This is a genomic window from Protofrankia coriariae, from assembly GCF_001017755.1.
GTDB lineage: Bacteria > Actinomycetota > Actinomycetes > Frankiales > Frankiaceae > Protofrankia > Protofrankia coriariae.
In genome coordinates this window covers 34,361-77,709 of record NZ_JWIO01000028.1, presented here as the reverse complement: position 1 = coordinate 77,709, position 43,349 = coordinate 34,361, and the positions used below count along the sequence as shown (strand labels likewise).

48 protein-coding genes and 2 pseudogenes are annotated in these 43,349 nt (G+C 68.9%); 35 read left to right on the top strand and 15 right to left on the bottom strand.

The genetic code is table 11. The features are described from left to right. The first annotated feature begins 633 nt into the window (after positions 1-633). Both FrCorBMG51_RS16735 and FrCorBMG51_RS16730 read left to right on the top strand, forming a co-directional pair. Positions 634-1,110: a MarR family winged helix-turn-helix transcriptional regulator gene (locus FrCorBMG51_RS16735; RefSeq protein WP_047223984.1), complete on the top strand. Its 477-nt coding sequence runs from the start codon at positions 634-636 to the stop codon at positions 1,108-1,110. Then, the gene (locus FrCorBMG51_RS16730) at positions 1,107-1,553 is read left to right on the top strand and encodes a MarR family winged helix-turn-helix transcriptional regulator (protein ID WP_047223983.1); all 447 of its coding nucleotides are present in this window, start codon (positions 1,107-1,109) and stop codon (positions 1,551-1,553) included. The genes FrCorBMG51_RS16735 and FrCorBMG51_RS16730 overlap by 4 nt, the downstream gene beginning before the upstream one ends. 305 nt (positions 1,554-1,858) lie before the next feature. Here FrCorBMG51_RS16730 and FrCorBMG51_RS16725 read toward each other — a convergent pair whose 3' ends face one another. After that, positions 1,859-2,131 (bottom strand): TIGR02452 family protein, encoded by a 273-nt coding sequence (locus FrCorBMG51_RS16725; RefSeq protein WP_052914763.1) that lies wholly within the window; start codon positions 2,129-2,131, stop codon positions 1,859-1,861. On the opposite strand from FrCorBMG51_RS16725, the gene FrCorBMG51_RS16720 reads away from it, so the two are divergent. From FrCorBMG51_RS16720 to FrCorBMG51_RS16705, 4 genes are all read left to right on the top strand, one after another. Continuing rightward, positions 2,097-2,342 carry a GNAT family N-acetyltransferase gene (locus FrCorBMG51_RS16720; protein WP_235433667.1) on the top strand — a complete coding sequence of 82 codons (246 nt, stop codon included), beginning with the start codon at positions 2,097-2,099 and terminating at the stop codon, positions 2,340-2,342. The two genes, FrCorBMG51_RS16725 and FrCorBMG51_RS16720, sit on opposite strands and share 35 nt — an antisense overlap. Positions 2,343-2,407: 65 nt before the next feature. Further along, positions 2,408-2,638 carry a hypothetical protein gene (locus FrCorBMG51_RS16715; RefSeq protein ID WP_235433652.1) on the top strand — a complete coding sequence of 77 codons (231 nt, stop codon included), beginning with the start codon at positions 2,408-2,410 and terminating at the stop codon, positions 2,636-2,638. A 563-nt stretch (positions 2,639-3,201) separates the two neighbouring features. Beyond that, positions 3,202-3,840, top strand: coding sequence for a PLP-dependent lyase/thiolase (locus tag FrCorBMG51_RS16710; RefSeq protein WP_235433651.1), 639 nt, complete (start codon positions 3,202-3,204; stop codon positions 3,838-3,840). 13 nt (positions 3,841-3,853) lie between these two features. Continuing rightward, the gene (locus FrCorBMG51_RS16705) at positions 3,854-4,069 is read left to right on the top strand and encodes a hypothetical protein (protein ID WP_235433650.1); all 216 of its coding nucleotides are present in this window, start codon (positions 3,854-3,856) and stop codon (positions 4,067-4,069) included. Positions 4,070-4,095: 26 nt separating this feature from the next. Here the strand turns inward: FrCorBMG51_RS16705 and FrCorBMG51_RS16700 are convergent, their stop codons facing one another. Both FrCorBMG51_RS16700 and FrCorBMG51_RS31560 read right to left on the bottom strand, forming a co-directional pair. Continuing rightward, positions 4,096-4,521 carry a tautomerase family protein gene (locus tag FrCorBMG51_RS16700; RefSeq protein ID WP_047223979.1) on the bottom strand — a complete coding sequence of 142 codons (426 nt, stop codon included), beginning with the start codon at positions 4,519-4,521 and terminating at the stop codon, positions 4,096-4,098. A 44-nt stretch (positions 4,522-4,565) separates the two neighbouring features. Next, positions 4,566-4,703 (bottom strand): hypothetical protein, encoded by a 138-nt coding sequence (locus FrCorBMG51_RS31560; protein WP_235433649.1) that lies wholly within the window; start codon positions 4,701-4,703, stop codon positions 4,566-4,568. An 86-nt stretch (positions 4,704-4,789) separates the two neighbouring features. On the opposite strand from FrCorBMG51_RS31560, the gene FrCorBMG51_RS16695 reads away from it, so the two are divergent. The 5 genes from FrCorBMG51_RS16695 to FrCorBMG51_RS16675 all read left to right on the top strand — a co-directional run bounded on the left by FrCorBMG51_RS16695 (position 4,790) and on the right by FrCorBMG51_RS16675 (position 8,668). Continuing rightward, positions 4,790-5,278 (top strand): winged helix-turn-helix transcriptional regulator, encoded by a 489-nt coding sequence (locus FrCorBMG51_RS16695; protein WP_047224033.1) that lies wholly within the window; start codon positions 4,790-4,792, stop codon positions 5,276-5,278. A gap of 478 nt (positions 5,279-5,756) precedes the next feature. After that, positions 5,757-6,065 (top strand): hypothetical protein, encoded by a 309-nt coding sequence (locus tag FrCorBMG51_RS28445; protein WP_139342292.1) that lies wholly within the window; start codon positions 5,757-5,759, stop codon positions 6,063-6,065. A gap of 109 nt (positions 6,066-6,174) precedes the next feature. Further along, the gene (locus FrCorBMG51_RS16685) at positions 6,175-6,486 is read left to right on the top strand and encodes a hypothetical protein (protein ID WP_047223977.1); all 312 of its coding nucleotides are present in this window, start codon (positions 6,175-6,177) and stop codon (positions 6,484-6,486) included. A gap of 19 nt (positions 6,487-6,505) precedes the next feature. Beyond that, positions 6,506-8,149: a hypothetical protein gene (locus tag FrCorBMG51_RS16680; RefSeq protein WP_157180539.1), complete on the top strand. Its 1,644-nt coding sequence runs from the start codon at positions 6,506-6,508 to the stop codon at positions 8,147-8,149. 129 nt (positions 8,150-8,278) lie between these two features. Further along, positions 8,279-8,668 (top strand): integrase core domain-containing protein, encoded by a 390-nt coding sequence (locus FrCorBMG51_RS16675; RefSeq protein WP_076843447.1) that lies wholly within the window; start codon positions 8,279-8,281, stop codon positions 8,666-8,668. Here FrCorBMG51_RS16675 and FrCorBMG51_RS28440 read toward each other — a convergent pair. Next, the gene (locus tag FrCorBMG51_RS28440) at positions 8,665-8,892 is read right to left on the bottom strand and encodes a hypothetical protein (RefSeq protein ID WP_139342294.1); all 228 of its coding nucleotides are present in this window, start codon (positions 8,890-8,892) and stop codon (positions 8,665-8,667) included. The genes FrCorBMG51_RS16675 and FrCorBMG51_RS28440 overlap by 4 nt on opposite strands. Before the next feature lie 240 nt (positions 8,893-9,132). Between FrCorBMG51_RS28440 and FrCorBMG51_RS28435 the strand changes: the two genes are divergently transcribed. Next, complete coding sequence (locus FrCorBMG51_RS28435) at positions 9,133-9,297, top strand: hypothetical protein (RefSeq protein ID WP_157180538.1); 165 nt, start codon at positions 9,133-9,135, stop codon at positions 9,295-9,297. A 32-nt stretch (positions 9,298-9,329) separates the two neighbouring features. Here FrCorBMG51_RS28435 and FrCorBMG51_RS16665 read toward each other — a convergent pair whose 3' ends face one another. Further along, entirely contained in the window at positions 9,330-10,100 is a 771-nt protein-coding gene (locus tag FrCorBMG51_RS16665) for a class I SAM-dependent methyltransferase (RefSeq protein WP_052914761.1), read from the bottom strand. Positions 10,101-10,214: 114 nt separating this feature from the next. On the opposite strand from FrCorBMG51_RS16665, the gene FrCorBMG51_RS34890 reads away from it, so the two are divergent. Together FrCorBMG51_RS34890 and FrCorBMG51_RS34885 are read left to right on the top strand one after the other, a co-directional pair. Then, a complete protein-coding gene (locus tag FrCorBMG51_RS34890; RefSeq protein WP_476742186.1) occupies positions 10,215-10,526 on the top strand; it encodes a transposase in 312 nt (103 codons plus the stop codon). Further along, the gene (locus FrCorBMG51_RS34885) at positions 10,462-10,806 is read left to right on the top strand and encodes a transposase (RefSeq protein ID WP_476742187.1); all 345 of its coding nucleotides are present in this window, start codon (positions 10,462-10,464) and stop codon (positions 10,804-10,806) included. The genes FrCorBMG51_RS34890 and FrCorBMG51_RS34885 overlap by 65 nt, the downstream gene beginning before the upstream one ends. 210 nt (positions 10,807-11,016) lie before the next feature. Here the strand turns inward: FrCorBMG51_RS34885 and FrCorBMG51_RS16650 are convergent, their stop codons facing one another. Then, on the bottom strand, positions 11,017-11,355 hold the full coding sequence (locus FrCorBMG51_RS16650; RefSeq protein ID WP_047223972.1) for a winged helix-turn-helix transcriptional regulator: 339 nt from the start codon (positions 11,353-11,355) through the stop codon (positions 11,017-11,019). Between the two features lie 106 nt (positions 11,356-11,461). On the opposite strand from FrCorBMG51_RS16650, the gene FrCorBMG51_RS16645 reads away from it, so the two are divergent. Further along, the gene (locus tag FrCorBMG51_RS16645; RefSeq protein WP_047223971.1) at positions 11,462-12,082 is read left to right on the top strand and encodes an NAD(P)-dependent oxidoreductase; all 621 of its coding nucleotides are present in this window, start codon (positions 11,462-11,464) and stop codon (positions 12,080-12,082) included. 140 nt (positions 12,083-12,222) lie between these two features. On the opposite strand, the gene FrCorBMG51_RS27045 is transcribed toward FrCorBMG51_RS16645, so the two are convergent. The 4 genes and pseudogenes from FrCorBMG51_RS27045 to FrCorBMG51_RS31550 form a co-directional block, all read right to left on the bottom strand. Further along, positions 12,223-13,479, bottom strand: coding sequence for an SDR family NAD(P)-dependent oxidoreductase (locus FrCorBMG51_RS27045; RefSeq protein WP_162233234.1), 1,257 nt, complete (start codon positions 13,477-13,479; stop codon positions 12,223-12,225). Further along, positions 13,476-13,976, bottom strand: a complete 501-nt coding sequence (locus tag FrCorBMG51_RS16635) for a MarR family winged helix-turn-helix transcriptional regulator (protein WP_047223970.1) — start codon at positions 13,974-13,976, stop codon at positions 13,476-13,478. The genes FrCorBMG51_RS27045 and FrCorBMG51_RS16635 overlap by 4 nt, the downstream gene beginning before the upstream one ends. Positions 13,977-14,137: 161 nt before the next feature. Beyond that, on the bottom strand, positions 14,138-14,632 hold the full coding sequence (locus FrCorBMG51_RS31555) for an IclR family transcriptional regulator (RefSeq protein ID WP_235433648.1): 495 nt from the start codon (positions 14,630-14,632) through the stop codon (positions 14,138-14,140). 152 nt (positions 14,633-14,784) lie between these two features. Continuing rightward, positions 14,785-14,964, bottom strand: a pseudogene (locus FrCorBMG51_RS31550) (helix-turn-helix domain-containing protein); the annotation flags it as partial. Positions 14,965-15,098: 134 nt separating this feature from the next. Here FrCorBMG51_RS31550 and FrCorBMG51_RS16625 point away from each other — a divergent pair. The 6 genes and pseudogenes from FrCorBMG51_RS16625 (at position 15,099) to FrCorBMG51_RS16605 (ending at position 19,952) form a co-directional block, all read left to right on the top strand. After that, positions 15,099-16,466 (top strand): FAD-binding oxidoreductase, encoded by a 1,368-nt coding sequence (locus FrCorBMG51_RS16625; protein WP_047223969.1) that lies wholly within the window; start codon positions 15,099-15,101, stop codon positions 16,464-16,466. Positions 16,467-16,566: 100 nt separating this feature from the next. Beyond that, positions 16,567-16,782 (top strand): hypothetical protein, encoded by a 216-nt coding sequence (locus tag FrCorBMG51_RS16620; protein ID WP_157180537.1) that lies wholly within the window; start codon positions 16,567-16,569, stop codon positions 16,780-16,782. Positions 16,783-16,927: 145 nt separating this feature from the next. Beyond that, positions 16,928-18,081 (top strand): annotated as a pseudogene (locus FrCorBMG51_RS33980) (malate synthase); the annotation flags it as partial. Beyond that, the gene (locus FrCorBMG51_RS34880) at positions 18,055-18,525 is read left to right on the top strand and encodes a hypothetical protein (protein WP_338052760.1); all 471 of its coding nucleotides are present in this window, start codon (positions 18,055-18,057) and stop codon (positions 18,523-18,525) included. The pseudogene FrCorBMG51_RS33980 and the gene FrCorBMG51_RS34880, both read left to right, overlap by 27 nt. Before the next feature lie 211 nt (positions 18,526-18,736). Further along, entirely contained in the window at positions 18,737-19,621 is an 885-nt protein-coding gene (locus FrCorBMG51_RS16610) for a 3-hydroxyacyl-CoA dehydrogenase family protein (RefSeq protein WP_200902474.1), read from the top strand. A gap of 4 nt (positions 19,622-19,625) precedes the next feature. After that, complete coding sequence (locus FrCorBMG51_RS16605; protein WP_047223966.1) at positions 19,626-19,952, top strand: hypothetical protein; 327 nt, start codon at positions 19,626-19,628, stop codon at positions 19,950-19,952. A 107-nt stretch (positions 19,953-20,059) separates the two neighbouring features. Here the strand turns inward: FrCorBMG51_RS16605 and FrCorBMG51_RS16600 are convergent, their stop codons facing one another. Next, positions 20,060-20,746, bottom strand: coding sequence for a TetR/AcrR family transcriptional regulator (locus FrCorBMG51_RS16600; RefSeq protein ID WP_047223965.1), 687 nt, complete (start codon positions 20,744-20,746; stop codon positions 20,060-20,062). A 163-nt stretch (positions 20,747-20,909) separates the two neighbouring features. Here FrCorBMG51_RS16600 and FrCorBMG51_RS16595 point away from each other — a divergent pair, with 163 nt between their 5' ends. From FrCorBMG51_RS16595 to FrCorBMG51_RS16560, 8 genes are all read left to right on the top strand, one after another. Then, complete coding sequence (locus tag FrCorBMG51_RS16595) at positions 20,910-21,380, top strand: MBL fold metallo-hydrolase (RefSeq protein WP_052914760.1); 471 nt, start codon at positions 20,910-20,912, stop codon at positions 21,378-21,380. Between the two features lie 7 nt (positions 21,381-21,387). Continuing rightward, positions 21,388-22,347: an alpha/beta hydrolase gene (locus tag FrCorBMG51_RS16590; protein WP_047223964.1), complete on the top strand. Its 960-nt coding sequence runs from the start codon at positions 21,388-21,390 to the stop codon at positions 22,345-22,347. Positions 22,348-22,403: 56 nt separating this feature from the next. Continuing rightward, complete coding sequence (locus FrCorBMG51_RS16585; protein ID WP_047223963.1) at positions 22,404-23,588, top strand: acyl-CoA dehydrogenase family protein; 1,185 nt, start codon at positions 22,404-22,406, stop codon at positions 23,586-23,588. Between the two features lie 16 nt (positions 23,589-23,604). Then, positions 23,605-26,010 carry a long-chain-fatty-acid--CoA ligase gene (locus FrCorBMG51_RS25465; RefSeq protein ID WP_052914758.1) on the top strand — a complete coding sequence of 802 codons (2,406 nt, stop codon included), beginning with the start codon at positions 23,605-23,607 and terminating at the stop codon, positions 26,008-26,010. Further along, the gene (locus FrCorBMG51_RS16575) at positions 26,010-26,774 is read left to right on the top strand and encodes a crotonase/enoyl-CoA hydratase family protein (protein ID WP_047223962.1); all 765 of its coding nucleotides are present in this window, start codon (positions 26,010-26,012) and stop codon (positions 26,772-26,774) included. The genes FrCorBMG51_RS25465 and FrCorBMG51_RS16575 overlap by 1 nt, the downstream gene beginning before the upstream one ends. A 90-nt stretch (positions 26,775-26,864) precedes the next feature. Further along, complete coding sequence (locus FrCorBMG51_RS16570) at positions 26,865-28,085, top strand: acetyl-CoA C-acetyltransferase (RefSeq protein ID WP_047223961.1); 1,221 nt, start codon at positions 26,865-26,867, stop codon at positions 28,083-28,085. A gap of 455 nt (positions 28,086-28,540) precedes the next feature. Next, positions 28,541-29,761, top strand: coding sequence for a cytochrome P450 (locus FrCorBMG51_RS16565; protein WP_200902473.1), 1,221 nt, complete (start codon positions 28,541-28,543; stop codon positions 29,759-29,761). A gap of 60 nt (positions 29,762-29,821) precedes the next feature. Further along, positions 29,822-30,961: an epoxide hydrolase family protein gene (locus FrCorBMG51_RS16560; RefSeq protein WP_083731052.1), complete on the top strand. Its 1,140-nt coding sequence runs from the start codon at positions 29,822-29,824 to the stop codon at positions 30,959-30,961. A gap of 145 nt (positions 30,962-31,106) precedes the next feature. Here the strand turns inward: FrCorBMG51_RS16560 and FrCorBMG51_RS16555 are convergent, their stop codons facing one another. Beyond that, positions 31,107-32,294, bottom strand: a complete 1,188-nt coding sequence (locus FrCorBMG51_RS16555; RefSeq protein WP_047223959.1) for an LLM class flavin-dependent oxidoreductase — start codon at positions 32,292-32,294, stop codon at positions 31,107-31,109. Positions 32,295-32,544: 250 nt separating this feature from the next. Here FrCorBMG51_RS16555 and FrCorBMG51_RS27040 point away from each other — a divergent pair, with 250 nt between their 5' ends. The 6 genes from FrCorBMG51_RS27040 (at position 32,545) to FrCorBMG51_RS16530 (ending at position 38,337) form a co-directional block, all read left to right on the top strand. Next, positions 32,545-32,769, top strand: coding sequence for a 3,4-dihydroxy-2-butanone-4-phosphate synthase (locus FrCorBMG51_RS27040; protein ID WP_083731053.1), 225 nt, complete (start codon positions 32,545-32,547; stop codon positions 32,767-32,769). 67 nt (positions 32,770-32,836) lie between these two features. Next, a complete protein-coding gene (locus tag FrCorBMG51_RS16550; protein WP_047223958.1) occupies positions 32,837-34,480 on the top strand; it encodes a flavin-containing monooxygenase in 1,644 nt (547 codons plus the stop codon). A gap of 3 nt (positions 34,481-34,483) precedes the next feature. Next, the gene (locus FrCorBMG51_RS16545) at positions 34,484-35,083 is read left to right on the top strand and encodes an NAD(P)H-dependent oxidoreductase (RefSeq protein WP_086055508.1); all 600 of its coding nucleotides are present in this window, start codon (positions 34,484-34,486) and stop codon (positions 35,081-35,083) included. Between the two features lie 153 nt (positions 35,084-35,236). Next, on the top strand, positions 35,237-35,776 hold the full coding sequence (locus FrCorBMG51_RS16540; protein WP_235433645.1) for a DUF309 domain-containing protein: 540 nt from the start codon (positions 35,237-35,239) through the stop codon (positions 35,774-35,776). A gap of 999 nt (positions 35,777-36,775) precedes the next feature. Further along, the gene (locus FrCorBMG51_RS16535) at positions 36,776-37,183 is read left to right on the top strand and encodes a YciI family protein (protein ID WP_047223956.1); all 408 of its coding nucleotides are present in this window, start codon (positions 36,776-36,778) and stop codon (positions 37,181-37,183) included. Positions 37,184-37,191: 8 nt separating this feature from the next. Beyond that, positions 37,192-38,337, top strand: coding sequence for an RNA polymerase sigma factor (locus tag FrCorBMG51_RS16530; RefSeq protein ID WP_047224025.1), 1,146 nt, complete (start codon positions 37,192-37,194; stop codon positions 38,335-38,337). Between the two features lie 673 nt (positions 38,338-39,010). Here FrCorBMG51_RS16530 and FrCorBMG51_RS16525 read toward each other — a convergent pair. The 3 genes from FrCorBMG51_RS16525 to FrCorBMG51_RS16515 are packed head-to-tail and all read right to left on the bottom strand — an operon-like array spanning position 39,011 to position 43,273. Next, positions 39,011-41,197, bottom strand: coding sequence for a DUF6182 family protein (locus tag FrCorBMG51_RS16525; protein ID WP_052914757.1), 2,187 nt, complete (start codon positions 41,195-41,197; stop codon positions 39,011-39,013). After that, positions 41,194-42,405, bottom strand: a complete 1,212-nt coding sequence (locus FrCorBMG51_RS16520; RefSeq protein ID WP_200902472.1) for a hypothetical protein — start codon at positions 42,403-42,405, stop codon at positions 41,194-41,196. Before FrCorBMG51_RS16520 ends, FrCorBMG51_RS16525 begins: the two co-directional genes overlap by 4 nt. 1 nt (position 42,406) lies before the next feature. Further along, positions 42,407-43,273 (bottom strand): class I SAM-dependent methyltransferase, encoded by an 867-nt coding sequence (locus FrCorBMG51_RS16515; protein WP_047224022.1) that lies wholly within the window; start codon positions 43,271-43,273, stop codon positions 42,407-42,409. Between the last annotated feature and the right edge of the window lie 76 nt (positions 43,274-43,349).

The following is a 43,349-nucleotide window of genomic DNA, read 5'->3' as shown; positions in this document are numbered from 1 at the left end:
GCGAGCCGCTGCTGGCCTGGGCGGGCGTGGCGGTCGCGGCGCTGACCGGGGTGCTCTCGTTCGCGCTGCTGGGCAGGACCGCCGCCCGCCGGCTGCGCACGCGCGGGCCTGAGCTGCTGTACCTGATGCGCGTCGGCAAAGACCAGGACGAACAGGTCGGCGAGGGTGCCACTCTGCTCAAGGTCATGCCGCGCGCCGGGCGCAGCCTGCTGTGGACCAGCTTCATCATCGGATGCATCGCGCTGTTTCCGCAGGCCCTGGTGCCCATCGGCATGAAACTCGGTGGCGGCGTCGCCAAGGTGTGGTTCCTCGCGCTGTACATGCCACCGGACCTGCAGTGGCCCACCATCGCGGTAATGCTTCTGCTCGGCCTGGCCGCGTTCGGCCTGGCGGGCTGGATCTATGTGACCGAGGCGAAGCGGCTGCGGGAGAAGGTGGCCCGCCAGGCCGAGGAACACCGGCTCCACACCGCCGAACCAGCCACCGCCGAACCGGCCACCGGTATCTGATCCGTCCGCCATGAGCACTGGTCGAAGGTGGAGTCGATGTACATGTATATAGAAGCCATGTACACTATTTTTCGTGCCAGAGTCACACGAGGTCCCGCCCACGGGTTTGGTGTGGCGGTTGTCGATGCGGTGGCGGTCGGCGATCGACCGGGCCATCGCGCCGTTGGGGCTGACCCACGCGCAATACGCCGTCGTGGCACCGCTGCTCAGCATGGAGCGGGCCGGCCGACGGCCGAGCCAGCGGCAGCTTGCCGACGTCACCGGGCTCGAGCCGCTCTACGTCTCGAAACTGGCGCGGGCGCTCGAGCGGGCCGGGCTGCTCGAGCGCACCGGCAATCCGGACGACACCCGGGCGGTGCAGCTCGCCCTCACCGACCGAGGGCGCGAGGTCGCGACCCGCGCCGTCGAACAGGTATGCGGACTGCAGGACGAACTGACCGCGCCGCTCGGCGGTCTGCGCAGCCCGGCGACCCAGGCGTTGATCGAGTCCCTGCGAACCTTGCTCGAAGCACCGGCGCTCGAAGCACCGGCGTCCCCCGACAAGCCAGCTCCACCCGACGGCGCGCCTTTTCCCGCGCCCCAGACAGGAGAACACCGATGACCCAGACCCCTACCCTCACCGGCCAGGACATCGGGCAGGCGGAGAAGGCCACCCGAGCGGTCCTGAACCGACTACTGGACGAGACCGGCACTTCGTTCCACGACTGGGTGATCCTCAACGTCCTCGGCACCAACGGTTCGACCCTCGACCAGGACAAGGTGGTGGGCCGCGTCGTCCACACTCTGAAGATCGACGGACCGGCCGTGCGTGACGCTCTCACCGCGCTCGTCGGCCAGGGGTTGGTCAGCCGCACGCCGTCCGACGCACACGGCCCGGAGATCACGCTCACGCCGGCCGGCACCGCTCGTTTCCAGCAGGTGCGAGAAGGCATCGGACGGATCACCCAGCGCCTCTACGGTGGCCTTCCGACCGAGGAACTGGCCATCGCCCGCCGCGTGCTCGCCACCGTGACCGAACGCGCCAACGCCGAACTTGCCAGATGAACGCAGCAAATGTCGGCCTTCGGATCCGGGGGCAGGGCCAGGTGATCGTCCCTGACTGTCCACAGTTCACTAATTTTGATCTTGTGATGTGGGGCGGTGCGTCCTCGTCATACGTACTCTGCGTCAGGATCTCGACCAGTCTCCGGAGCATGCTGAAGTGCTCCGCGGGGCGGCTCATCCAGTCCGTCAGTTCGCGTGCACTGTGAAGCTGATTGCTTTCTTAGAGTTAATGGCCGGACGGTTGACTCTCCATATTGGTTAACCTATTTACACGGTGCGACATCGCTTCGCACCCCTTCCTGGCACTACGGGAAGGACTGGGCGAAGGCGGTGTAGGTGGGGGTGCCGGCCTGGTGGTCGAGGACGGCGAACACGACGTGGTCGAACCATGGGTTGTGGTGCAGGTGGGTGGCGAAGGCGGTGGCGACGGTTGCCGGATTGTTGCCGAAGACGCCGCAGCCCCAGGCGCCGAGGATCAGGCGGCGGTATCCGTGGTGGGCGGCCACGGTCAGCACGCGGCCGGCGCGCCGGTGCAGGACGGTCGTGACGGCGGAGGCGCGTGCGGGCTGGGTGTGCAAGGAGCGCGGTCCGGTTGGGGGCGGCGGCGGTCCGGACAACGCCGCGTCCGTCGCCGTGGTCAAACGGGCTGGTTTCTCCTACGAGGGCCGTATCCGCGACCACGTCCACACCAACGGGGTGTGGCGCGACAGCCTGCTCTACTCCGTCCTGGAACACGAATGGCCACACGACCCCGCATCACCGGCATCGTCATCCGACGCCGTTTCCTAAATATGTAGATCCGTGGCGTGTCTGGCGCCGACGGAAACATCCACGAGCAGACTGAGGACGAACTGGTGGCTGACACAGCCTTGGATTCGCATGCCGCGAAACTGCGGAACAGCCTCGCCGACGAGCTCGTCGCCGACGGTTCGATCGTCTCGGAGGAAATCGAGTTGGCTGTCCGGACCGTGCCGCGCCACCTGTTCGCGCCGGACGTCCCCCTTGAGGATGCGTATGCGAACGACATCGTGCCGACCAAGCGCGACGAGCACGGCATCACGATCAGCTCGATCTTCGTCCCGTGATCGTCGCAGAACCCGTTCTCGCATACGTGACCAGTGGCGAGTGTGTTGACAGCGGGCAGCGTCCGGTCCAGGTGGTGGCGGACCTGTTTCGGTATTCCCAGCGGCATGTAGGCGGTGGCCGCGTTGTTTGCCGCCTGCGTCTCGCTGTAGCAGTCGGAACCGATGCTGGACGCGATCCCCGGCGGCACCCCGGCCAGCAGGCGCCAGGATGGGACCGAGGCCATCGGTTACCGGCGACGGGCTGGTCCCTGCTGACGAGCCGGCGAGCGTCGCCTCGAACCGCGGGTGGGCGTCGTCACCGGCCAGGTCGAGATCCCGGTTGAGGATCTCCTGGGTCTCGTCCCGCAGCCGGATCCGTTCACCGCGCCGCTTCCAGTTGGAGACGGAGGCGACGGTGACACCCAGGTGGGCGGCGAAAGCGCGCACGCTCATCCGTCGTGCCTCACGCAGCGCCCGGGTCTCCCGACCCGACCACCTCGCCACCGCCACCGCTCCGGTGCCTGTCTCAGCCGGCCGCCACCGCCACGATTTTCTTCTTCCGACCCGCGCTACGCTGCTGTGTCGTGCGGGAGACGCGCCTTGATACTGCTCGGATCCGGGCGGTTCGCGGGGTGATCGACCCGGTTTTTCTCGATACTCCGCTGTACCGCTGTGAGGCGGTGGAGCCCGATCTCGGGTGCGCGGTGAGCATCAAACTCGAAACGGCGAATCCGGTCCGCAGCTTCAAGGCCCGCGGCGCCGAGGTGGTCGCGAGCCTGCTCGCCGGCAATGGCTCGCGGGCCGTGGTGTGCGCCAGCGCGGGCAATCTTGGCCAGGCGCTGGCCTGGTCCGGTCGCGGCCGGGGGCTCGACGTCACCGTCGTGGCATCCCGCTTCGCGCCCGCGGTCAAGCTTGATCGTATCCGTGCGTTGGACGCCAGGGTGGAGCTGGTGGACGGCGACTTCGAGATGGCTCGTGCGCGGGCGGCGGCCGTCGCGCGGTACGACGGCATCCGGCTGGTCGAGGACAGCCTGGACATCGAGACCTGCGAGGGCGCGGCGACCATCGGCCTGGAACTGGTGGACACCGTGCCGTCGTTCGACTGGTCAGCGGGATCCGTGAGGCGGTCGACGGGCCACCTGCCGCGGATGGGGTCTTCGCGTCGTACGCGGATCCGGACTGCGTGCGTGACCGGGCCGGTTATCGTCGGGTGCCGTGGATGAGCCGCCGGTATTCGTGGGGTCCTCCGACATCGCTGTCGTCCTCGGCCTGACCCGGCAGGCCGTCGACCGTCGGCTGCGGATTGATCCCGTCGCTCCCGCGCCGGCTGCGACGGTCAATCGCACCCGGGCCTGGGGTGGTACCCGGGTGTGGTGGCGTGCGGACATCGACCGCTGGCTCGGCGGCGCCGATCCGGACCGCTGGACGTCTCTACCCGGCCAGGCCCCCTGAGCCCAGGCGACCGCGGCACTTTCGCGTCAGTACACCGACGGCAGGTTCGAACGGGCCCATTCCTGTTCAGCCTCCGAACCCTCCGGTGGTGGCACCAGTCCGTTGATGAGCCAAAGATCCCGGCTCGTCTCGTCGGCGTGGAACTCCCAGTGCACTCCCGGGATCTTGGCCATGAATGGGTTCAGGATCCGCCCGATCCATGCCGAGGTTCGCTGGCGAGCCGCTTCGTCGGGGTTGGTGCGCGCTATGTGATCGATGGAGACCCGGACAGCCGGCGTCCCGGGTTCCCCGCCAACGTAGAAGTTGGAGGCCGAGGTCTCGTTGAACACCACGACGACGTAGAACCTCGGCAGTCCGAACTGCGCGTAGTGGTCGGTGACGGACTCGGCCAGTCTCGCCTTGTCCTCGTCAGTGAAGATCCCTTCGGTATGGTCGATCCTCCAGAGTGGCATGGATGCCGGCCTTTCCTTCGTTGGGTGGTACGTGCCGGTGGCGGTCAGGGTGCGAACATCAGTTCGTGAACGTCCGCTGACAGGGAAGCCCTGGTGCGTATGCTGATCTCGTCGACGAGCGCGGCACCGAGGCCGCGCCGTCCGCCCGTCACCATGGCAGTACATCCTTCGATTGCAACCACATCACCCTCCTGGCTAACGATATCGTTAGTCAGGGTAGCGAAGGCCGGATCCAGCGGCAAGGGTCGGTAGCGTGAGGCGCATGGCGATGAGGCTCGTAGGTCCGCTTCAGGATCGCGATGCGTGGGCAGCCGACGCGTGCTCCGCGGCCAGGACCCTCGACATCCTCGCTACCAAGGCATCGTTCCTGGTCGTTCGGGAGCTCTTCTACGGCACCACGCGGTTCGACGACTTCGTACGCCGCGTCGGCACCTCTGCCCCGACCATCGCCCGAGCGCTCTCCCGCCTCGAGGACGCCGGCGTGATCGCCCGCACCCCGTATCGCACCGACGGACACCGCGCCCGCGACGAGTACCGTCTGACGGAAGCCGGCGAGGAACTGTTACCAGTGATCATGGCGCTTATCCAGTGGGGTGACGCTCACCTACAACCGGACGGACCGCCGCTCCGATTTCACGACGTCACCACCCAGCAGCAGGTGCGTGTCGCCCTCGTCGCAACACCCGACACACCCCAGCTCGAATCTCGGCAGATCCAGGTGGCAGTACACAGCCCTGCCGGACGCGCGAACTCCTAGACCCCGACTTCACACGTACCTCCCTCGAACGGCCCGAAGGAGTCGCGCTGGCCGCTGCCCCCTCGGAGGCAGATGCCGAGATCGGCGCCGTACCGACATCTGGGCCCCCGGCCTGCCCGGCTCGGGCTCCGCGCCGGGCGGCCCGTGGGGCAATGAAGCGGGCTGTCGTTCCCGCCACCGCGGGCCGCGACGTCGACCACATCGACGGGGAGCACAGGCGGCGGGAGCCGATGATCGGCTGTCCCTCCCGCGCGCTCATAGCCGTGCGCCGGGGTCAGCCGATCATCGCCGCGCGGCGGTCGTGACCGGCCTGGCCGTCCCGGCGCCCGCGTCCCCGCGCTCGCCGGCTGGCACCCAGCGCGCGATCCCTGGCTCCCGCGCCGTGCTTGAGGCCGAGATGCCGAGCGGGTTTCGGTACTCGCATTGTTGCGTGGTGTCCGACCTCGCCTCTGGACTAGCCGAGTTGGTCGGTGCCACTATGGATGTCAGACACATCGTGCTGACAGCCGGGTTCTGGATGAGACTTGGCCGTCCGGGGGAGGCTGTGGTGGTGTTTGCTGACGAGTACGCGGAGGTCCTCTCCGTCTCCGGTATTCCGGTGGTTGCCGCCGCTATTCCTGACGAGGAGTCGGTCCAGCGTTCGCTGGACAGCGCCACGGACTGGTTCTTCTCCCTTGCCACCGCGGTGCGCGAGGGATTTGACGAGACCAGCGGCGAAAATCGTGCCTGTTTTTATCCTCGCATTGCCGGAGATCAACGCGGTGTCGAATATATCCAGCTTACTTAAAACGTTCAACAACAGTTCGGGGCTGACTCTCTCGCGGATGCTGGATATATGCCGGGAAGGACTCGATCAGGTGGGCTCAGGTGAAATCGCATGAGAAGTGAATGGTCCCATGTCCCGGGATGCTTTCACGTTCTTCTTCACCAACGAGGTTGGCGCGACCGTGGACGCCGCGATTGACGACCCGAATCAGCTCGAGGCGGACGGCGTGCGGACCGTGGTCGACTGGTGGAAGGGTCTGGGCCCGGCGAGTAGAGCCCTCGTCACGGTCGTGGCCGGGCTCGGTGGCAGCATCTCCTCCGCGGTACTCGGCAGGATTCTCACCCCGGCTGTCGGGGAGTTCATCGCTGTCTGTCTGTCTGATCGGGCTGTTGGGTGGGGCGTCGTGGGTGCTGTCGATAAAGTCCTTCGCGTACTGCGTTGACCGGATATAGGAGCGGGCGATGGCCGCCGTGCAGAGAAAAGTGCCCTTCCAGGACGGGATGGCGTTGGGGGTTGGCATCAACGACCTGAACGGGGCCATTGGAGCGGTCCAAGCCGTGACCTTCGCAGACGTAGAGTCTCCGACGGGGGATCTCGGGGCGGAGATCGAATACGAAACCCGGCTGATCAACTCCAGTGAGCAGCTGATGTCGTCGCTCGGCGTCACCGTGAGCGCGGAGGGGCGGTACGGGCTCTTCCAGTCGGAGGGTAAGTTCGACTTCGCTGAGAGATCTCGCTTCAACTCGCAGTCAACCTTCCTGGTGGCGCGTACCTACATGACCACCGGTTTCCAGCGCATCGTTAACCCGCAGCCGACTGACGACGCGAAGGCGCTCGTTGCCGACGGGCGCACCGACCGGTTCCGGGAGAGATACGGCGATCTCTTCATCAACGGAATCCGCAGCGGCGGCGAGTATCTCGCTGTCATCTCCATCACCTCGCAACGGACTGAAGACCAGTCGAAGCTTGCCGTCTCGCTTAAGGCGTCCTTCGACGGGATCGCCGCGGGCGGCTCGGTCGACGCCAGCCTCAAGAAAGAGATTGAGGAGATCCGGTCGCGCTCTGAGGTGCGCGTATCGACCTATCAACGCGGAGGTACCGGCGATCAGGTCAGCTACACTGCGACACTTGACCAGGTGAACCAGCGGCTGGCGACATTTCCCATCGCTGTCGAGCAGGCGCCCAAGGCGATCTACGTCCTGGCCACTCCTTACTCGTCATTGATCTTTCCGAGTGAGCCGTCGTGGTTTGATCTCAGACGACAGCAGGAGGTCCTTCAGGACGGGCTCCGCAAGCGGTTGCAGCTCCTCACGTTACGCAACGACATCGAGCTGGTGCTACTGCACCCTGAGTATTTTCAGGACCCGCCGACCAGCGCCATCCTGTCCGGATGGAGCGCTGAGGTGACCCGTCTCATCAACGCGCTTGACGACCATGTCTCGCGGGTGGTGGACAGCGTCGAGGCAGCCGAGTTCTTCGCGCTTGCTCTGCCGGACGGCCTCCGGCTTCCGCAGCGTCAGAGGAACTCGGGTGTGGGAGCGGTTGAGGCGTTCCTACATGCCGACTACCTCGACGAATGGCAGGGTATCCCCGGCCGGTCACAGAAGTTTCCGCCAGGCTGGTACGACGACGCGCGCGGCCAGATGGGTGGCGTGGGGAACGACTCGATCAGTGCCTTCAAGGTGCCGGAAGGGCTCGTCGTGCGCTGTTACGAGCATGCCTGGTTCCAGGGCCGATTTATCGACTTCGCTCAGGACACGCCCACGGTCCCGATGGAGTGGAATGACACCATCTCGTCTCTGGTTGTGTACGAGGCGGGTGGGGCGGCGCCGTTCATCGACTACGTGGTGGCACTCGACTTCGCGTGGGGACGCCCGCTGTTTCTCAAGCCGGGCCGTTACGACGACCTGAGCAAGACGGCGCTCGGCACGGCCACTATCAGTGTCGTGCTGGTGCCCCGCGGTCTCGTCGTCCGTCTCTTCGACCAGGTTGGCCTGCAGGGCGAGCGCCTGGAGCTGGTGGCCGACACACTCGATCTCGGGTTGTGGAACAACCGAGCGGCATCCCTGGAAGTCCTCCTCGAGTCAACGGCTCCCGTGGGCTGAACCCAGACCCCGGCCTCAGTCGAGCGCGCGACAACGTCCTGCGGGGTGCCAGAGGTCGGCCTGGACCTGTGACCTGGGCGGATGTGACAGCGTGGCTGGTGGACCACCCGGCAGATCCGGCGCCTTCTGATGGGCCTCGGTGATCGGCTGGCCGATTTCCGGGTCCTGCTCCGTGACCGGGCCGGACAGTTCACCGCGTCCTTCGACGCGGTCCTCGCCGATGCCGGCATCGAAGCAGTCACGATGCCACCCCGGACTCCCCGGGCGAACGCCTACGCGGAACGCTCCGTCCGCACGGTCCGGACCGAGGCCACCGACCGGATGCTGATCTTCGGTGCACGGCACCTGCGTACTGTTCCGGCCGGGTACGCGCGGCACTACAACGGACAACGCCCCCACCGCGGCCTCCACCTCCGACCGCCCCGGCCCGAGCACCCGATCAGCGACGTCACGATGAAACACGTCAAACGCCGACCCGTCCTCGGCGGCATGATCAACGAATACGAACGAGTCGCCTAAAAGACCAGGTCAACGGCCACCCGGCGGCGCGGCGGCAACGCCGTCTCCTCCGCGGCGCGGCGAGCTTCCTCGCCGAGACCGTCGGCGCGGCCCGCGACGCTGGCGCCACCGGGATCATCGTCGCCCGCGGCGACGCAGGCTTCTACACCGCCGACGTCGTCGCCACCGCCCGCCGCCAGGGCGTCTTCTTCTCGATCACCACCCCGCAGAACACCGCGATCCACGCCGCCTGCGCGAACATCGACGAGACGGCGTGGACGCCGATCCGCTACCCCCGGGCGATCTGGGACGAGGACCTGAACGCATGGATCTCGGATGCCGAGATCGCCGAGACCACCTACACCGCTTTCGCCCACACGAAGTCCCCGGTCACCGCCCGCCTCATCGTCCGCCGCATCAAGGCCCTCAACCGCAAGGCCAGCCCCGGCCAGGGCGCACTGTTCCCGACCTGGCGCTACCACGCCGTGTTCACCGACAGCCCGTTCACCCCGCCCCAGGCCGAGGACCAGCACCGCGACCACGCGATCATCGAACAGGTCAACGCCGACCTGATCAACGGCCCCCTCGCCCAAATGTCGCTACAGATCGGCCGGAATGGTCGCGAAAGCCGATCGGTGCATCCAGGCTGAGAGCACGTTTTGCTCGGGGGTGCCTGTGGTGGTCAGAAAGGCAGGTGTGCCACCCACAGGTCCTCTACCGGCCATCGCCGTGCCCAGTCCGCCGTCGCGAGCTCATAGTAAGGGTGGTCCCTTGCTTTGGGCGGTGCGTGGAGCTCATGAAGAGCGTCGACGGTGAAGCCGGAGGAACGCAAGATACGGATCCACTCGCCATGGCCGGGGTGGAACTCGACCCCGCCGCCTGCCAGCTGCATCCGGTACATCGTGGGTTGAGGCCGTAGCAGCCGCTCCTGGGCGAGTCCCTCGCCGTCGGGTACGCAGAGAGCGACCAAGACGCTGTTGGTGAGGAAGACGAGCCTGCCGCCCGGCCGTAGGAGCCGTGCGGCCTCAGGCACCCAGCGTGCGGGGTCGCACCACAGGCTGGCCCCGTACTCGGAGATGGCGAGGTCGAAACCGCCGCCGGCCAACGGTACGTCGGCGGCGTCGGCCTCGATGAGCGGGAACGAGATGCCGAAACGCTCTTGGCAGCGGCGCGCGGTGTCGAGTTGGGACGGGGTCACGTCCAGGCCGACCGGCCGGGCGCCCCGGCGGGCCAGCCAGGCCGAGAAGTAGGCGGTGCCGCAGCCGAGCTCCACCACGTCTAAGCCATCGACGTCCCCGAGCACGCCCAGGTCGACCTCCGGCACGTCCCAGGCGATCTCCTCGGCGGCCCACGCACGCTCAGCGCTCTGGTCGGTGTACTTGACGTTCGTGCGGGTCCACACCTCCCGGTTAGCCGCAGCGTCGCCGGATGCTGTGGGTCGAGTGTCAGCCACTGGTTAACCACCACCGTTTCGTCCGAGGCAGGCAGCCACCCCGGAACCTGTCAACATCATCGAGGTGGAATCTTGTGAAAATTACTGACTGGTCTGTTCTGTGTCATCGGCTGGTTGCTCGGGCGCTGTCGGCGGTGGGTTGATCCAGGCAGGCTGGGGGAGCGCGGGCGGGCTCGGTGGCCGGCGGACGAACGGCCGGTGTTCACCGCGATCGTGTACGTGTTGACGTCGGGCTGTGCGTGGCGGCATCTGCCCGCGGAGTTCGGGGAGTCGACCCGGACCGCGCATCGCCGGTTCCAGGCGTGGACGCGGGCGGGGATCTGGCCGAAGCTGCACCGGCTGGCGCTCGACGCGCACGGCGCTGCCGGGGAGGTGGACTGGTCCTCGGCGATCGTGGACGCGGCGAGTCTGCGGGCGAAAAGGTAACGGGGGCTCGCTGACCGGGCCGAACCCGGTCGACCGCGGCAAGAAAGGCTCGAAGATCCATATTCTGCCGGACGGGAACGGGCTCCCGCTCGTCGTTGCCGTGTCCGCCGCGAACCTCAACGACCATCAGGCTCTCATACCGCTCGTGGACGACCTCCGCGGTGGCATACTGGCGGAACGCTTGCCGCTGCTGGTTGCCATCGACGTCACCTCCGCCGTCGACGTGCCGGCCGAGTCGGGTAGTGCCGCTCGGCGACCCGACCCGCCTTCCTCTGGTTGATCCTGCTGGTGCGACTGCCGCGGGAGCCCCCGACGGCACCCTGACTCGCCGGCAGCCTCACGTTCGCCGATAGGCCAAGGCTGCGCGGTACTCGGCGGCGCGCGCCTCCCGACGACGCCGCGCGTCGGCGGCGTTCATGCGGTCCACCCGCCGCTGCGTGTCCCGGGTTCCGCAGTTCGTGGACACACGGTGAAGAGCACCGACAGTGGCTCACTGAGGAGGGGCTGCGGGCTTGCAAGAAGCGGGTGACCTGCGCGGCGCGCGTCTTTGGCTGCGGCCCAGCGCGGTCAGCTCGTACTCGACGTGGGCAGTGGTCCTGGCATCCAGGACGGTGCGGGTGATCAGGCCGTCCCGTTCGAGGGAACGCAGCGACTGGGTGAGCACCTTGGGCGTGACTCGGCTCAGCGGCACGCGCAGTTCGGAGAAGCGGCGCGGCCCGTCTTCAAGGCAGCGAAGGATGAGCGCCGCCCACTTGTCGCCGAAGCGGATCGGGTTGAGCAAGGATGGGCACAGCTCGTCGAACATGTCGGCGCGCAGGGGCTCCTTCACAGCCTCATGATAGCCAGGCAGCCGGTATCCCCGCGGTAACCGCCATTCCCGATAGCGTCCGCGCACCGGCCGGCGCAGGGCACCGGCTCCAGTAAGAGGGGTTGCTGTGAACATTGTGGTGTTCGGCGCGGGCGGGCGTGCGGGGCGGCAGGTTCTCGCCGAGGCACATCGCCGCGGCCACCAGGTCACCGCCGTGGTGCGCGACCCCGCTCGTCATGGCGACCTGCCGTCCGACGGTCGGGTGTTCGCGGGTGATGTCACGGACGCGGTGAGCGTCGAGCGTGCCGCGGTCGGGCAGGATGCAGCGATCAGCGCCGAGGTCGACCTGTCCGTACCGGTCCACGACTTCTTCACCGCGTCGTCCCGCGCTCTGGTCACTGGGCTCGCCAACGCGGGCGTGCGCCGCCTGGTCGTCGTCGGCCTGTCCTCGATCCTGCCCGGGGCATCCGGCGCGCCGTTGATGGACGAGCCCGGCTACCCGAACGAGTACCGTTCCTTCTCCCTCGGTCATGCGGCGGGCCTCGACGTGCTGCGCACCTGCGAGCTCGACTGGGTGTACGTCGCTCCCGCCGGGGATTTCGACCATGACGGTGCGCGCACCGGCCGGTATCGGATCGCCGAGCATGGCGATCCGGCCAGCCGGATCGGGTACGCGGACTTCGCGATCGCGCTGCTCGACGAGATCGAGGAACCGCGCCACCACCGCGCCACCGTCAGCGTCCAGTAGGCACCGATCAGCGAGACGGGTCGCGACCTCGCCGGGAATGGACAACACGCCGGCCGCCATCTTCTCGATCTGTCCCATGGGACAGATCGAGAACGCTATCTGTGAGAATCGGTCATTTTTGATGATAACCTACATAAAGTTCATTTGATGGTCGGGTAGCTTCGAAATAATCCCCCTTTCCGCCTGTATGGGGAGATTCTTACTGCTTTCCCGCGTCCTGGTTGCTCGCGCCCGCCACGGAGGCTGGCTGGCATGTCGCCCGGCGCGCCAACTGCACGCCGGGTATTCTCTCCGGCGGTTCGAGCGACGATTCGGAAATCCAGCGGCGATGCGTCGGCGGTGCGTCGCCGGCGCGTCGCCGAACTTGAGTTGACGGAACCCAGGCCTGTCGTTGCGAAAGAAGTGGCCTCCCGTTCGGGACAGTGAAAGCGCGACCAATCAGAACCCGAACGATAAGGCCGCCATGTGCCATTGCTGATTTCGTCGACGAGTACCTCGGCGTCCCCGGCATCGAGTCCGTCGAGGATGGTGGTGGCGGCGGCTTGTGGAGTGGTTTTCGGAAGGTTGAACTGTGTGACCATGTCGGTGTCGATGAATCCTGCGTGGACGCCGAGGACCTGGATGTGCTGCGGAGCCAGTTCTGTCCGGAGCGAGTTGGTCAGCGGCCAGAGCGTTGCTTGCGACGCACCGTAGACACCGCTGCCGGCGAGCCAGGCCAGAAGGGAGCTGATGTTCACGATGGCTCCGTCTCCGGTTCGGGCCAGTACCGGGGCGAACGCCTGACACGTGCGGAGGGGTTCCAGGACGTTGATGTCGAACGTCGCTGCCGAGCGTTCGATGTCGGCCGTGAGCAGCGGGGCGGGATAGAGGACACCCGCGTTGTTGATGATGATTTTGGCATCGGGTGCGTCGGTCACGAGACGTCTCACCGGCTCAGCCGACCGCACCTGCAAGGCGCGGGTTTCGATGTGCGGCCGAGGATCCTCGGACGGTTCTTGCCCTGTCGCGTACACCTTCCGTGCTCCCCGGGTCAGAAGTTCGTCGACGAGCGCGGCACCGAGGCCACGCCGTCCACCGGCAGGTGCCCGAAAAAGCCCTTGCACCGCCAGCAGAATCGAGCACACGGCCTGGCCGGTAATGGCGATCAGGTAGAACTTCCTCCGGTTGCTGCGATCGATGATCGATCCTGCGAAGAGTCCGAACGTGATGATCGGAACCGCCTGCGCCAGGCCGACGGCGCCGGTCCAGACGGTGCTCTTCGTCATCTGCCAGACCTGGAACATCACCGCGACGAGCACCATCTGGCTACCGAATCCGGAGAACGCCCGGCCGATCCACAGCCGCCGGAACTGTGGTGACGATCGCAGGGGGGCCAGATCGATCAGTGTGCGCCTCACCCCCATGCGACGTCTTCAGCGAGCTTCTCGGCGATCCGGTCGTGGAAGCTTTTACGCCGCAGTAGTTCCTCGATGTCTGTGACGACCCGGCTGAGCGGGTACGGGATCTCCGCCTCGATCTCGGCGATGGCGGCCTCAGTGGCCCGCCATTCGGCCGCAAGCCGGTCCACGACGCGGCTGGCCTTGGCCGTGAGCGTCACCTTCTTGCTGCGGGCATCGGCACCCGCAGTGGTCCGGACCAAGCCGGCGGCGCGCATCGCGGCCACCTTCTGGCTTATCGCCGAGTGGGTGCGCTGCACCGATTCGGCCAGCTCGGTGATTGTCATCGGGCCGTGCGCGTGCAGCCGGATCAGCTCCATCACGAAGCTCGGCTTGAGCCCTTCGACGGGCATCTCGGCGTAGATCCGGGCGATGTCAGCGTCCATCGCCGCCTGCAGCAGCCGCAATGGCCGCCAGCGGCTGCGCTCGGTCGGGTCAGGGGTGTTGTCTACCGTCACCCAGCTATCGTAACAGTACTTATATAAGTGCTGTTACATCATGCTGGGAGGCGACTCGGTCAAGCTGACGCTGCCCGTACCGTTCTCGCTACCTCTGGTCCGAAAATCAACTGGACGTGGGCAGGTTGGCGTCCACCGGCCCCGATGAGGTCGCGGGAGCGTCAGACGAGGACGTCGGCGAGCTCGGAGGCGGTGCGCGCGAGCGCGGGCAGCGTACGTTCGACGAGTTCGTCGGTCATGCGCACAGTTGGCCCCGAGACCGACACTGCCATGGGCGACCCGGCCATGAGCGGCACCGCAGGTACCGGAACCGCGACGCAGCGGACACCGATCTCCATCTCCCCCTCGTCGAGGGCGTGGCCGCGCGAACGGATCAGCGACAGCTCGCTCAGCAGCTCGTCGACGTCCGTGATCGTCGTGGGCGTGCGCGGGGTCAGCGGTGAGGTCTCCAGGATCGTCCTCGTCCGGTCGGGGGGGAGCATGGCCAGCAGCGCCTTGCCGACGCCGGTGCAGTACAGCGAGACCCGCCGTCCCACCTCGGTGAACGTCCGCATCGAGTGCGAGCCGGGCGCCTGCGCCACGTACTCCGCGAGGCTGCCTGCCAGCACCGCGAGATTGACCGATTCGCCGAGCTGGTCGGCCAGCCCGCGCAGCACCGGACCGGCCCGCTCGCCGAACAGCGCGTTCGCGCCCGCGCCCAGGGGGACGAGTCTCGAGCCGAGGCAGTACCGGCGGTCGGGCAGCCNNNCCGGCGGTCGGGCAGCCGCCGGAGGTAGCCGCGTGCGGCGAGGGTCTGGACGAGCCGGTGGATGGTCGGCAGCGGAAGCCCGGTCGCCGCGGCCATCTCACTGAGAGAACACGCTCCGTGTGCCGCCTCGACGACCTCGAGCACGGTGAGGGCACGTTGCACCGACTGCACCCCGGCGGCTCCGGAGGTGTTCGGGTCATCCGCGGCTCCCGTCGCCGTGGGGTGTTGATCGAAGGTCATGACTTTCCGAGCCTCCCGCATTGTCTTGACCGCTGCCTGCCGTCCGATCTAGCCTCTGCTTTCACAATGTAATATTAAAATTCCGTATCGTGAAATAACGATACCAAGCGACACCGAGAGACGGTGATGCTTTCGTGGACGCGGCGCTCGCCGAACTGGTTGACGAACTGCCCGATGGTGTGGTTGTCACCGACCCCGACCTGCTGGAGAAGTACCGTCGCGATCGGGCCGCCGACCCGCGGGCGGCCATGCCCCTGGCCGCGGTGCGCGCCGAGAGCACCGAACAGGTACAGACCGCCGTGCGCTGGGCGGCGCGTCACCGGGTTCCAGTGGTGCCCCGGGGGGCGGGCACCGGGCTGTCCGGCGGCTCCACCGCCGTGGACGGCGGGATAGTGCTGTCGACCGAGCGGATGCGGACGATGCGGATCGACCCGCTCACCCGCATGGCAGTGGTGCAGCCGGGGCTGCTCAACGGTGAGGTGAAGGCTGCCGCTGCCGAGCACGGCCTGTGGTACCCGCCCGACCCGTCGTCGTTCGAGATTTGTTCGATCGGCGGTAACGTCGCGACGAACGCCGGCGGCCTGTGCTGCGTCAAGTACGGCGTCACCACCGACTACGTGCTCGGCCTCGAGGTGGTGCTGAGCGACGGCACGGCCGTGCGCCTCGGTGGCCCGAGGCTGAAGGACGTTGCCGGTCTGTCGCTGACCAAGCTGTTCGTCGGCAGTGAGGGAACTCTGGGGATCGTCACCGAGGCGACGCTGCGACTTCTGCCGGCCCAGCCGCCGACCAGCACGCTGGTGGCCACCTTCGCCAGCACGCTGGACGCGACGAGGGCGATCCTGGCGATCACCTCGGCCGTGCGTCCGGCGATGCTCGAGTTCATGGACCGCACGTCCATCAACGCCGTCGAGGACATGCTGCGGATGGGGCTCGACCGCGACGCGGCCGCGCTGCTCGTGGCACGCTCGGACAGCCAGCATCTCGCCGCCGAGCTCGAGATGAAGACCATGGCCGCGGCGTGCGAGGCGAACGGTGCCACCGAGGTTTTCGAGACCGACGACGCGACGGCCGGCGAGGCGTTCGTGGTCGCGCGCCGCAGTGCCATCCCGGCGGTCGAACGCCGAGGCAGGGTGCTGCTCGAGGATGTCGGTGTCCCGCTCCCCAGATTGCCCGACCTGGTCGCGGGGATCGAGGCGATCGCGGCGGCCCGGGAGGTCACGATCGCGCTGATCGCCCACGCCGGTGACGGGAACACCCATCCGCTGATCGTTGTCGACCCGGCGGACGAGGACATGGCCCGACGTGCGGAGCTGGCCTTCGGTGAGGTCATGGACCTGGCCATCCGCCTCGACGGCACCATCACGGGCGAGCACGGCGTCGGCCGGCTCAAGAAGGCGTGGCTGGTCGATCAGGTCGGCCCGGACGTGCTCGGCCTGTCGCTGCGGATCAAACAGGCGCTCGACCCGATGGGCATCCTCAACCCAGGAGCGATCTTTTCGTGATGACGGGGGAGGGGCCCGGTGGCGTCCGGGTCCTCGCAGGGGACGGCGATCCGGGCATGGGCGGTCCTGACCGGGGGTCCTGCTCCCGGTCGCGGAGGCCGTGATCTCTATGCCGACCCGCTTCTCCCATCTGTCCGACGTGTCGTTGCACTGGGCGCCCCGGCTGCGCGGTGCGGACGACACACCGGAGCCCCCCACGACCGCGCTCCAGGACGGGCTGGTCGCGGAGCTGCTGGCGGCGGACACGCTGCTGCTCGGTGCGCCGATGTACACCTCCCACCTCCGCGCGGATCGCGTGACAGCGCGGACCATGTGACCGTCGGCCCCCCGCCACAGGGGAACTGCGTGATCCTCCGTACGGGTGCAGGTCGGCGGCGGTGGTTGTGCTGCACCGACGGCTATCGTACGTTATTCCATAATACGAATTTTAACTTCCACGATATGGAATTCGGGTGTGGTGTATGAGTGAGTTGGACATCCCCGCCGGGGTTGAGATCATCGGACCGCGGGTGGACCGGGGCGAGGAGATCCTGACCCGGTCCGCGCTGGATCTGCTCGCCGACCTGCACCGCCGGTTCGACGCCACCCGCGGTGCCCTGCTCGCCGCCCGCGCGCAGCGGCAGGCCCAGCTGTCCGCGGGCGCGGACCTGGACTTCCTGCCCGAGACGAAGGACGTCCGGGAGGGTGACTGGCAGGTCGCCCCACCCGCGCCCGGCCTGGTCGACCGCCGAGTCGAGATCACCGGGCCCACCGACCGCAAGATGACGATCAACGCACTGAACTCGGGGGCGAAGGTCTGGCTGGCGGACTTCGAGGACGCCAACACCCCGCTGTGGGAGAACATGGTCTCCGGCCAGCTCAACCTGAGTGACGCCCTGGACCGCACCATCGACTTCACCAGCCCGGAGGGCAGGCGGTACGTCCTCGGCGACACGACCACCACGATCGTGGTACGTCCCCGCGGTTGGCATCTCGACGAGAAGCACCTGCTCGTCGACGGCGAGCCCGTCAGCGGCGGTCTGTTCGACTTCGCTCTCTACGCGTTCCACTGCGGCCGGCGTCAGCTCGAGGCGGGCTCCGGACCGTATTTCTACCTGCCGAAGACGGAAAGTCACCGGGAGGCGAGGCTGTGGAACGAGGTCTTCAGCCACACCGAGGACGCCCTGGGCTTCCCCCGTGGCACGATCCGCGCCACCGTGCTCATCGAGACCCTCCCGGCGGCCTTCGAGATGGAGGAGATCCTCTACGAGCTGCGTGAACATTCCGCCGGGCTGAACGCGGGCCGGTGGGACTACCTGTTCAGCGTCATCAAGAAGCTGCGTGACCGGGGCGGACGGTTCGTCCTGCCCGACCGCAACTCGGTGACGATGACAGCACCGTTCATGCGCGCCTACGCCGACCTGCTCGTACGCNCCGGCGGGGCGCGCACGCCATCGGTGGGATGGCCGCCTTCATCCCGAGCCGCCGCGACGCGGCCGTGAACGAGACGGCCGTGGCGAAGGTGCGCGAGGACAAAACCCGCGAGGCCGAGGCCGGCTTCGACGGTTCCTGGGTCGCCCATCCGGACCTGGTGCCGCTGTGCCGGGAGGTGTTCGACGGGGTGCTCGCCGATCGTCCGCACCAGCTCGACCGGACCCGTGACGACGTGACGGTGGACGCGGCCGCACTCCTCGACGTCGCCTCGGCCGGCGGCAGTCAGACCGAGGCGGGACTGCGCAACAACGTCAGCGTGGCCCTGCAGTACCTGCAGGCATGGCTGCGGGGCACCGGCGCGGTCGCGATCTTCAACCTGATGGAGGACGCGGCCACCGCCGAGATCGCACGCTCCCAGATCTGGCAGTGGCTGCACCACGGGGTCGTTCTTGACGGTGGCCTGCCCGTCACCCGTGACCTGGTCGAACGGATCATTGTCGAGGAACTGGCCACGATCGCCCAGCGGCTCGGCGACGGGTTCGACGCCGCCGGTTTCGAGCAGGCACGTCTGCTGTTCATCGAGGTGGTGCTGGCCGACGACTTCGCCGAGTTCCTCACCCTGCCCGCCTACGAGCGCATGCCTTGAACCCGGCGGTCGGCGCATGGTCCGGGGGGCGTTCTGGTCGGCCACGGGTCAGGGTCCCAAGGGCGTGACAGCACGTCAACGCTGAAGTTGACGAACGCCGACAGGCGTCGTAGCGTCCGCCATGCGGGACCGGTGCCGGGCCTCTCACGACCCACGACCCACGACGCACCTGCGCCGCACGCATTGCCACGTCGATCGACGGGAGGAACACGTGACGGCAGTCGGTGTTATCGGAGCCGGGACCATGGGCGTCGGCATCGCGTACGTCTTCGCCGCGGCCGACTGCGAGGTCTTCGTCGTCGAGCCGGACCCCGGCCGGGCCCGTGGCTGCGTCGAGACCGTGCGGGCGCAGTCCCGGCAGGGACTCGCGCGGGGCAGGCTGACGGCCGAGCAGGCCGCGGCGATCCCTGGTCGGGTCACTGCGGTGGACCGGGTCCGGGACCTGCCTCGCGCGCTCGATCTCGTCGTCGAGTCCGTCCCCGAGCGCCTCGAGCTGAAGCACGAGGTGCTCGCGGCGGCCGCTGAGCGCGGGCCCGCCGTGCTCGCGTCGAACACCAGCTCGCTGTCCATCGACGCGCTCGCCGCTCGGCTGCCGGACCCGGCCACGTTCCTGGGCATGCACTTCTTCAACCCGGTGTGGTCGCTGCGGATGGTGGAGATCGTCAGAGGTTCGCGGACGTCAGAAGACACGCTGCGGCACGCAGGGACGCTGGTGACGCGCCTGGGGAAGCAGGCCATCGTCGTCCGCGACGTACCGGGCTTTGCGACCAGCCGGCTCGACCTGGTCGCGAGCCTGGAGGCCATGCGGATGCTCGAGGACGGGGTGGCGTCCGCGGCGGACATCGACACGGCGATGGTCGTGGCGTACCGCCACCCGATGGGACCGCTCCGCCTCAGCGACGTCGTCGGCCTCGACGTGCGGCTCGACATTGCCCGGCAGCTTTGCTCGGTGTACGGCGAGCGATTTGCGCCCCCGGCCGTCCTGGTGGAGAAGGTGGCGGCCGGGAAGCTGGGCCGCAAGTCCGGTGAGGGCTTCTACCGGTGGCCGGATGAGCCGGCGGCGGGGGACACCCGTTCCATCCTCGTGGCGGGCTGAGGCCATGTTGGTCCAGGTGCGGCACGGATCGCCACGGCCGGTAGCCGTTCTGTGCGAGCCCGAGGACTTCACGCGGCTGCATGTCGAGCTCGTCGGCGTCGAAGCATCGGCTGCTTCCGGTGCGCTGGTGGAAGCCGGCCTCGGGCATGTGGCCGGCGACGTCGTGTGGCTCAGCGTCGAGGGTCTGCGTGCGGCCGTCCTCTCGGCGCTGGAAGCTTCGAGCGCCGAGAGGACGGCCGCGTCGTTCGACGGCATGGTGTCCTACGCGCGTTCGCGTGGGTGGGTGAGCCTGGACGGCGAGCGCCTCCAGGCCCACTTTGTGTACGCCTGACGATCAAGCTACCAGCCGCAGGCACCGCCGCCGACGTGGACGTCGATGCCTGTGTAGTGGGGACGCGGGTCAGCGCGGGCGGGGCGCTGGTCAGTGGGCGCCGGGCGTCAGGCATCCCCGCGACCCCGGCGTCGCCCACGCACGGGTATCTCGATGCCGCGCAGGAAGCTGTCCGCGTAGGCTGAGCCGATCTCGGCCGCGCTGATCGTGGACTCGTCGGGGTTGAACCACCGGTTGGTCCAGCCGACCATCCCCATGATCCCGTAGGCCATGACCCAGGCGGGCGCCACGGGGCGGATCGAGCCCTCGTCGATGCCCTGCTGCATGAGCTCGATGAGGATCGACTCGTAGTCCCGGTTGATGCGCCGCATGTCGCGTGCCCAGGCGGCGTGCTTGTCCGGCACGTGAGTCAGGTTCTCCTGGATGAAGACGTACAGGATCGGATACTGCTGCTCGTAGGACTCCATCAGCGAGATGATGAGGCGGCGCAGCTTGTCGGGAGCGTTGCCCTCGCCGTCCCGGATGCCCTGGGCGACGGTGAGGTTGGCGACCACAGCCTCGCGGACCACTTCGTGGAAGAGTTCTTCCTTGTTGCCCACGTAGTAGTAGAGCGAGGCGCGGTCGGCCCCTGACTCGGCGGCGATGTCAGCGAGGTTGGCGCCCTGTAGGCCCTTCGCTTTGAAGACGCGCGCGGCCGCCGCGACGATCTCCTGCCTACGCTGCAGGTAGGCAGGGTTCGCTTCGTTGCGCGCCGCCTCGCGCCGGCGGGCGATGCCGCTCGAAGGCTCAGCCACGGGGTCCTTTCTCACTGCCTCACCAAGGGTTCTCACTGCCTCACCAAGGGTCCGCGGGTGCGGTCACACCGGCGTGGTGCCCGTGAGGGCGGCCGCGTCCGGCTGCTTGCCCAGGAAGGGCCCGTGTGCGACGTTTCGTCAACGCAAGTGTTTAAGGAGTGCGATGAGCACGTCACTGCAAGAATCCTCCCTCGGCTCGCCGGTGCTGACGGAGGTGTCCGATGGTGTGTTCGCGTATGTCCAGCCGGATGGCAGCTGGTGGATCAACAATACCGGTCTCCTGGTCGGACCTCATGGCGCAGTCGGCATCGACGCGTGTGCGACGGATGCGCGTACCAGGGCGTACCTCGACAGCATCCGTTCGGTTACGGCGGCCCCGGCGCGCACGCTCGTCAACACCCATCACCAGGGCGATCACACCCATGGCAGCCCCCTGTTCCGGGACGCCACGATCGTGGCGCACGAGCAGACCAGAGCGGCCGTCATCGAGGCCGGCATCTGGCGAGACCCGCCGTTCTGGACGCACTTCGACCCGGGCGACGTCGAGCTTGAGCCGCTGTCGCTGACCGATCGTGAGGGAGCCACCCTCTGGGCCGCCTACAACGGGGGCCGCCCCCTGACCGGCCTGGCCTGAGCGCGCCGTGCCTCTCACCGCGCAGTGCCGACGCCTGCTCGGCCGGTTCGAAGAGCTGGGAGTCCTGCCTTACGACCGCATGAGTGTTCTGCAGGCGAGGGAGTCCGTTGCCGCTGGCAAGCGCCTGCAGGGACCCCCGGAGGACGTCGAGCAGGTCGAGGACCTGCTCGTCCCCGGGCAGGTCGGTCGCATACCCGTCCGGGTGTATCACCCTGTCGGCGGCGCTCCGCTGGCGCTTGTCGTGTACCTGCACGGCGGGGGATGGGTGACCGGGAGCGTGGACGTCGCCGACGCGCCGTGCCGCTCCTTGGCCAACGCGACGCGGTGCGTCGTCGCATCGGTGGAGTACCGACTGGCTCCCGAGACCCCGCACCCGGGGCCGGGCGAGGACTGCGCGGCAGCCGTCGCGTGGCTGGCGGGCCATGCGGGGCGGTGGGGCGTGCCACCGGGGCGCACCGTGGTCTGCGGTGACAGCGCGGGGGGCGGACTGGCGGCCGCTGTAACGCTGCGTGCCCGCGACCGCGGCGGCCCGCCGATCGCCGGACAGGTACTGATGTACCCGGCTCTCGCGCCCGCCCGGGGCAGTCGCTCCGCCTCCTACCGGGACAACGCCGAAGGGTTCGGCCTGACACGTGGCGGCATGGAGTGGTTCTGGGACCACTACCTGGCCTGCCCGGATGACGGCGCGGACCCGTATGCCGCCCCCGGCCGCGCGGCCGACCTGACCGGGCTCCCGCCGACCCTGCTGGTGACGGCGGAGTACGACGTGCTGCGCGACGAGGGCATCGACTACGCGGCACGCCTGCGTGACGCGGGTGTGGCGGTGACCGCCGTCCACTACGACGGGTTGATCCACGGCTTCTTCTGGATGGCGAAGGTCGTCGACGAGGCCCGCGACCTGCCAGACCGCATCGCACGGTGGCTTCACGCGACGCTCACCGAGCCCGTCAACGCAAGGGTTGACTGAAGCTCGATCGAGTCCTACGTTGCACACGCCGAGCCTGTTCGACGTGGAGGAAGCCTGTGAGCGAGAACCGATTAAGCCGTTCGCCTGTCCTCGACGAGCCGGAGGAACGCCGCGCGCTGCGCGAGAGCGTGGGTCGGTTGGTGGACAAGTACGGCCGGTCGTACTTCCAGGACGTGGCCCGCCGGCAGGAGTTCACGCACGAGCTGTGGGCGGACCTCGGGCAGGCCGGATTCCTCGGCGTGCACCTGCCCGAGGAGCATGGCGGCGGCGGTGGCGGGCTCGCCGACCTGTCGGTCGTGATCGAGGAGTGCGCGGCGCACGGCTGCCCGGTCCAGATGCTGGTCATCTCGCCGACGATCGCCGGCAACATCCTGGCGCACCACGGCTCGCCGGAGCTGCGGTCCAGGTGGTTACCGGGGATCGCGGACGGCACGAAGAAGATGGCCTTCGCCATCACGGAGCCGGACGCCGGCACCAACACCCACAAGATCGTGACCACGGCGACGCCCGTGGCGGGCGGCGGGTGGCGCATCAACGGCGGGAAGTACTGGACGTCAGGCGCCGACGAGGCCGACGCCCTGCTGGTCGTCGCTCGAGACGCCGAACCGGGTCCGGACGGTAGGCCGACGCTGTCGCTCCTGGTCGTCGAGAAGGACGCTCCCGGGCTCTCGATGCGCCCGATCGACTCCGCGCTCGGTGCTCCCGAGCGCCAGTTCATGGTCTTCTTCGACGATGTGCCCGTGCGGCCGGACGGCATCATCGGGGAGCAGAGCAAGGGGCTCCGGCAGGTCTTCGCCGGACTGAACCCGGAGCGGATCGCGGCGGCCTCGATCGCCAACGGCATCGCGCTCTACGCCCTGCACCGAGCGTCGGTCTACGGCAACCAGCGCACGGTGTGGTCGGTACCGATCGGCGCCCATCAGGGCATCGCCCACCCGCTGGCGAAGTCCTACATCGAGGTCCAGCTCGCTCGCCTCATGAACGCCAGGGCCGCCGAGCTGTTCGACAAGGGCCAGGACGCCGGCGAGGCGGCCAACATGGCGAAATACGCAGCGGGCGAGGCATGTCTCGGCGCGTTGGACAACGCCATCCAGACGCACGGTGGCAACGGGCTGTCGAACGAGTTCGGGCTGTCGGACCTGTGGTTCACGGCGCGGATGCTGCGGACCGCACCGGTGAGCAGGGAGATGATCCTCAACTACATCGGGCAGCACAGCCTCGGGCTGCCCAAGAGCTACTAGTCGCAGGGGCGCCGCGATGACTCTCACGATTGCTGACCTCGTCCGGCGTCACGCGGGCGAACGTCCGACCGCTCCCGCCGTCACGTGCGGAGCCAGCACCCTCACCTTCGCCGAGCTGGACCGGCGGAGTTCCCAGGTGGCCCGTGCGCTGCTGCGCGACGCGGCCGGGCACGGCGACCGGGTGGCGATGATCGACAAGAACAGCCCCGCCTTCTTCGAGGCGCTGCTCGGCTGCAGCAAGATCGGTGCCGTGTTGGTCGGTGTCAACTGGCGGCTGGCCCCCCGCGAGGTCGCCGACATCCTGCGGGACGCCGAGGTGAGCCTCGTCCTGGCCGGCCCGGAGTTCGTGGGGCTGCTCCCGGCCGGCCAGGCCGCCGTGAAGGTGGTCGTCCTCGACGACCGCTACGAGCAGTGGTTACAGGGACCGGACAGCACCGACCCTCGGCACGACGTGTCCCCGCACGACGTCGTACTTCAGCTCTACAGCTCGGGGACGACGGGGCTGCCGAAGGGCGCCCGCATCACGAGTGCGAACCTGCTGCCCACCGCCGACATGGCGAAGACCGCGTGGCGCATGAGCGAACGTAGCGTCAACCTGGTCACCTCGCCGCTGTTCCACATCGGTGGTGCCGGCTACAGCTTGACCACTCTCAGTCAGGGCGGGCACACCGTGATCGCGCGGCAGGCCGACGCGGCTGGGCTGCTGGCGGAGGTCGAGCGGCACGGTGTGACGCATGCCTTCTGGGTTCCGGCGGTCCTCGCTTCCGTGCTTGACGCCCCGGAGGCGACCGGCGCCGACCTGTCGAGCCTGGAGCTGATCGGCTACGGCGGGGCCCCGATGAGCGGGTTCCTGATGCTGCGGGCCATGGAGCGGCTGAGCTGCGGATTCCTGGGTGTCTACGGAATGACCGAGACGTCGGGGACCGTGCTGTACCTGCCACCGGAGGCGCACGATCCCGCAGGCCCGCGGGCCGGCCTGATGCGGTCGGTCGGCCGTCCCCTCCCGTGGGTCGAGATCGAGATCCGTGACCCCGCGACGACGGCGCCCTTGCCCGCCAACGCGGTGGGGGAGATCTGGATCCGCTGCGCCCAGAACATGGTGGGCTACTGGAACCAGCCGGAGACGACTGCCGCGACCCTGGTCGACGGCGGCTGGTTGCGGACGGGCGACGCCGCGCACCGCGACGAAGAGGGCTACGTCTTCCTGCACGACCGCCTCAAAGACATGATCATAACGGGTGGGGAGAACGTCTACCCCGCCGAGGTCGAGAGCGTCCTCGCCGATCACCCGGCGGTCGCCGACGTCGCCGTCATCGCCGTGCCGTCGCAGCGGTGGGGCGAGACGGTCAAGGCGGTGGTCGTGCTGCGCCCCGGTGCGACAGCCACCGAGGAGGAGGTCATCGCCTTCACGCGCACCCGGTTGGCGCGCTACAAGTGCCCGACGTCGATGGACGTCGTGACGGAGCTGCCGCGCAACGCCTCGGGCAAGGTGCTCAAGAAGGACCTCCGGGAGCCGTACTGGTCGGTGACGGGTGCCGGCGGCCCCGCGACTGTGGCCGGCCCGGCCGGCCCGGCCGGCCCGGGCCGCACGGCGGCGGCGGCCGCGCTGGTCCGGCGCTGGAGCGTCGACTGGCTGAACGGGCGGCACCCGGAGGTCTGTGAGGAGATCCTGTCGCCGGACTACACGCTGCTGATCGGCGGCTACCTGCTGGGACCTCGCGATGAGTACGTGCCCGCGACGCTGGCCCAGCTCAACCGCTACCCCGGGTTGGTCGTCACCGCCCACCAGGTCATCGCGGCGGGCGACCGGGTTGCCGTGTGGTTCACCGAGCACGGTGCGTCGGCCCGTCTCGAAGGCCGCCGTGCGGCCTGGCCCGGTGTCGCGCTGTTCCGGAGCAACGGCGAGCAGCTCACCCACTGCTTCTGCGAGGAGGACTACTACGCACGCCGGCGTCAGCTCGACCGGTCGGCCAGCGACGTCGTCGACGCGCCCGCGGTCGCCCCGTGGGACCCCGTACCGGGAACGGCGAACCCCGCCGCCGAGTCCGTCGTCAAGGCCTGGCTCGGCGAGCGCGACCTTCGTTCGGCTCCGGTCGTGATCGACGACGCGGTCACCGGCGCACAGCCGCCGGAGCAGGTGCTGGACGTCACCGGGTTCACCGTGAACGAGATGTTCTCCGCGGGCCCGCAGGTCGCCTTCCACGCCACCCAGACCGGCGTGTACGCCGGTGGCCTCGACGGTCTCGAGGGGGCGCTGGGCGACCCGGCGCTGCTGCACCTGGCGGGCATCGTCGAGGTCCGTGACGCGAGGATCGTCGGCGGGCGTGTCGTCCGGGACCGGCTCGGGACCGCGCGCTCGCTGGCCTCTCGCTCGTCGGCCCCGCCTTCGTCGGCCCCGCGCGGCAGCACGCAGGTGTTGTGATGACGGACTCGGTACTGTGCCGGCGCGACGGCTCGACGCTGGTCATCACGATGAACCGGCCAGAGGTGCGGAACGCGGTCGACGGCTCCGTGGCTTCCGGGGTTGCCGCGGCCCTCGACGAGCTGGACGAGGACCGGTCGCTGCGCGTCGGCGTCCTGACCGGTGCCGCGGGCACGTTCAGCGCGGGGATGGACCTCAAGGCGTTCCTCGCCGGCGAGCGGCCGGAAGTGCCAGGGCGGGGGCTTGCCGGTCTCACCGAGAGCCAGCCCCGCAAGCCTCTGATCGCGGCGGTGGAGGGCCATGCGCTCGCGGGCGGCTGCGAGCTCGTCCTGGCCTGCGACATCGTCGTCGCGGCCCAGGACGCCTCGTTCGGGATCCCCGAGGTGAAGCGCGGACTGATCGCCGGGTCGGGTGGGCTGCTGCGCCTACCTGCTCGGATACCGTCCGGCATCGCTGTCGAGTATGCGCTGACGGGCCGCACCATGCCGGCCGTCGAGGCGCACCGATGGGGCCTGGTCAACCGGCTCGTCGGATCGGGGGAGGCGTTGTCCGGTGCCCTGGAGATCGCCGCGGAGATTGCCGCCAACGGGCCGCTGGCGGTGCGGACGACGAAGCAGGTCATTCGTGAGTCCAAGAGCTTGCCCACCGCGTCGGCCTGGGACCGGCAGCGTGAGCTGCTTGGCGTCGTCCTAGCCTCGGCGGACGCCCGCGAGGGAGCGGCTGCCTTCGTCGAGAAGCGGCAGCCGCACTGGCTCGGTGAGTAGGCCGGGATGCATGCGCGCCCCGGTCTTCCACGTCATGAGTCCCGGCCGGTCCGGCCCTGACACCCGCTCGTCCACCATCAAGGAGTACCCGTGACCGAAGCAGTCATCGTCTCCACAGCACGCTCACCCATCGGCCGCGCCTTCAAGGGCTCCCTGAAGGCACTACGCGCTGACGACCTGGCCGCGACCATTGTCCAGGCGGCACTCGACAAGGTCCCTGAACTCGACCCCCACGACATCGACGACCTGATGCTGGGCTGCGGCCTGCCGGGTGGCGACCAGGGCCACAACATGGGCCGAGTCGTCGCCGTGCGCATGGGCTACGACTTCCTTCCCGGCACGACCATCACGCGCTACTGTTCCTCCTCCCTGCAGACGACGCGGATGGCCTTCCACGCGATCCGCGCGGGCGAGGGCGACGCCTACATCTCGGCCGGCGTGGAGCTGGTGAGCCACTTCGACAAGGGCAACAGCGACTCGCTGCCCGACACGATGAACCCGTACTTCGGCGAGGCCCAGGCGCGTACTGCCCGCGACGCCGAGGAAGGCCGCGACAGCTGGTCCGATCCGCGTGAGTCCGGCCAGGTCCCGAACGTCTACCTGGCGATGGGGCACACGGCGGAGAACCTGGCCCGCGCGAAGGGCATCAGCCGGTTGGAGATGGACGAGTACGCCGCGCGTTCGCAGAACCTGGCGGAGAAGGCGATCGCCGACGGCTTCTGGTCCCGGGAGATCACGCCCGTCACGACGCCCGACGGAACCGTCGTCACGGCGGACGACGGCCCCCGCGCCGGTGTGACGGTGGAGGGCCTGTCGGGGCTGAAACCGGCGTTCCGGCCCGACGGGCTCATCACCGCCGGCAACGCGTGCCCGTTGAACGACGGTGCCGCGGCCGTGATCGTCATGAGCGACACCAAGGCGGCGCAGCTCGGCCTCACCCCGTTGGCACGCATCGTCTCCACGGCCGTCACCGGCCTTTCGCCGGAGATCATGGGCTATGGACCGGTGGAGGCCGTCCGGCTCGCCCTGAGCCGGGCCGGCAAGGAGATCGCCGACATCGACCTGTTCGAGATCAACGAGGCCTTCGCGGCTCAGGTCGTCCCCAGCTATCGGGATCTCGGCATCCCGCTCGAGAAGCTCAACGTGCACGGCGGCGCACTGGCCGTCGGCCACCCGTTCGGGATGACGGGTGCACGGATCACCGGCACGTTGCTCAACGGGCTCGACAGTGTCGACGGCCGGTTCGGCGTCGAGAGCATGTGTGTCGGGGGCGGTATGGGCATGGCGATGGTGCTTGAGCGGCTGAGCTGACGGCCACACCGCACTCCCGATGACAGGGCGGCGGCACCCCGGGCCATCCGGNCACCCCGGGCCATCCGGTCCGGGGTGCCGCGCCCTTTGTCAGGTTCCGGCGGGGCGGGAAGGCCGCCCGCCAGCGCGCCGTCTCCTTCTGGCTGAACGCCTTGACGGGATCCTGGACGACGTTGAACGAACCTCATTGTCCGAAATCCTGTCAACTTGTATGTTGACAAGCGTGCAGCGCCTGTGATGTCATTCACACCGGGCGGCTGAACGTCAGTGGCGAGGGCACGGTATCCGTGCACGGATCGGTGTCCTACGACAGCAGGTTCCGCCGACTCACCGCAGTAGTGACCCGATAGCCGCGGCGGCTGGTCGCGCGGAAAAAGAATCGCCGCGCGACCTTTGGCGTTGGAAAACGCGGCGCCAGACTGTCAGTCACTTTTCTACCACCGCAGAGGAGAGCCATGACCATGGGTAGCCTGGGCGCACCACCGGACCTGATGTCGCTGGAATTCGTCGTGGACCCGTACCCGATCTACCGGGCATGGCGTGACGAACACCCGCTGATCTGGCACGAGGCCATGGGCGCCTACATTATCAGCCGGTACGACGACGTGAATCGCGCGTTCCGGGAGTTCAGCAGCGAGAACTACTCCTGGCAACTCGAACCGGTGATCGGGCGGAGCATCCTGCAGATGGAGGGCCGCGAGCACTCGGTCCAACGCGCGCTCGTGGCCCCCGCCTTTCGGGGCAAGGACCTGCAGGGCAAGTTCCTGCCGGTCATCCGTAGGAATGCGGAGGAACTCCTCGAGGCATTCCGCGCCGACGGGCGTGTCGACATCGTCGGCCAGTTCACCACCCGCTTCCCGATCGGTGTGATCGTGGACATGCTCGGCCTGCCGAAGTCCGATCACGCCCTGTTCCACGGCTGGTATTCGGTCATGATGGCGTTCCTGTCGAACGTGGTCGGGGACCCGGAGGTGACGGCGGCGGGCCTGCGCACCACGGCGGAGCTTCGGGCCTACCTGACTCCGGTCATCAAGGAACGCCGCCGGAACCCGGGCGACGACGTGCTGTCGACGCTCTGCACAGCCGAGATCGACGGCGAGCGGATGACCGATGAGGAGATCAACGCCTTCACCGGCCTCCTGCTGATCGCCGGCGGGGAGACCAGCGACAAGGCGCTGGCCAGCATGTTCAAGAACCTCGTCAGTCATCCGGACCAGTTACAGGCGGTCCGTGCGGACCGCTCGCTGATCGCCCGGGCGTTTGCCGAGACCCTCCGGTACTCCCCGCCGGTGCGGATCATCCTGCGGACCGTCAAGGAGGAAACCGAGATGTCCGGCGGCACGCTGTCCGCGGGCAAGTCGGTGGCCTGCGTGATCGGGGCGGCCAACACCGACGACCGCCGGTACGCCGACGCGGACAGCTTCAACATCTTCCGCGAGGACCTCGATGTCTCGCGCGCCTTCTCCGCGGCGGCCAACCACATGGCCTTCTGCGGCGGCCGGCATTTCTGCGTAGGTGCCGTGCTCGCGAAGGCCGAGGTCGAAATCGGCGCGAACCTGCTCCTGGACGCCATGGATGACATCCGCTTCCCCGACGGCTACACCCCGACCGACGAAGGGCTGTTCAGCCGCGCACCCGCCTCGTTACTGCTCGAGTTCACCCCCCGCGCCGCGTGAGCCTCCGAACCGTCCCGGCTTGGCCACCGCCCGTGGCAAGAAACGACCTGGGAGGACACTGTGGATGACACGATCACGCCGTTCCAACTGGCGATCGACGAGGCCGAACTGGACGATCTGCGGGATCGCCTGCGGCGTACCCGCTGGCCGCGGGCGGAGACCGTCAACGACTGGTCCCAGGGTGTGCCGCTGTCCTACATCCAGGAGCTGTGCGCTTACTGGGCGGACGATTACACCTGGCGGAACTGCGAACATCGGCTGAACGCGGTCGGCCAGTTCCGGACACCGATCGACGGCCTGGACATCCACTTCCTGCATGCCCGCTCACCCCACCCGGACGCGCTCCCGCTGATCATGACGCACGGTTGGCCCGGATCGGTCCGCGAGTTCCTCGACGTCATCGAACCCCTCGTTCGTCCGGAAGACCCGGCGGACGCGTTCCATGTCGTCTGCCCGTCGCTGCCCGGGTTCGGTTTCAGCGGACATCCGACCCGGACCGGGTGGAACGTCCAGCGCGTCGCCGACGCCTGGACGACCCTCATGGCGAGGCTCGGGTACACACGTTACGGCGCGCACGGTGGGGACTGGGGCTCCGTGGTCACCGCCCGAATCGGGGCCACCGACCCCGCGCACGTGGCGGGCGTCCATCTCACGATCCCTGTCGTCGACCTCGCCGCCGAACCCGACCCGGACGTCGTCCTGAGTGCTTTTGAACAGGCGGGCGCCGACCGGGCGGCCGCATTCGCCCGGACCGGGATGGGTTACCTCACCCAGCAGGCGACCCGGCCGCAGACGCTCGGCTACGGGCTCGCCGACTCGCCCGCCGGGCAGCTCGCGTGGATTGTCGAGAAGTTCTACGCCTGGACCGACTGCAAGGGCCATCCGGAGAACGCGATCAGCCGTGAGGCGATGCTCGACGACGTGATGCTTTACTGGCTCCCGGACACGGGTGCCACGGCGGCACGTATCTACTGGGAGAGCTTCCCGGACATGCCGGACGACACCGTGCGTGTGCCGACCGGTTGTTCCATCTTCCCGCTGGAGCACGTCCGGGTCCCGCGGGCGCGTGCCGAGGCCAGGCTCACCGACATCCGTTACTGGAACGAGCTGAGCGTCGGTGGGCACTTCCCGGCCCTGGAGCAGCCCGCCACGTTCGTCGACGAGCTGCGGACCTTTTTCCGGCTTGTCAGAAAGGAATAGCCGGAATTCTCGAACGGTGGAACCCGAGGTGCCTCGTGGAGCCGTTGAACGCTCCACGGGGCACCTTTCGCTTCACGAGGATCCGTGCCGCGCTCTTGTCAGCTCCGGCGGGTGGTGTCTGTCCGGCGGGGGGAAAGGCCGCCGGTCAGCGCGCTGCCTCTTTGGCGGCCACCTCGTCCGCGTGCTTCTGGCTGAACGCCTCGATGGCCTTCCAGTTCTCCGCAGCCTTGGCCTCGCGCACGCTCCGGGTCCAGGCCTCGTTCCGCTCCAGGCGGCGCGTCGTGCCCTGGAACGCAGGCAGCACGTGGTTGGCGAACAGGTGGTAGTGCTCCTTCTTCGCCGACCACGGCGCCCAGTTGTGGTCGAACAGCAGCATCGCGCCGAAGCCGCCCTTCGACTGCTCCCAGAGCCGCTCGATCTGGTTGATGGCGTCCTCGTAGGTGCCGATGACGCCGGTGCCGCTCTCGACGACCCACTCGATGCGTTCCTTGGTCGTCTCGCCCTCGACCTTCATCTGAGGCGTCGACGCGGTGTGCTGTAGGTAGTCGCACCAGGCGTCGATGCCGTGCTCGACGTCCCTGAGCGCCTGGTCGCGTGTCGCCGCGATGTGGAAGGGAGCCACGAGCCGCCAGCGGCTGCGGTCCGGCGTGTGACCGAACTCTGCCGCCCGCTCGGTGAGTGTGCCCCAGTGGTGGCCGACGGCGTCGAACCCGCCGGCGCTGGTCGCGCCGATGGAGATCATGCCGAGGTCGTGCTTGCCGGCCAGTCGGGGGCCGGACGGGCTGACGATCGCCGCCGTCGCCACCTCGAACAGGGGGTTCGTGTACGTGTCGAGCTGCAGGCGGGCCTCTACGAGCTTGTAGCGGGGCGTCTCGATGGTCAGCGGCTCATCCTCGGTGAGCAGGTGCATGAGGACCGCGGTGTCCTGCTCCAAGGCGTCCCGCTGCTCGCTCGCCTCGATGCCGATCATGTTGGCGTCCGTGCTCAGCGCGCCTGGCCCCAGACCCAGCATGGCGCGTCCCCGGGTCAGGTGGTCTAAGAGCACCATCCGGTCGGCTACCCACAGCGGGTTGTGGTAGGGCAGCGACAGCACGCCGGTGCCCAGCCGGATGGTCTTGGTCAGGTTTGCCACGTGCGCAATGAACATCAGCGGGTCGCCGATGGGTTCGACGCCGCACGAGTGATGTTCGCCGAACCACGCCTCCTCGAAGCCCATGTTGTCCATGAGCTGGACGATTTCGACGTCTCGCTGAAGCGAGTAGGTCGGGTTCTGTTTCACGGGCACGTGATGCGGGGGGACGAACGCGCCGAAACGTAGCCGCCGACGGGCCATATCAGGTGCTCCTCTCTGGGGTGTGTCCCCAGGGTCACGGTTGCGACGTCGGTCACACCGGCGCCCGCAGGCAGACCACCACGTCGGGAGGGAGCATGTCAACGTTTAAGTTGACGCGAGATCATGGACTCTCGATGCCGTCGACGCCGACGTTGACCCGATCGCCGTCACCCTCTAACGTCAACGGTCATGTTGATGACATGGGTGGCGCGGACACGTCCTGTGCGCCCAGGCCCGCGAAGGACAGGTCATGGGCCTTACGGGGCGGACGGTCGGCGTGACGCCAGCGGGACCGGGGCGGGTGTGTCCGCGGCGAACCGCGCGCCCCGTTGCCGTCCCGGCGGACGGCGCCACGCGCGAGCGGCTTCGCCGACCGGGCCACGTCTTCCCGCTCCGGGCGCGTGCGGGAGTGGCTCACGTACGAGCCGGGCCCACCGAGGCTCCCGTCAACATCGTTCGTGCATGTCAACGCTAACGTTTATGGGTCTGGTCGGGGAACTCGACGTTCGTTCCGTAACCTTGCGAGCTATCACAGGAGAGACATGACGCAACGTGACAGAACGACCTCGTTTCCCGACTCGCCGGTCGACGTCATCGTGGTGGGTGCCGGGTTCGCCGGCCTGGCCCTGCTTCGTTCGTTCCGGGACGAGTGCGGGCTGACTGTCACGGTGATCGAGGCCGGCGACGACATCGGCGGCGTCTGGTACTGGAACCGCTACCCCGGGGCCCGGTGCGACGTCGACAGCACCGACTACTCGTACTCCTTCTCGCCGGAGCTGGACGCGACCTGGGACTGGACCGAGCGCTACGCCGCTCAGCCGGAGATCCTGAGCTATATCCACCGCGTGGCAGAGCTGTACGACCTGCGCCGCGACATCACCCTCGGTGTTCGGGTCACGGAGGCCGGGTACGACGAGCAGGCCGATCTGTGGGTGGTACGAGGCGACGACGGGTCGGTCGTCTCGGGTCGCTACCTGGTGATGGCCACCGGCTGCCTGTCCGCCGTGAAGCGCCCCGACATCCCCGGTGTCGAGGACTTCACGGGAACGGTCCTCCACACCGCAGACTGGCCGAAGGACAAGGTCGACCTCGTGGGCAAGCGGGTCGGGGTGATCGGCACCGGGTCGTCCGGCATCCAGGTCATCCCCGAGATCGTCCCGGTCGTCGCGGAGCTGGTGGTCTTCCAGCGGACACCCACCTTCAGCGTCCCGGCGCACCATTACGTGCTGACCGACGCCGATCGGGCAGCCATCCGCACCGAGCTCCCCGCCCGGCGCGAGCGGCTCAGGCGCTCGTCGACGGGGCTTTCGGTGCCTGCCAACCCGCGGTCCGCCCTCGAGGTCACGGACGAGGAGCGGCAGGCGCACTACGAGGAGCAGTGGAACTCGGCGGGCTTCGGTTTCCTGCTGGCCTACTCGGACCTGCTGATCGACCAGGCGGCGAACGACACCGCGGCCGACTTCATCCGAGGAAAGATCGCGGAGCGGGTCGACGACCCGGCCACCGCGGCGCTGCTCAGCCCGCGCACCTACCCTTACGGGGCCAAGCGCCCGTGCGTCGACACGGGCTTCTACGAGACGTTCAACCGGCCCAACGTCACGCTCGTCGACATCTCCGCCTCTCCGCTCGTGAAGGTGACCGAGACGAGCCTGCACACGACGACGTCGGAGTACGGGCTCGACGTGATCGTCTTCGCCACCGGTTTCGACGCCATGACCGGTTCGCTGCTGCGACCGGACATCCGCGGCAGGGGAGGTCAGTCACTCCGCCAGCACTGGGCCTCCGGCCCCCTCACCTACCTGGGGCTCGCCACGGCCGGGTTTCCCAACATGTTCGTGGTCGCCGGCCCGGGCAGCCCGTCGCTGCTCGGCAACGTGATGGTCTCCATCGAGCAGCACGTCGAATTTCTCGCCGACCTGATCATGTCGTCACGGGCGGCGAAGACCCCGGTGATCGAGGCCGAGCCGGAGGCCGAGGCGGCGTGGGTCGCGCACGTGAACCGGGTTGCCCAGGGCACGCTCTACCTGGCCGCCGCCTCGTACTACCTGGGCGCCGAGGTGCCGGGCAAGCCCCGCGTCTTCATGCCCTATGCCGGCGGGCTGCGGCGCTACCGCAGGGAATGCGAAGAGGTCGCCGCCGACGGCTATCGCGGGTTTCGCCGCACGCCCACGGCAGAAGGGAACTAGATCATGAATGCTGACATGCGGCAGCCACGCTTACTGTGCATCGGCGGCTCGACGAGGCCCGGTTCGAGCTCCGAACAGGCCCTGAGGGTGAGCGCCGCCGCGGCACGCGCCGAGGGAGCCTCGATCGACGTGATCGCGAGCCGAGACCTGATGCTACCGATCTACGACACCGAGACCAGGGAGCGTTCACCCCGGGCTGTCCGCCTGGTCGAGGCCGTGCGGGAAGCGGACGCCGTCATCGTCGCGTCGCCGGGCTACCACGGCGCGATCTCCGGAATGATAAAGAATGCGCTCGACTACATCGAGGACCTTCGGGACGCCGAGCGGCCCTACCTCGACGGCGTTCCCGTCGGTTGCGTGGCGGTGGCGTACGGGTGGCAGGCGACGGTCTCCACCCTGGCCGGTCTGCGGGCGACCGTCCATGCACTCCGGGGATGGCCGAGCCCGCTCGGCGCGGCGATCAACGCCTCGAACCGAGTCTTCGACGAGAACGGTGAATGCGTCGACGACCAGACCCGCTTCCAGCTCGAGACCGTCGCGCGGCAGGTCGTCGCGTTCGCCGAGCGACAGAGCCCGATGGGCCTGGCCGCGACGGATCTGTAGCCGGCCGCGGCCGTGGGCCGGCTGGAGGCCGGCGCGTACGGTGAGGATGTGGAAGGGAAGCCGGGGTTGCGCGACCGCGATGTCCGGGGCCGTGCCCGCAACGCTCGGCCGCGAGACGCGCTGGGGCGCCCGCTGGGGTACGGCGAGACGGGGGTGGACTCGCTCCCTGTCGACTTGGTGGTGCCGCCGGTTGAGGCTCTCGCCTGGGCACAGCATTTGATCGAGTCGGGTCGGCCGTTTCAGGCTCACGAGGTGCTGGAGGCCGTGTGGAAGGTCGCGCCCGACGGGCAACGCGAGTTGTGGCGCGGTCTCGCCCAGTTTGCCGTGGGCCTGACCCACCTTGCCCGCGGCAACGACGTTGGGGCTGCGGCGTTGCTCCGGCGCAGTGTCGACCACCTCGTGCCCTACGCGACCGCGCCACCCTACGGGGTGAACGCCGCGGGCCTCAGCCGGTGGGCCGCGATGCTCGCCGACGAGATCGAACGTGCTGCGGCGAACGATCGCAGTCAGATGGCCGCTGTCGGGGCCTCCGTAATCCTCGCCGTGAGCGACGGCTGCGTCGATCCCGGGGTGCGTGACGGTCGTCGGGCCGCCTTTCAGGAGGCGCTGAAGGGGGCGTTACAGGCGGACTGGGGCGGGCCGGGGGAGAGCTCACTGCCAATGGCTTGGAAGCGCGACTCTCCGGCACGCTAATTGGACCAGGCCGGTGTCCTGGCACACTTACTGGATCCGGGCTGGTGCTTATCACCTTCGGCACGGTTGGCTACGCAGGTAACCTCCCGCCCCGTCTCCGTGCGTATCTGTACGGAGGCGGGGCGACCCGGCATCCTTCAAGTGAGATAATATTGACCCTCCTCCTGATGGAGGGAGGTTTTGGATGCGGGAAGTTAAAAAGAGGAACGAAATTTATGGACGAGAACTCGTTCTACAAAGCCGACCTTCTTGCTATTCGGTCGTGGAATGGTCTGCCTCGTCAGATGCGTCGAGAAGTCAGAAGATATGCGAGAGACGGACGCCTTCATCCTGAGCCGCTAGTTGCAAAAATATCTACCGAATGGGCGAGGGCTGTTCTCCGTAAGGTGCTGCGGCGGGGGCGCAAATCTGGCCGTAGGACACATCTGATTTATATACTATTCGCCAGCATTATCGATCTTCTTGTGAATGCGAATGGCGCTGTTCTGGGTGGGGCTTTGGGTCGTCCTGGTGGACATAGTATTTATGATAAGAGAACTGCGCGACGAATCATGCGCGCCTACAGATCCCTCGACGACATGAGGGTTTGGGGCAGTGCCAGATCCGCTTGTGCCACCGCGCCCGCACCGGTGTGCCGAGGGACGGGGCGTCGTGCAGGATCTGGACGTGCCGGCCGTGGCTGACCGCGGCCACCCCGCATGCCCTCCACGCCGAACAACTCATCGGTCCGAGCGCACCACGACGCGCCAGGACTACACGTACAGTGACGCACGCGAGGCCTTCTCCTGATTCGGGTGTTTGGTCGCTGCTGGTCGTGGAAGACCTCGTTTCGTCTCGCCCTCGTGCCATGCCGTGGACCCGGACAGCGCGAGACGGCTCATCCAGGCTGATCTACGGGAGCCGAAAGATTCGGACGGTGATGTCGAGAACCCATGACTGGCTCCGTCCCCGCGGTGAATGTGACCACCATGGGTCGCACCAGCACCGAGGAGAACCACGATGGCCAAGTACCTGCTGCTCAAGCACTACCGCGGCGCTCCGGCTGCGGTCAACGACGTGCCGATGGACCGGTGGACGCCGGAGGAGATCGCGGCGCACATGCGGTACATGCGCGACTTCGCGGCCCGGCTCGAGGGGACCGGCGAGTTCGTCGACAGCCAGGCGCTCGCCCCCGAGGGGACGTTCGTCCGGTATGACGGTGCGGGGCGCCCGCCGGTCACCGACGGTCCGTTCGCCGAGACCAAGGACCTCATCGCCGGTTGGATGGTGATCGATGTCGACAGCTACGAGCGCGCCATCGAGCTGGCCGGGGAGCTGTCGGCCGCCCCGGGGGCGGGCGGGGAGCCGATCCACGAGTGGCTCGAGGTGCGCCCGTTCCTGACCGCGCCGCCCACCATCACGCAGTGACCTCTCAGGTGAACGAGGTCCTCCTCCGCAGCCTCACACCGAGCGTGCTCGGGATCCTCGTCCGCCGCGGAGCCGACTTCGCGGCGGCCGAGGACGCCGTGCAGGACGCGCTGGTCGAGGCGGTCCGGGTCTGGCCGGCCGGCCCGCCGCGGGACCCGAAGGGCTGGCTGGTCACCGTGGCCTGGCGCCGGTTCCTCGACGCGGCCCGGGCGGACGCCGCCCGCCGCCGGCGTGAGGACCTCGTCGACGAGGAGCCGGCGCCCGGGCCCGCGCCCGCGGTGGACGACACGCTCCAGCTCTACTTCCTGTGCGCCCACCCGTCGCTGACGCCGGCGTCCGCGGTCGCGCTCACGCTGCGCGCCGTCGGCGGGCTGACCACCCGCCAGATCGCCCAGGCCTATCTGGTGCCCGAGGCGACCATGGCGCAGCGGATCAGCCGGGCCAAGCGCACCGTCTCCGGCGTGCGGTTCGACCAGCCCGGTGACGTCGCCACCGTGCTGCGTGTCCTCTACCTGGTCTTCAACGAGGGCTACTCCGGCGACGTCGACCTTGCCGCCGAGGCGATCCGGCTCACCCGGCAGCTCGCGGCCGCGATCGACCATCCCGAGGTGGCGGGGCTGCTCGCCCTCATGCTGCTCCACCACGCCCGGCGCGCCACCCGGACCACGCCCGACGGCAGCCTGGTGCCGCTCGCCGAGCAGGACCGCGGCCGGTGGGACACCAAGTCGATCACCGAGGGCGTCGAGATCCTGCAGGCGGCCCTCGCCCGCGACCGGTTGGGCGAGTTCCAGGCCCAGGCCGCCATCGCGGCGCTGCACGCCGACGCGCCTACCGCCGAGGAGACGGACTGGGTGCAGATCGTCGAGTGGTACGACGAGCTCGCGCGCCTGACCGACAGCCCGGTCGTCCGACTCAACCGTGCGGTGGCCGTCGGCGAGGCCGACGGGCCGCGCGCCGGGCTGGCGGCGCTCGCGGCGCTGGACGCCTCGCTGCCTCGCCACGCGGCGGTGGCGGCGTATCTCCACGAGCGCGACGGGGACCTGGTGACGGCGGCACGGCTGTACGCCGAGGCGGCCCACAAGGCGCCCAACCTCGCCGAGCGCGACCACCTGACACGTCAGGCCGCCCGGCTCAACGCCCGCCGGTGTCGCTGACGGGTCGCGCTCGGATTTCCCCGCAGCACCTGGCGCGGCCCCGTGGCCAGAGCGGTGGCCTCGCAGTGAGCAGGCGGGTCGAGACCAACCGCACGACGCGTTGCCGACGGGGAAGCTCAGCGGCGGCGAACAGGCGCGCTGGAAGCGTGGTGTCGCAAGAGACCCGCCCGGTGAAGTGCCGGTGAAGGTGACCCATCTGCGACGGTTCGGCTGCCCGAAAAGCGGCTCACCCAGGCTTGTCTACGAAGAGCCGGAAAAGCCACGGCCTTGACCTGCCGCCCGTCCGCCCGTCTCGGCTTTCTCGGCGGCTCGTCCGCCGGAAAGCTAACCGGCACCGGCCGGGAGGGGCCCCGGCCGACCCGCCCACCAGGACGCGTCGAGATTCGCGCGTGCGACGCGAAGCGAGCCGGTCGTCGCGACCCCGGCTTCTCCCCATCACTCGGGAGTGCCTCGCCCCGGCCTTTCAGTCGACCTTGATCGAAGATCCAGCGAGGCCCGGCTGGCGCGCGCCAGCCGGCNGGCTGGCGCGCGCCAGCCGGCGACTCGGGGCCATCTCGGTGAAGGTGGCCCGAGGGAATCCCGCCGCGGACAAGGCACTCCGCCGTTCGCCGCCAGTCCCGGATGGCCCGGCCAGCGGAAGCGGGCTCGGGAGCACACCCAGACAGTTGGGCTGTCATGCGTCATCTCGCGGTATCCCGTATCCGGGGGTGAGGATTCCGGCTGGGTCGAACCGTGCCCGCAGGGCTTGGCGGCTAGGCCATTGCTGGCCGAAGTGGGCCCGCCAGCAGGCCGGTTGCGTCGGCACCGCGTTGATCGGGTAGACGGCGCCGCCGAGGGCGACGGCCGCGTCGCGCGTCGCCCGGTTCGCCTCGACGAGCGCCGCCGCGCCGGCGGGGTCGTCGGCACGGCCGCCGCGCAAAACCGACAGGACCCACACGGGGCCTGGTCCGGCCGGCATCGGGATCGGCGTGGGCGACCCGTCGGCGTGGCCGGGGCGGACGGGAAACAGCAGGCCAACCAGCCGGAGTTCAGCCGGTCCGGTGAGCCCCAGGGGGGCGGGACCGCCGAATACCGATGTGGCCAGCGTGGACACGGTTGCGTCGGGCATGAGCACGGTGAGCCAGGCGTGCGGTTGGAACCACTCCCCGTTTGCCCGCGCTGCCGCCTCCGCCGGGGCCATCCGATGGACGAAGTCCCGGTAGGAGCGGACCTCGGCCTGCCGGCCGGTCCGGGTCCCGGTTCCGGCAGCAGAGCCGGTCGCCGTGCCGGGGGCATGATCGTGGTCGGAGCGGGGGTCGTACTCGTACACGGCGGTTTCGACGGCGTACTGCCACCTGTCTGATGCGGCCAGCAGCACATGTCCCTGAAGAAAGTCGGGTCCGTCGTCGGCCGCGAGCTGTCGCAGTACGGCGAGGCAGTCGTCGAGGCTGTGGTGCGTTCGCAGCCCGTAGTGCACCCGACGTGGCGCCGGCACCGTGCGAAGCGTGGCATCGACGATCAGGCCGCACTGGCCGAGCCCACCGAGCACCCCGTGGAACAGGCTCCGGTCACGGGTGGGCGAGCAGGTCAGGAGCTGTCCGGTCCCGGTGACGACGGACAGTTCCTCGACGTTGTCGATCTGCAGGCCGTGGCGGTGGCTGGCGCCGCCGATCCCGCCGACGCTCAGGGTGCCGCCGACCGAGGTGTCCACCACGTCGGTGAGTACCGGTACGGCCCGGCTGCGCCCGAGCGCCGCATCGACGACGTCCGCCCAGCGCGCGCCGGCCTGTGCGCGGATCGTGTTCGCGGTCACGCCATCAACCCGGTTCAGCCTGGACATATCGACGACGAGGCCGTCCGCCGCCTGCGCCTGCCCGTACACCGAGTGTCCGCGGCCGCGAGCGGTGAGGGTGCACCCCATGTCGAGGGCCAGCCGGACAACCCGCACGACATCGGTCACGCTCGCGGCCCGGAGCACAGCCCGGGGACGATGGTGGACGAGATGGCCGAAGTCGTCGGCTGCCCAGCGAAGGCTTGCGTCGTCGCGGGTGAGGACCCCGTCGAACGATGGCGCGGCGGCTGGCGGAGCTGGGGGACGTAGGGCGGCGTAGGCGCGCAGCCGGGGCTGGTCCGGCCGGCCCGGTTGATCGGGCCGGCCGGAGTCGTCGGACCCGCCGGGTTGGTCGAGGTCGATGCGCAGGGCAAGAATCGACGGGTCCGTTGCCGCGATGTGAGGCACCGGCCGTAGCGTCAACCGGTCGCCGGGGCCGATGCAGCCGCCCAGGACCGCGTCCGCCAGCAGATGGTGCAGGTGCACCAGCGCGCGGGACGCGGGGACACGTGCGGTCGCGATCTCCACGACCAGTTCCCGGCATGGCCGGGGCGCGGCGTTGGGCCCTTGCGGGAGGTCGATACACCGCGCTGCCTGGTCGGCGGCCAGCGGGCGTGACGCTTCGAAGGTGCGCAGCAGCCGGCACAGGCCGGTGTGTGCCGTTGCGGGGGCCGGCCCCCTCCAGGCGTAGGGTCCGGCGACATGGTCGAACGTGAACCGTTCGCGCAGGTTCGCGGGGTTGCCTGCCAGGAAGATCGTCATCGTGAGGGACCGTTGCCAGGCCGCTGCCTGGTCTGACGGCAGGGCGAGCAGGAACTCGCAGGCCGCGCGTGCCCAGGCGGCGAGGTCGAGGCGGCCGAGGACGGCGACGGCCCGCACCGGTGGGTCGTCCGGCGCTGTGCGCACCGCCTCTCGCGCGGCGAGCAGGCCGGTGATGCTGTCCAGGTCGAAGCGGGGTGCCAGGTCCGGGCGGGCCGCGCGGAAGCGGGCGGCGGCTCTCGCGCGCAGCAGTGCCTGCACGTCGCCGGCCGGCGGCGCGTCGCCAGTCACAGGTACGCCTCGGACAGCAGTTGCCTGGCCGGCGCGGGCCGTCGCCGGCCGAAGGCGTGGGAGGTCAGGCGGTAGGGATCGATGTACAGGTGCCGGCCGCGGTGTTGTTCGAGCAGTTCGATCAGTTCGGACCGGCCCGGCGGGCCGGCTGGTTCGACACCGTGCCCCGGGGCCGGGCCGCCGCTGTTCTCGCACAGCCGTTCGGCGCGTGCGACGCAGTGGCGCAGCAGGTCCTCGCGCAGCGACTGCTCCGGCCCGGGGCCGAGGACGGCGATGAAGTACAGCCGGAACCCGAGCCGCACGGCGTCCGGTGTGTGGTCCGTGGACAGCGACGCGAGCAGGGTGGCCGCGTCGTGGCCGCGCCAGTCGCCCTGCCGGGCGGAGCTCAGCACGCCGTCGATCGGGACGCGGCCGATGGTGTAGCGGCGCACGGTGGCCCCGGCCATCTCGAGCACGTGGGACAGCAGGCGGTAGTCGGCGTCGAGTTCGGGATCGTGGGCCAGCACGATCTCGTCGTGATCGCCGGCCAGTGGCAGTAGCTCGCGCAGGGCGCAGGCCAGGTAGTTGGGTCGGCCGTCGGCGGCGATGATCTGGCGCAGCGGCTGGCCGAACCGGGTCAGGTCCAGGTGCACGGGGCCGCCGTGGGCGCGCAGGTCGACCAGAACGCCCAGCTCGGCGAGCCGGTCGAGCACCGTGGCCAGATCCGCCCCGGGAGGCACATGGGCCAGCAGGCCCGGATCGTGCATTCCCAGTATCCGGTACTGGGTCTGCCAGGCCCGCAGCACGCGGACACTGGCCGGGTGGACCCAACCGTGCTCCGCCGCGTCGGCATATGGGCGCAGCGCCTCGGCGGTGGGCCGGCGGCCGTCCGCACGGTAGGCGACGTAGAGCTCCCCCACGTCCACTTCGGACATGGCGGCATAGTCGTCGTCGCCGCGGGTGCGGTCGAGGTACTCCCAGAAGCCCAGGGTCTGTTCCGTCTGGTGGTAGGTCGTGTGGCTGCACCGGAGGATGACGTCGGCGAGCGGCACCGTCGCCCGGTACATCACGTCGATCCACAGCAGGAACTTGAGGTGACTGGGCGTAAGCGGCTTCGTGGGCGTCACGGTGACCGGGGCGAGCAGGACCCGCGGCCGGCCGGCCGCGGGGCCGCCCGCCTGCGCCGGCATGGGGAGCCGCCCGACCGCCGTCTCGGTGGACGTGGTCATGTCAGCGGCGGCGGCCGTGGACGTAGAACAGCCGGTGCACGCCTCGCGCCGACGGCGGCGGCACCGGGTCGGACCACCGTCCGTAGCCGGCGGCGGCGCCCATACCCGGCTGGTCCGCGCGCACGGCGAACCCGTGCTTGGTGAACAGCGGTTCGGGCTCGTCGGTGCCGAACACGAGCGGGCAGCCCCAGCGGTCGAACAGGTCCAGCAGCGGGCGCATGCGCACGTCGGCGAACGTCCCGGCGCCGATGAGGTCGGCGGCGATCCGGCTGCCCGGGGCCATCAGGGCCGCGACCCGGTCCAGCAGGCGGTGCAGGCCCGGTTCGGGGACGTAGTAGAGCAGGCCCTCGAACAGCCAGGTGGAAGGCAGTGCCGGGTCGTAGCCGGCGGCGCGCAGGTCAGCCTCCCAGGTGTCGCCGACCAGGTCGGTGGCAACGGTCCGATGGTCGACACGGGGAGTTCGCCCCACCATGCGCGCCTGCTTGTAGTCGAGCACCGCGGGGCGGTCCACCTCGAAGTAGCGGATCCGCGCCGGCCAAGGCAGGCGCCACGCCCGCGAGTCCACTCCGGCCGGCGCGAGGACTACCTGGCGCATGTCCGGATCCTCGGCCGCCGAACGCAGGAAGTCGTCGAACAGCCGGGTTCGGATGACGAAGTAGTCGGCGGTCATCGGCACCGAGCGCGTGGCCCCGGCCGGCTGGATGACCTCGAGCATCTCGGCGAACAGCTCCGCGCCGGCCGCGCCGGCGAGGTGGGCCGCGTAGGGATCCTCGAACAGCGGGTCGTCGCTGCGAGTCTCGGCCGCGCGCAGCGCCGCGGCGATCAGCGCCGTGCGTTCGACGGGGGCGAGTACACAGTGATCGGACATGTCCCTCTCCGTTCCTGCGGCGAAGGTCTCCACGGCGCTGGCGTCGTCCCCGCGGCGTGTCCCGCCACGCGGCGGG

Bases quoted from the DNA above. Each gene is read 5' to 3' on its own strand.
- FrCorBMG51_RS16735 (WP_047223984.1), top strand. From the start codon at position 634: ATGCGGTGGCGGTCGGCGATCGACCGGGCCATCGCGCCGTTGGGGCTG.
- FrCorBMG51_RS16730 (WP_047223983.1), top strand. From the start codon at position 1,107: ATGACCCAGACCCCTACCCTCACCGGCCAGGACATCGGGCAGGCGGAG.
- FrCorBMG51_RS16700 (WP_047223979.1), bottom strand. From the start codon at position 4,521: ATGCCACTCTGGAGGATCGACCATACCGAAGGGATCTTCACTGACGAG.
- FrCorBMG51_RS16695 (WP_047224033.1), top strand. From the start codon at position 4,790: ATGAGGCTCGTAGGTCCGCTTCAGGATCGCGATGCGTGGGCAGCCGAC.
- FrCorBMG51_RS28445 (WP_139342292.1), top strand. From the start codon at position 5,757: ATGGATGTCAGACACATCGTGCTGACAGCCGGGTTCTGGATGAGACTT.
- FrCorBMG51_RS16685 (WP_047223977.1), top strand. From the start codon at position 6,175: ATGTCCCGGGATGCTTTCACGTTCTTCTTCACCAACGAGGTTGGCGCG.
- FrCorBMG51_RS16680 (WP_157180539.1), top strand. From the start codon at position 6,506: ATGGCCGCCGTGCAGAGAAAAGTGCCCTTCCAGGACGGGATGGCGTTG.
- FrCorBMG51_RS16675 (WP_076843447.1), top strand. From the start codon at position 8,279: ATGGGCCTCGGTGATCGGCTGGCCGATTTCCGGGTCCTGCTCCGTGAC.
- FrCorBMG51_RS16605 (WP_047223966.1), top strand. From the start codon at position 19,626: ATGTTGGTCCAGGTGCGGCACGGATCGCCACGGCCGGTAGCCGTTCTG.
- FrCorBMG51_RS16595 (WP_052914760.1), top strand. From the start codon at position 20,910: ATGAGCACGTCACTGCAAGAATCCTCCCTCGGCTCGCCGGTGCTGACG.
- FrCorBMG51_RS25465 (WP_052914758.1), top strand. From the start codon at position 23,605: ATGACTCTCACGATTGCTGACCTCGTCCGGCGTCACGCGGGCGAACGT.
- FrCorBMG51_RS16575 (WP_047223962.1), top strand. From the start codon at position 26,010: ATGACGGACTCGGTACTGTGCCGGCGCGACGGCTCGACGCTGGTCATC.
- FrCorBMG51_RS16565 (WP_200902473.1), top strand. From the start codon at position 28,541: ATGACCATGGGTAGCCTGGGCGCACCACCGGACCTGATGTCGCTGGAA.
- FrCorBMG51_RS16555 (WP_047223959.1), bottom strand. From the start codon at position 32,294: ATGGCCCGTCGGCGGCTACGTTTCGGCGCGTTCGTCCCCCCGCATCAC.
- FrCorBMG51_RS27040 (WP_083731053.1), top strand. From the start codon at position 32,545: ATGGGCCTTACGGGGCGGACGGTCGGCGTGACGCCAGCGGGACCGGGG.
- FrCorBMG51_RS16550 (WP_047223958.1), top strand. From the start codon at position 32,837: ATGACGCAACGTGACAGAACGACCTCGTTTCCCGACTCGCCGGTCGAC.
- FrCorBMG51_RS16545 (WP_086055508.1), top strand. From the start codon at position 34,484: ATGAATGCTGACATGCGGCAGCCACGCTTACTGTGCATCGGCGGCTCG.
- FrCorBMG51_RS16535 (WP_047223956.1), top strand. From the start codon at position 36,776: ATGGCCAAGTACCTGCTGCTCAAGCACTACCGCGGCGCTCCGGCTGCG.
- FrCorBMG51_RS16520 (WP_200902472.1), bottom strand. From the start codon at position 42,405: ATGACCACGTCCACCGAGACGGCGGTCGGGCGGCTCCCCATGCCGGCG.
- FrCorBMG51_RS16515 (WP_047224022.1), bottom strand. From the start codon at position 43,273: ATGTCCGATCACTGTGTACTCGCCCCCGTCGAACGCACGGCGCTGATC.